The 57,671-nt window shown below is 35.8% G+C and carries 48 protein-coding genes (1 of these 48 running past the window's edge); 46 read left to right on the top strand and 2 right to left on the bottom strand.

Annotated elements, in window-relative coordinates; translation table 11 throughout:
• The 31 genes from mutL to fba all read left to right on the top strand — a co-directional run.
• Positions 1 to 1,964: the 3' portion of a DNA mismatch repair endonuclease MutL gene (gene mutL / locus HMPREF1495_RS04495; protein ID WP_034212419.1), read on the top strand. Its footprint begins 16 nt before the window's first position; 1,964 of the gene's 1,980 nt are visible here — the last part of the coding sequence; the start codon falls outside the window, past its left edge; its stop codon occupies positions 1,962 to 1,964.
• A complete protein-coding gene (gene miaA, locus HMPREF1495_RS04490; RefSeq protein ID WP_034212417.1) occupies positions 1,961 to 2,911 on the top strand; it encodes a tRNA (adenosine(37)-N6)-dimethylallyltransferase MiaA in 951 nt (316 codons plus the stop codon). Before mutL ends, miaA begins: the two co-directional genes overlap by 4 nt.
• On the top strand, positions 2,904 to 4,181 hold the full coding sequence (locus HMPREF1495_RS04485; protein ID WP_034212415.1) for a methionine gamma-lyase family protein: 1,278 nt from the start codon (positions 2,904 to 2,906) through the stop codon (positions 4,179 to 4,181). The genes miaA and HMPREF1495_RS04485 overlap by 8 nt, the downstream gene beginning before the upstream one ends.
• A gap of 85 nt (positions 4,182 to 4,266) precedes the next feature.
• On the top strand, positions 4,267 to 4,956 hold the full coding sequence (gene radC / locus HMPREF1495_RS04480; protein ID WP_034212413.1) for a RadC family protein: 690 nt from the start codon (positions 4,267 to 4,269) through the stop codon (positions 4,954 to 4,956).
• Entirely contained in the window at positions 4,956 to 5,786 is an 831-nt protein-coding gene (gene mreC / locus HMPREF1495_RS04475; RefSeq protein ID WP_009662605.1) for a rod shape-determining protein MreC, read from the top strand. The genes radC and mreC overlap by 1 nt, the downstream gene beginning before the upstream one ends.
• Entirely contained in the window at positions 5,787 to 6,296 is a 510-nt protein-coding gene (gene mreD / locus HMPREF1495_RS04470) for a rod shape-determining protein MreD (RefSeq protein ID WP_009662672.1), read from the top strand.
• The gene (locus HMPREF1495_RS04465) at positions 6,296 to 9,169 is read left to right on the top strand and encodes a penicillin-binding transpeptidase domain-containing protein (protein ID WP_034212410.1); all 2,874 of its coding nucleotides are present in this window, start codon (positions 6,296 to 6,298) and stop codon (positions 9,167 to 9,169) included. The genes mreD and HMPREF1495_RS04465 overlap by 1 nt, the downstream gene beginning before the upstream one ends.
• A 78-nt stretch (positions 9,170 to 9,247) precedes the next feature.
• The gene (locus HMPREF1495_RS04460) at positions 9,248 to 10,369 is read left to right on the top strand and encodes an FtsW/RodA/SpoVE family cell cycle protein (RefSeq protein WP_034212408.1); all 1,122 of its coding nucleotides are present in this window, start codon (positions 9,248 to 9,250) and stop codon (positions 10,367 to 10,369) included.
• Positions 10,370 to 10,384: 15 nt separating this feature from the next.
• Positions 10,385 to 10,780 (top strand): methylglyoxal synthase, encoded by a 396-nt coding sequence (locus HMPREF1495_RS04455; RefSeq protein WP_007591595.1) that lies wholly within the window; start codon positions 10,385 to 10,387, stop codon positions 10,778 to 10,780.
• A gap of 4 nt (positions 10,781 to 10,784) precedes the next feature.
• Entirely contained in the window at positions 10,785 to 11,768 is a 984-nt protein-coding gene (locus HMPREF1495_RS04450) for a D-alanyl-D-alanine carboxypeptidase family protein (RefSeq protein ID WP_034212406.1), read from the top strand.
• 83 nt (positions 11,769 to 11,851) lie between these two features.
• Positions 11,852 to 12,271: a hypothetical protein gene (locus HMPREF1495_RS04445; RefSeq protein WP_009662563.1), complete on the top strand. Its 420-nt coding sequence runs from the start codon at positions 11,852 to 11,854 to the stop codon at positions 12,269 to 12,271.
• Between the two features lie 180 nt (positions 12,272 to 12,451).
• Complete coding sequence (locus HMPREF1495_RS04440) at positions 12,452 to 13,843, top strand: HlyD family efflux transporter periplasmic adaptor subunit (RefSeq protein WP_034212404.1); 1,392 nt, start codon at positions 12,452 to 12,454, stop codon at positions 13,841 to 13,843.
• 8 nt (positions 13,844 to 13,851) lie between these two features.
• The gene (locus HMPREF1495_RS04435) at positions 13,852 to 14,532 is read left to right on the top strand and encodes a YggS family pyridoxal phosphate-dependent enzyme (protein WP_034212402.1); all 681 of its coding nucleotides are present in this window, start codon (positions 13,852 to 13,854) and stop codon (positions 14,530 to 14,532) included.
• Positions 14,533 to 14,557: 25 nt separating this feature from the next.
• A complete protein-coding gene (locus HMPREF1495_RS04430) occupies positions 14,558 to 15,085 on the top strand; it encodes a cell division protein SepF (protein WP_034212445.1) in 528 nt (175 codons plus the stop codon).
• 2 nt (positions 15,086 to 15,087) lie between these two features.
• Positions 15,088 to 15,837, top strand: coding sequence for a YlmH family RNA-binding protein (locus HMPREF1495_RS04425; protein WP_034212400.1), 750 nt, complete (start codon positions 15,088 to 15,090; stop codon positions 15,835 to 15,837).
• 10 nt (positions 15,838 to 15,847) lie between these two features.
• On the top strand, positions 15,848 to 16,936 hold the full coding sequence (gene aroB / locus HMPREF1495_RS04420; RefSeq protein WP_034212398.1) for a 3-dehydroquinate synthase: 1,089 nt from the start codon (positions 15,848 to 15,850) through the stop codon (positions 16,934 to 16,936).
• Entirely contained in the window at positions 16,921 to 17,421 is a 501-nt protein-coding gene (gene lspA / locus HMPREF1495_RS04415; RefSeq protein WP_034212396.1) for a signal peptidase II, read from the top strand. Before aroB ends, lspA begins: the two co-directional genes overlap by 16 nt.
• A gap of 17 nt (positions 17,422 to 17,438) precedes the next feature.
• Complete coding sequence (locus tag HMPREF1495_RS04410; RefSeq protein ID WP_034212394.1) at positions 17,439 to 18,353, top strand: RluA family pseudouridine synthase; 915 nt, start codon at positions 17,439 to 17,441, stop codon at positions 18,351 to 18,353.
• A 164-nt stretch (positions 18,354 to 18,517) separates the two neighbouring features.
• The gene (locus HMPREF1495_RS04405) at positions 18,518 to 19,144 is read left to right on the top strand and encodes a cytidylate kinase-like family protein (RefSeq protein ID WP_034212392.1); all 627 of its coding nucleotides are present in this window, start codon (positions 18,518 to 18,520) and stop codon (positions 19,142 to 19,144) included.
• Positions 19,141 to 20,235, top strand: coding sequence for an N-acetylmuramoyl-L-alanine amidase family protein (locus HMPREF1495_RS04400; protein ID WP_034212390.1), 1,095 nt, complete (start codon positions 19,141 to 19,143; stop codon positions 20,233 to 20,235). Before HMPREF1495_RS04405 ends, HMPREF1495_RS04400 begins: the two co-directional genes overlap by 4 nt.
• A 26-nt stretch (positions 20,236 to 20,261) precedes the next feature.
• On the top strand, positions 20,262 to 22,382 hold the full coding sequence (locus HMPREF1495_RS04395; protein WP_034212388.1) for a zinc ribbon domain-containing protein: 2,121 nt from the start codon (positions 20,262 to 20,264) through the stop codon (positions 22,380 to 22,382).
• Positions 22,383 to 22,396: 14 nt separating this feature from the next.
• Positions 22,397 to 23,275 carry a zinc ribbon domain-containing protein gene (locus HMPREF1495_RS04390; RefSeq protein ID WP_034212386.1) on the top strand — a complete coding sequence of 293 codons (879 nt, stop codon included), beginning with the start codon at positions 22,397 to 22,399 and terminating at the stop codon, positions 23,273 to 23,275.
• 153 nt (positions 23,276 to 23,428) lie between these two features.
• On the top strand, positions 23,429 to 25,123 hold the full coding sequence (locus HMPREF1495_RS04385) for an LCP family protein (RefSeq protein WP_034212384.1): 1,695 nt from the start codon (positions 23,429 to 23,431) through the stop codon (positions 25,121 to 25,123).
• A 12-nt stretch (positions 25,124 to 25,135) separates the two neighbouring features.
• The gene (locus HMPREF1495_RS04380) at positions 25,136 to 25,843 is read left to right on the top strand and encodes a response regulator transcription factor (RefSeq protein ID WP_034212382.1); all 708 of its coding nucleotides are present in this window, start codon (positions 25,136 to 25,138) and stop codon (positions 25,841 to 25,843) included.
• Positions 25,818 to 26,966 (top strand): sensor histidine kinase, encoded by a 1,149-nt coding sequence (locus tag HMPREF1495_RS04375; RefSeq protein WP_242832848.1) that lies wholly within the window; start codon positions 25,818 to 25,820, stop codon positions 26,964 to 26,966. Before HMPREF1495_RS04380 ends, HMPREF1495_RS04375 begins: the two co-directional genes overlap by 26 nt.
• Positions 26,932 to 29,373 carry a hypothetical protein gene (locus tag HMPREF1495_RS04370; protein WP_034212381.1) on the top strand — a complete coding sequence of 814 codons (2,442 nt, stop codon included), beginning with the start codon at positions 26,932 to 26,934 and terminating at the stop codon, positions 29,371 to 29,373. The genes HMPREF1495_RS04375 and HMPREF1495_RS04370 overlap by 35 nt, the downstream gene beginning before the upstream one ends.
• Positions 29,374 to 30,324 carry an ABC transporter ATP-binding protein gene (locus HMPREF1495_RS04365; protein WP_034212379.1) on the top strand — a complete coding sequence of 317 codons (951 nt, stop codon included), beginning with the start codon at positions 29,374 to 29,376 and terminating at the stop codon, positions 30,322 to 30,324.
• Positions 30,314 to 31,189 carry an ABC transporter permease gene (locus HMPREF1495_RS04360; RefSeq protein WP_034212377.1) on the top strand — a complete coding sequence of 292 codons (876 nt, stop codon included), beginning with the start codon at positions 30,314 to 30,316 and terminating at the stop codon, positions 31,187 to 31,189. Before HMPREF1495_RS04365 ends, HMPREF1495_RS04360 begins: the two co-directional genes overlap by 11 nt.
• Entirely contained in the window at positions 31,170 to 32,444 is a 1,275-nt protein-coding gene (locus tag HMPREF1495_RS04355) for a zinc ribbon domain-containing protein (RefSeq protein ID WP_034212375.1), read from the top strand. The genes HMPREF1495_RS04360 and HMPREF1495_RS04355 overlap by 20 nt, the downstream gene beginning before the upstream one ends.
• A gap of 59 nt (positions 32,445 to 32,503) precedes the next feature.
• Positions 32,504 to 34,003, top strand: a complete 1,500-nt coding sequence (thrC, locus tag HMPREF1495_RS04350; RefSeq protein WP_034212373.1) for a threonine synthase — start codon at positions 32,504 to 32,506, stop codon at positions 34,001 to 34,003.
• A gap of 2 nt (positions 34,004 to 34,005) precedes the next feature.
• Positions 34,006 to 34,869 (top strand): class II fructose-1,6-bisphosphate aldolase, encoded by an 864-nt coding sequence (gene fba, locus HMPREF1495_RS04345; protein WP_007591653.1) that lies wholly within the window; start codon positions 34,006 to 34,008, stop codon positions 34,867 to 34,869.
• A 53-nt stretch (positions 34,870 to 34,922) separates the two neighbouring features.
• Here the strand turns inward: fba and HMPREF1495_RS04340 are convergent, their stop codons facing one another.
• Entirely contained in the window at positions 34,923 to 36,089 is a 1,167-nt protein-coding gene (locus HMPREF1495_RS04340; RefSeq protein ID WP_034212372.1) for an MFS transporter, read from the bottom strand.
• A gap of 126 nt (positions 36,090 to 36,215) precedes the next feature.
• On the opposite strand from HMPREF1495_RS04340, the gene HMPREF1495_RS04335 reads away from it, so the two are divergent.
• The 8 genes from HMPREF1495_RS04335 to HMPREF1495_RS04300 all read left to right on the top strand — a co-directional run bounded on the left by HMPREF1495_RS04335 (position 36,216) and on the right by HMPREF1495_RS04300 (position 48,669).
• Positions 36,216 to 37,538 (top strand): replication-associated recombination protein A, encoded by a 1,323-nt coding sequence (locus HMPREF1495_RS04335; RefSeq protein ID WP_007591657.1) that lies wholly within the window; start codon positions 36,216 to 36,218, stop codon positions 37,536 to 37,538.
• A 3-nt stretch (positions 37,539 to 37,541) separates the two neighbouring features.
• Positions 37,542 to 39,239, top strand: coding sequence for a transcription termination factor Rho (gene rho, locus HMPREF1495_RS04330; protein WP_007591659.1), 1,698 nt, complete (start codon positions 37,542 to 37,544; stop codon positions 39,237 to 39,239).
• 65 nt (positions 39,240 to 39,304) lie between these two features.
• Positions 39,305 to 41,218 (top strand): DNA gyrase/topoisomerase IV subunit B, encoded by a 1,914-nt coding sequence (locus HMPREF1495_RS04325; protein ID WP_007591661.1) that lies wholly within the window; start codon positions 39,305 to 39,307, stop codon positions 41,216 to 41,218.
• 8 nt (positions 41,219 to 41,226) lie between these two features.
• Positions 41,227 to 43,464, top strand: coding sequence for a DNA gyrase/topoisomerase IV subunit A (locus tag HMPREF1495_RS04320; RefSeq protein WP_007591664.1), 2,238 nt, complete (start codon positions 41,227 to 41,229; stop codon positions 43,462 to 43,464).
• A 179-nt stretch (positions 43,465 to 43,643) separates the two neighbouring features.
• Complete coding sequence (gene asd, locus HMPREF1495_RS04315; RefSeq protein WP_034212371.1) at positions 43,644 to 44,729, top strand: aspartate-semialdehyde dehydrogenase; 1,086 nt, start codon at positions 43,644 to 43,646, stop codon at positions 44,727 to 44,729.
• Between the two features lie 179 nt (positions 44,730 to 44,908).
• Positions 44,909 to 45,973, top strand: a complete 1,065-nt coding sequence (locus HMPREF1495_RS04310; RefSeq protein ID WP_007591668.1) for an aldose epimerase family protein — start codon at positions 44,909 to 44,911, stop codon at positions 45,971 to 45,973.
• A complete protein-coding gene (locus tag HMPREF1495_RS04305; RefSeq protein ID WP_034212370.1) occupies positions 45,973 to 47,967 on the top strand; it encodes a DNA topoisomerase in 1,995 nt (664 codons plus the stop codon). Before HMPREF1495_RS04310 ends, HMPREF1495_RS04305 begins: the two co-directional genes overlap by 1 nt.
• A gap of 3 nt (positions 47,968 to 47,970) precedes the next feature.
• Positions 47,971 to 48,669 (top strand): UDP-N-acetylglucosamine pyrophosphorylase, encoded by a 699-nt coding sequence (locus tag HMPREF1495_RS04300; protein WP_034212369.1) that lies wholly within the window; start codon positions 47,971 to 47,973, stop codon positions 48,667 to 48,669.
• 38 nt (positions 48,670 to 48,707) lie between these two features.
• Here the strand turns inward: HMPREF1495_RS04300 and HMPREF1495_RS04295 are convergent, their stop codons facing one another.
• The gene (locus HMPREF1495_RS04295; RefSeq protein ID WP_034212368.1) at positions 48,708 to 49,586 is read right to left on the bottom strand and encodes a PHP domain-containing protein; all 879 of its coding nucleotides are present in this window, start codon (positions 49,584 to 49,586) and stop codon (positions 48,708 to 48,710) included.
• Positions 49,587 to 49,788: 202 nt separating this feature from the next.
• Between HMPREF1495_RS04295 and HMPREF1495_RS14000 the strand changes: the two genes are divergently transcribed.
• The 7 genes from HMPREF1495_RS14000 to asrC all read left to right on the top strand — a co-directional run.
• Positions 49,789 to 50,400 carry a hypothetical protein gene (locus HMPREF1495_RS14000; protein ID WP_242832846.1) on the top strand — a complete coding sequence of 204 codons (612 nt, stop codon included), beginning with the start codon at positions 49,789 to 49,791 and terminating at the stop codon, positions 50,398 to 50,400.
• A 48-nt stretch (positions 50,401 to 50,448) separates the two neighbouring features.
• The gene (locus HMPREF1495_RS13995; protein WP_242832845.1) at positions 50,449 to 51,627 is read left to right on the top strand and encodes a VanW family protein; all 1,179 of its coding nucleotides are present in this window, start codon (positions 50,449 to 50,451) and stop codon (positions 51,625 to 51,627) included.
• A gap of 20 nt (positions 51,628 to 51,647) precedes the next feature.
• Positions 51,648 to 53,525, top strand: coding sequence for a fructose-bisphosphatase class III (locus HMPREF1495_RS04285; protein ID WP_034212366.1), 1,878 nt, complete (start codon positions 51,648 to 51,650; stop codon positions 53,523 to 53,525).
• Between the two features lie 27 nt (positions 53,526 to 53,552).
• Positions 53,553 to 54,662, top strand: a complete 1,110-nt coding sequence (locus HMPREF1495_RS04280) for an acyltransferase family protein (RefSeq protein WP_007591680.1) — start codon at positions 53,553 to 53,555, stop codon at positions 54,660 to 54,662.
• Positions 54,663 to 54,915: 253 nt separating this feature from the next.
• Complete coding sequence (gene asrA / locus HMPREF1495_RS04275; protein WP_007591682.1) at positions 54,916 to 55,950, top strand: anaerobic sulfite reductase subunit AsrA; 1,035 nt, start codon at positions 54,916 to 54,918, stop codon at positions 55,948 to 55,950.
• Complete coding sequence (gene asrB, locus HMPREF1495_RS04270; RefSeq protein ID WP_007591684.1) at positions 55,940 to 56,731, top strand: anaerobic sulfite reductase subunit AsrB; 792 nt, start codon at positions 55,940 to 55,942, stop codon at positions 56,729 to 56,731. Before asrA ends, asrB begins: the two co-directional genes overlap by 11 nt.
• Before the next feature lie 10 nt (positions 56,732 to 56,741).
• Positions 56,742 to 57,671: sulfite reductase subunit C (asrC, locus tag HMPREF1495_RS04265; protein WP_034212363.1), on the top strand; the 930-nt coding region annotated here is incomplete at its 3' end.

The raw sequence follows: 57,671 nt of genomic DNA, 5'->3' as shown, positions 1-57,671 counted from the left end.
ATAAGGGGACTATTGATAAGATTGCGGCAGGTGAGGTAGTTGAGAGACCTGCATCAATAGTAAAGGAACTTTTGGAAAACTCAATAGATGCGGGAAGTTCTTCCATTACAGTAGAAATAAAAAATGGTGGAATTGACCTGATAAGAATAACGGATAATGGCTGTGGAATTGATTCAAAAGAAGTAAAAACGGCCTTTTTAAGGCATGCCACCTCAAAAATAGTCAGTGATAAAGATCTTATCTCTATAAAGAGTCTGGGATTTCGTGGTGAAGCACTTTCAAGTATTGCTGCGGTTTCAAGATGTGAGATAATCACAAAGACAAGAGATGAACTTACAGGTGTTCGCTACTATATGGAAGGTGGTGTTGAGGTTGAATTTGAGGAAATCGGAGCACCGGATGGCACCAGTATAATTATCAGAGATATTTTTTACAATACTCCTGCCAGAAGAAAATTCTTGAAAACCTCATCTACAGAAGGGGCACATATAAGTGAGCTTGTAGAGAAGATGGCTATGTCAAATACAGACATTGCCTTTAAGTTTATATCAAATAATCAGGTGAAGCTACAGACAAATGGAAACGGAAATCTGAAGGATATTATATATCAGCTCTATGGAAAGGAGATTTCCAAGGCCTTATGCGCGGTTGATTACGAAAAAGATGGAGTAAAAATAAAAGGTGTTATTGCAAGACCTGAAGTTACAAGAAGTTCCAGAAGCCTTGAAAATATTTTTGTAAACGGAAGATATATAAAGGACAATATTATATCAAAGGCTATTGAAGACGGTTTCGGCGACAGACTTATGCAACATCAGTATCCTTTTTGTGCTCTCAGCTTTTATTTGGAAGGTGTGGATGTAAATGTTCATCCAAGAAAAATGGAAGTGAGATTCTCTGACGGAAATCATATCTACAACTGTACAAAAGAGGCTGTGGAGGAGATTTTTAAATTACAGAGCAGTATCAGAGAGGTACCTGTGGGTAAAGACACTGCCAATGAAAAGAAGGTGTTTATTAATACACCTGAGCCTTTTGAAAACAGAAGAAGAGATATTGACTTTAATAAATCCGCTAAAAGTGATGAGATACATTGGACTATACCTAAGGAGACAAACTATAATCCGCAAAATGACTACACACTTTTAAAGGATGATGTTTCAAATAATTCTTCTGATAATGCTTCAGGATATTATAGAGATTTTGAGTATGCCGTCGGGGCAAGGGATGTGTCAAAAGATTCATCATCAGTTATTCAAACAGTTGAAAACAGTGCCGAAGAAAATATTTCAGATAATCTAAATACTGTCCACGCAAATAGCGAGGCAGATACTTTAAGTGCAAGACCGTCTGCTTCACAGCTATCATTTTTTGATACGGAAGCAAAAAAGTATATAAAGGTAATAGGACAAGTTTTTGATACTTACTGGATAGTACAGCTGGAAAATGAGATGTATATAATAGACCAACATGCGGCACATGAAAAGGTAATGTATGAGAGACTTTTAAAAGAAAGTAGGGATAATAAGATCTCTGCACAGATGATAAATCCTCCTATTATAGTTACTTTGACTGATTTGGAGCAGGATGTTTTAAATAAGCATATGGACGAGTTTAAGGCTGCAGGATTTGATATAGAGGAGTTTGGAGGAAAAGAATATAAGATAAATTCGATTCCAAATATTTTTCCTTCAATACCGAAGGCGGAGCTTTTTAATGAAATGCTTGCAGACAGCACAAATTATGATATTATATCTCCATCAGAGCTTATTTTGGCAAAGACGGCATCTATGGCTTGCAAGGCGGCTATAAAAGGAAATATGAGAATTTCCCTGATGGAGGCAAATGACCTTTTTGATGAGTTGCTGTCACTGGATAATCCATACAATTGTCCACATGGAAGACCGACTATAATAAAAATGAGCAAGCAGGAAATTGAAAAGAAGTTTAAAAGGATAGTATGACAAAGAATAAATTGATCATTCTTGCAGGACCTACCGCATCGGGTAAAACCTCAGTATCCATTGATTTGGCCAAAAGACTTGGGGGAGAGATAATAAGTGCGGACTCCATGCAAGTATATAAATATATGGATGTGGGAACTGCAAAAATATCAGTAGAAGAGATGCAGGGGGTAAAACATCATTTAATAGATGTACTGGATCCGAAGGAAGATTTCAATATCGTAAAGTTTCAAAACATGGTAAAATGTTCTATAGAGGAAATAGTAAAGAACGGACATATACCTATATTGGTTGGAGGAACAGGTTTCTATATACAATCTATTATTTATGATATTGATTTCGATAATGAGGATGATAACAGCTCTATAAGAAAAACTCTTGAAGAAGAGTATGATACTTATGGTGCGGACTTTATGTATGAGAAACTAAAAAAAATTGACATGGTTTCTGCGGATAGTATACATAAGAACAATAAAAAGAGAATAATTCGTGCAATAGAGTATTTTATGATAAATAATACACCTATTTCTTTACATAATGAAGCACAAAGAAAAAAGTCTTCTCCATATGATTACAGATTTTTTGTGCTGAATCCGCCAAGAGATATTCTATATGAAAGAATTAATCAAAGAGTAGATATAATGGTGGGAAAAGGTCTTGTGGATGAGGTAAAATCATTAAAAGAAAGAGGCCTCTCAAAGGCTAATATTTCCATGCAGGGCATTGGATATAAGGAAATACTTGAGTATCTGGAAGGTGATACCACTCTTGAGACTGCTATAGAGAATATTAAGCAAAATACAAGGCATATGGCAAAAAGGCAGGTGACTTGGTTTAAGAGAGAAAAGGATGTGATCTATGTGGATCCTTTCTTATTTGAGAGCAATGACAAAATAGTTGATTATATGATTGAGAAAATTAATACGGAAAGAATAGATAATGAGTGATTTAAATAATATTTATGCGGAATTCGGTATTTCAAAAAAAGTTATAGACTTGTCTGAAAAAGTATTGGCATCTTTAGAAGAAAGATTTTTAGAGATAGATAAGAATGCCGAGTTTAATCAGATGAAAGTGCTTGCTGCAATGCAAAAGCATAAGGTAAGTGATATACATTTTGCGGCTACTACCGGATATGGATACAATGATTTGGGAAGAGATGTCTTGGAAGATGTATATGCGACAGCGTTTAGGGCTGAGGCCGCTTTGGTCAGACCACAGTTGGTAAGTGGAACACATGCACTTCATGTAGCGCTTTCAGGAAACTTAAGACCGGGTGATGAACTTTTATCACCTGTAGGAAAGCCTTATGACACTTTGGAAGAGGTTATCGGTATAAGAGATTCAAGAGGATCGCTAAAAGAATACGGTGTTACCTATTCACAGGTGGATCTGCTTAGTGACGGATCATTTGACTTTGAAGGAATAAGAAAAGCTATAAATGAAAAAACCAAACTTGTTACAATACAAAGATCAAAGGGCTATGCCACAAGAAAAACATTATCTGTGGAGCAGATAGGTGAGCTTATAAAGTTTGTAAAATCAATAGATCCTAAGATTATATGTATGGTGGATAACTGCTATGGTGAGTTTGTAGAGAGAATAGAGCCTATTGAAGTAGGTGCTGATATGATAGTAGGTTCTCTTATAAAAAACCCGGGAGGCGGACTGGCTCCTATAGGCGGCTACATTGTCGGAACTAAGGAATGTGTGGACAATGCTTCATTCAGACTTTCGGCACCGGGACTTGGAAAAGAAATAGGAGCAAGTCTTGGAATGAATACAAGTATGTTTCAAGGATTTTTCCTTTCTCCTACAGTAGTTGCAGGAGCGTTAAAGGGTGCTATATTTGCGGCAAATCTTTATGAGAGCTTAGGATTTGATTGCCATCCGAATGCTACCGAGCCAAGATTTGATATTATTCAGGAGATCACTTTAAGAGATCCGAAAGCTTTGTGTGCTTTTTGTGAGGGTATACAGGCGGCGGCACCGGTGGATTCTTATGTGAAACCTGAACCATGGGCAATGCCCGGTTATGACAGTGATGTAATAATGGCGGCAGGTGCTTTTGTAGGCGGTTCTTCTATAGAACTTAGTGCAGACGGACCTATGAAGGAGCCATATTCGGTATTTTTCCAAGGCGGACTTACATGGTATCATGCAAAACTTGGAATAATGCTGTCTTTGCAGAAGATATATGATGCAGGACTGCTTTAGAACTTTACAAAATATTAATTAATTACTTTTATATTTTGTGATAAAATAAAATTACCTTTCATGCTTGGAGAGCGGAAGGGGATTTATGGGAAAAATAAAGGAATTACCACTTGAACAAAGACCATATGACAGAGCGCTGGAGTATGGAGTGGAATCGCTTACAGATGTGGAACTTTTGGCTGTACTTCTTAGAAGCGGTACAAAGGATGTCAATGTAGTAAATCTTGCATATAATATTCTTGAGGGTAATGGTGAAGGATTTGGAATACATAGTATTTTTCACCATAATATTGATAAATTGATGGCTATCAAGGGCGTAGGCAAGGTGAAGGCTGTACAGATACTTGCACTTGGAGAGTTTTGTAAAAGAGCGTGGGAAAGAAAAAACACAAGAAAAAGTATTTCTTTTTCTTCTCCTGATGTGGTTGCAAATTATTATAAGGAGAGTATCAGACACTTGGAAGTTGAGGAACTTAGAATAATCTTCCTTGACACAAGACAGAGGCCGATTTCAGATATGGTGATTTCTGTGGGCACAGTGAATGCTTCGTTGGTTTCGGTCAGAGAGATTTTGATAGAAAGCTTAAAGCATTTGGCGGTAAATGTTATTTTACTGCATAATCATCCAAGTGGTGACCCGTCGCCGAGTAAGGCGGACATAGATATAACAAAGGATATTAATAAAGCGTTGGATAGTATAGGGATAGAACTTATAGACCATATAGTTATAGGCGATAACTGCTATTACAGCTTTAAGGAACAGGGGATTATTTAATGGATTCTAGAAACCGACTTGTACTGATAATTTTAAGTATAATTAGTATCATTCTTATAGGAATAACTTCATTCAATGATTCTATTATTTCGCCTTTAAGACAGGCTGTAGGAATTGTATTATTACCGGTTCAATCCGGCGTAAATACTGCAGGTAGGGCGATATATGACAATATAGAAGAACAAAGAAAGTTACATGACGCAATCAATGAAAATACCTTGCTCAATAAAAGAATTGATGAGCTTACAGAGGAAAATACAAAGTTGATGGCGGATAACGGAGAACTTGCAAGACTCAGAGAACTGTATAAGCTTGATGAAAGTTATTCGGACTATGAGAAGGTCGGAGCCAGAGTAGTGGCAAAGGACAGTACAAAGTGGTTTTCTACTTTTACTATCGACAAAGGCAGTGATGACGGAATAGCGGTAGACATGAATGTTATAGGCTATGGCGGACTGATAGGAATAGTGACCGATGTAGGGAAAAATTATGCAAATGTACGTTCAATTATAGATGATATATCAAGAGTAAGTGCAATGTCTCTAAGAACAGGTTCACTTTGCAGAGTTGACGGAAATCTTGAGCTTTATAATGACGGAAGATTGATTTTAAAAGACGTCAAGTCGGATGCGGATATCTCCGAAGGTGATATGATAGTTACATCAAATGTATCAACCAAGTATTTGCCGAATATTTTAATCGGCTATGCCAGAGATTTAAAGGAAGATTCTTCAAGGCTTACAAAGAGCGGATATATAATACCGATAGTGAATTTTGATACTATATCTGAAGTTCTTGTAATAACCAAAAAGAAGGAAGTGAGTGATTAAATGAGAAGAATAATAGTGAATATAGCTTTTATTATATTTGCATTTGCACTTCAGATATGCATTTTCCCGTTCATACCGTTTTTATATGCCTCGCCGAACTTACTTATAATACTTACATTCACTTATGGATTCAGTCTCGGTGTGGAAGAAGGAATGCTCTACGGTGTGTTATGCGGAGTTTTGATGGACTTGTACTTTGCAGGTCCTTTCGGATTTTTTACTTTATTATTTATATGGATAGGGTATATTAACGGTAGGCTTTCAGTCTTCTTTTATGATGAATATATAGTTTTACCCTTCATAGTGTGTACGATAAGCGAAATTATGTACAATGTGTTTATTTATGTTTTCAGATTCTTGATAAGGGATAAATTTGAGGTTTTATACTATTTGAAAAATATTGTAATACCCGAGGTAATAATAACGCTTATATTTACATTGTTATTATACAGGTTTTTACTTTGGTACAATAAAAAACTCAGGATATTGGACAGTAGAGGAATTAATTAGTGATAAGGGATTTTAAAGATTTTTTAGGGGACTTTTTTGAAAAGATAAAATCCTCCAGACTATTTATACTTAGTGTAATATACGCCTTCATGGTATTTATCCTTGGATCTAAACTTTTCACCATGCAAATGGTAAACGGAAAAGAGGCACAGGATAAGTATGTTCAAAAAATAAAGAAAACTGTAGCCACTACAGGTGCAAGAGGAAATATATATGACAGAAACGGCAATCTCTTGGCCTATAATAAGTTGTCATATACGGTAACTATCACAGATGGCGGATACTATAAAAAAGTAAATGATAAAAATAATATGTACTACAGGCTGGTGCAGATTTTAAGAAAACATAACGAGAATATCGAAGGAGATTTTCTGGTAGCGGTAGATGAAAACGGTGATTTCTACTATACCACAAAATCTGACACAGCCAGAATGAGATTTATTGCAGATATGTACGGCTTGAAATCATTGGATGAACTTGATGATAAGGCCGGAAAGTATCCTTCAAATATCAGTGCGCAGGAGATGGTTGATAAAAAGCTTAAAACCTACGGACTTGATAAAATGACTGACAGTGAAGGTAATATCTACAATCTGTCCGGTCAGGACAAAATCGATTTGATAAATATAAGATATGAGATGGGCAAAAAACTTTACAGAAGGTATGAGCCTACTATTATATCTACAAATATATCTGAGGAAGCAAAGATTGACATTATGGAAAATACAGCATCCTTGATAGGTGTTGATGTAGAAAATGACACCCTAAGAGTCTACAATGATGCGGTTTATTTTTCAGATATAATCGGATATACCGGAAAAGTTCCGGATGAAAAGCTTGATGAACTTTTAAAGGAAAGACCTGATTATACATTAAACGATATTGTAGGAAGAATCGGTATAGAAGAGAGCATGGAGACCACATTGCAGGGTACAAAGGGCTCAAAGACTATGATAGTTGACAATGTGGGAAGAATTATAGAGACCATAAGCGAAGTTGAATCAAGTGCCGGAAATGATGTATATCTTACTATTGATAAGAATTTGCAAATAGCTACCTATCGCCTGGTTGAGCAGCAGCTGGCAGGTGTTTTGGCAAGCAAGATTGTAAACGAGGACAATCCGAATACGGATTCAACAGATTCAACACATAGACTTATACCTGTAAAAGATGCTTATTATCAGCTTATAGGTAACAATGTACTTGATACGACTCACTTTGCAAAAGCAGATGCATCCGCAACGGAGCAAAGCTTGAATGCAAAGCTTACAGCACAAAAGGAAAATATTTTAGTATCAATAAATAACGAGTTGACTTCAAGTGCCCCTACGGTAATGGGTGGATTGCCTGAAGATACAAAGGCATATTTAAACTATATACATTCCGCACTTACAAAGAAGGGTATAATAAAGAAGGATAATATAGATACAAAATCCGAGGTTTATCAGGCATGGAAGAATGAGACCACTTCGCTTAGAGATTATTTGTTTATAGGAATATCAAGCGGTTATATTGATACTACGATATTCTTTAACGACAGTAATTATTCAAGTGCTGAAGATATATACAGCAAGCTTGTAGAGGATATTCAAAATATGCTTAAGGATGATGCTGATTTTGATAAGCTTGTTTATAAATATTTGATTAGAAACAATGTGGTCACAGGAAGAGAACTTTGTCTGGCACTTTTCGATCAGGGAATACTCAATATGGATGAAGCCGCATATGCTCAATTGGCTGCAGGAAATGAAGGCTTTGCTTTTCCTTTCTTTATTGATAAGATTTCAAGGATAGAGATAACGCCGGCACAGCTTGCGCTGGATCCTTGTTCTGCCGGAGCGGTGGTTACAGATGTAAATACGGGTGAAGTAAGAGCATTGGTATCGTATCCGGGTTATGACAATAACAGATTGGCAAACTCTATGGATGTTGCATACTTTAACAAATTACTGGATGACGAAAGTTTGCCGCTATATAATAATGTGACTCAAACCAAGAAGGCGCCGGGTTCAACTTTCAAGCCTATTACAGCAATTGCGGGTCTTGAAGAGCATGTTATAAATGCAACGGACACGGTAGTGTGTACAGGTATTTACGATACTATAAATCCTGCTATAAAATGTTGGATTTATCCGGGAAGTCACGGCCCCGATTCTGTAGTAAAAGCTATACAGGATTCATGTAATGTATATTTTGCCGAGACCGGACACAGGCTTTCAACAGACGGTAACGGTGAGTATTCATCAGAACTTGGTATAGAGAGACTTAAAAAATATGCCACAATGTTCGGACTCGATCATAAATCGGGAGTTGAAATAGTGGAAAATGAACCACAGATTTCAGATATCAACCCTGAACAGTCATCTATCGGTCAGGGTAATCACTCATTTGCAAATATTCAGCTTGCAAGATATGTAGCGACTATTGCAAATCAGGGAACTGTTTTTGAACTGAGTCTTTTGGATAAGGTTTGTGATCAATACGGAAATGTTGTACAGGATTATACCCCTGTTTCAAATTCTCATGTGGATATCAGTCAGGATACATGGAATAATGTTCGAGAGGGTATGTACAGAGTTATAAAAGAAGGTTCAGCAAGGAAAGTATTTACCGATCTTAATATTAATATTGCGGGAAAAACAGGTACTGCACAGGAGTCAAAGACGAGAGGAAATCATGCCTTCTTTATCTCTTTTGCACCTTATGAAAGTCCTGAGATAGCTGTTACGGTAAATATCCCTTACGGATATTCCTCTACAAATGCGGCAGTTATCGGTAAGAATATTTATAAGTATTATTATAATCAAATTAGTTTGGATTATATATTGAATAATAGTGCACTTGATGTAAGTGATGTAAGAATTGGCGACTGATTTTAGAGGAAAATATGTTAATTTTCAAAAAACACTGGATTTTTTTGCTAAATTCGTGTAGAATTTGGAGAGTAGAGAATGTTAGACGGTTTTAAGCTTAGATATTATCCGTTCAGACTGTTGGTTTATATTATAGTTTTAAATACTATAGGTGTATTGGTTATTTCCAGTGCCACAGGCGGAGACAAAGGAATGGTGGCCAAGCAGATATTTGGCGTGGTCCTCGGACTTGTACTTGTGGTATTGATATCACTTATACACTACAGAAAATTGATGGAACTGATGTGGATAGTGTATGGAATATGTATTATCTTGCTGCTTGCAGTGTTACTTTTCGGTTATGAGCCTGAGGGTGCAGGAGCGGTGAGATGGATTAAAGTACCGGTTATTGGACAGTTACAGCCTTCTGAGATAGTCAAAATAGGTATGATTTTATTTATTGCAGCTTTTTTAGGTAAACATCAGGAGGATATCGACAGAATTTCATTTTTACTTGTATTTGCCGTAGTTGCTGCTATACCCTGTATTTTAATACTGAAAGAGCCTGATTTATCAACTACAATTGTAGTATTTATTATGATAATAAGTATGTTGTTTATCTCAGGGATCAGCTACAAATGGGTACTTGGCAGTCTTGCATTTTTAATACCATCAGCAGTAATATTTATATTATTATTACGAAGTAACACAGTTCCCTTCTTAAGGGGATATCAAGCAAATAGAATACTTGGATGGATATATCCGGATAAGTATGCAGACATAAATGTACAGCAGGACAACTCGATTATGGCTATTTCATCAGGTCAGTTGATGGGTAAGGGACTGAATAATAACACTTTTGCTTCGGTTAAGAACGGAAACTTTTTATCCCAGGAGCAGACGGATTTTATATTTGCGGTTATTGGAGAGGAACTGGGATTTGTAGGCAGTATGGTGGTAATAGCGCTTTTTGCGCTTATAGTTGTTGAATGTTTTCACCTTGCTTCTAAAGCAAAAGATTTAGAAGGTAAGTTGGTTTGTGTAGGTTTTGCCGCATTGGTCGGATTTCAGAGCTTCACAAATATATCGGTTGCAACAGGACTTTTTCCTAATACCGGATTGCCACTTCCATTTATAAGTTATGGAGTGAGCTCGCTTTTAAGCTTATTTTTAGGTGTAGGACTGGTTGCAAGTGTGGCTGTAAGACAGGGTAAGAACTAATATTTGGAGGTAAAGATGAATATAGGTTTGATCGCACATGATGCTAAGAAGAAGCTCATGCAGAATTTTTGTATTGCATATAGAGGTATTTTATCAAAACATAATTTATCAGCGACAGGAACCACAGGAAGATTGGTGGAAGAAGTTACCAATCTTAATATACATAGATATTTGGCAGGGCATCTTGGAGGCGAACAGCAGCTTGGTGCTCAGATAGAAAATAATGATATAGATCTGGTAATCTTCTTAAGAGATCCCCTCACAAAGAAGAGCCATGAACCGGATGCCGATAAGGTTATGAGACTTTGTGATACACATAATATACCTTTGGCAACAAATCTTGCTACAGCAGAGCTTCTTATAATGGCACTTGACAGAGGTGACTTTGAGTTTAGAGAGGCATATAGATAGTCTGATGGCGGATTATACTAAAAGAGGGAAAAAGCCGGTAAATAAAATATACTTAATTATTCCCGTTATTATTCTGACAGCACTTTTTCTTGGAGGAGTATACTATTCTCAGTTTATGATGACCGAGTACGACTTCTCCGGAAGGCTTTCAAGTCTTGATATTGACACAAAAATTTCACCGCTTGCGGCAAATCTTGCATTGCCTGTTGAGGACAATGTTGACGTAGATGATATTTCTTCGGAAAGTGTCATATTGGCAGGGGGTGATGGAAGTCTTTTGGCATCGAAAGACGCTACAAAGCAGATGTATCCTGCAAGTACAACCAAAGTTATGACCGCATTGTTGGCACTCAAATATGGAAATCTTTCAGATGAGGTAACTGTGACCGAAGACATTGTTATAACCGAGGCGGGAGCAAGTCTGGCAGGAATCAAACCCGGAGATAAGTTGACACTTGATCAACTTCTATACGGACTTATGTTGCCTTCGGGAAATGATGCGGCAAATGCCATCGCAGTACATATCGGAGGCAGTGTAGATAATTTTGTAAAGATGATGAATGATGAGGCAAAGAGAATTGGAGCTGTGGATACCAATTTCGTTAATCCCAGCGGTCTTTCCGACAGCAATCATTATACAACGGCATATGATCTTTATTTAATATTTAATGAAGCTATGAAAGACAGCAGATTTATGAATTACGCGGGAGCTCCGTTTTATAATGTATCATATACGGCAGCTGACGGAAGTCAGGTTACAAAAAGTTGGAAAAACGGAAACAGATATATAACAGGTCAAGCGGCCGCACCGAGAGGTATAGTGGTTGATGCCGGAAAAACCGGAACCACCCTGGCGGCAGGTAGTTGTCTTGTGATTTGCAGTGAGAATGCTGAGGGAAAAAGATATATTTCTGTTGTATTGAAGTCTAAGAACAGAGCGGACTTGTACGACAATATGTCTAAACTTCTTTCAAAAATCAATAAATAGCATTGCACTATTCCTATTAATATTTTATAATATCATTATATTATTTTATATTTGATAACAGTAAGTTTAAGGAGGACGTTACCATGGTTTCTATTATTGCAGGAGAGAAGGGTAAGGGAAAAACAAAGATTTTACTTGAAAGAGCCAATGAAACTGTTTCAAAGGCAAACGGCTCAGTCATTTATCTTGACAAGAGTTCAAAGCATATGTATGAACTTAATAACAAGATAAGACTTATTAATGTTAGTGAATTTCCTATCATGTCAGCAGACGGTTTTGTAGGATTCCTGGCAGGACTCATTTCATCCGATCATGATATTGAAGCTATATTCCTGGACAGCTTTTTAAAACTGGCGGTACTTGAAGGAGCAGATATTACTTCAACAATCGATCGTATAGAGACATTGGGAGAGAAATATGGAATCACATTCGTTTTAAGTGTTTCAACGGATGCATCAAATCTACCTGAAAATGCAAAGAAGAATGTTTCTGTAGCATTATAATAAAGAAAATAATATCATATAATTTTGTACGTGAATTATCTGATTTAACAGATAAAGGCAGACTCGATTTTGAGGTCTGCCTTTTTTAAATTTAATTGAAAAAAACACTCTTGTGCAGTATAATGTAGAGAATTGTATTTATGCAGGCAATAATGGCTTGCTTTTTTAAGGAGAATAAAATTGGCTGATTCTAAAAAAATTATTCCCTATAGAAAAAAAAGAATTATTAATGTGGGTGTTATAATATTCCTGTTTGTATTCTTTTATCTGATATTAATTCTTGTTAAATTTGCTACAAGAAAACAGATAAGATATAATGAAGTGGTTGAGGGAAGTATGTCCGAGAATAAGACGCACACCGGACTTATACTAAGAGATGAGAGTGTTCAAGTTTCACCGGATGGAGGATATATAAATATATATATGAGAGACGGTAAAAGAGCGGCTGTAGGAAGCAGAGTATATTCCCTTGATGCTACCGGAGATTTAAAGAAGCTTATGGAGGCGTCGTCAGGAAAAGAAGATACCATATCGGATTCGAGTGTTATTGAAATGAAAAAGAAGCTTTCAAATTTCGCCTCCAACTATTCGGATTCTGATTTTGAGTATGTCTATGATACAAAATATTTATTGGACAATGCTGCAAGCGAATATTCGAATTTAATAAACATAGAAAATATTGATAATATTTCAAATGAAAACGGTTTGAGTCTTAATGTGGTTACCTCACCTTATTCCGGAGAAATATCATATGCTATGGATGATATTGCCGAGAAAAAAGAGGAAGATCTGACTAAAAGCGATTTTGATACATCAAAACATCCTATAAGTTATATAAAGAATGAACAGCTTATAGAGGCGGAAACAAAGGTTTATAGGATTGTAAACAGTGAATCATGGAGTATATATTTTGAATTTGAAAAAGGTGAGGAAGAGCTATATGCAGAAAAGAAGGCTTTGACTGTAAAATTTAAATCAAATGGTCTGACACTTACAGGAGATTACTCTGTTGTAGAAACAAAAGACGGATATAGTCTGGGAAAATTGACATTTGATAAATATATGGTACAATTTATTTCAAACAGATATGCGGAGTTTGATATACAATCATCAGTTGTAAACGGCTTAAAGATTCCGTCCAAATGTGTGCTTGAAAAAGACTTCTATACTATACCTGTTGAATATATGGCAAAGGGTGGAGATGGTGTAAGCGACGGATTTTATAAGCAGGTGGATAAAGACGGTACGACTTCAACGGTTTTTGTGCCGGAAGATATAATCAAGATTACGGATACAAATTGCTATATCAGTACAGAAAATAAGGATATAGCATCCGGTGATAAATTGATAAAACCTGATTCAAATGAGATATTTGAGGTTTCAAACAAGGAAAAATTGTTGGGAGTATACAATATAAATAAAGGATTTACGGTATTTAAGAATATAGATATACTCGGATCGAATAAGGAATTCTATATTGTAGATAAGGGTACCAAATACGGTTTAAAGGTATATGATCATATTTTATTGAATCCTGACAGTTTTAAAGAAGGAGATTTTATTTATCAATAGGAGAAACTATGGTTAAGGAAAACTTACAAAATGTTATAGACGATATGAAAGTCGCCTGTGAAAAAAGCGGTAGAAATATAAATGATGTAACTCTTATTGCTGTAAGCAAAACAAAACCGAATGAACTTATTATGGAAGCTTATGAAAGCGGAGTAAGAGATTTCGGAGAAAATAAGGTGCAGGAGCTTTTAAGAAAAAGAGAGGAACTGCCGAAAGATATCAGATGGCATATGATTGGACATTTGCAGACAAATAAAGTCAGACAACTTTTAGGTAATACCGTACTTATACATTCTATAGACAGTATAAGACTTGCGGATACGATAGATACTGAGGCGAGAAAAAAAGGTATTCATGTTGACGGATTGCTTGAAATTAATATTGCAAAAGAGGCCTCAAAATACGGTTTCCTGGAAGAAGAACTTGATGAGATTTTACCTATATTTGCACGATATAAGAACCTACATATCAAAGGATTGATGACAATTGCCCCAAATGTAGAAAAATCGGAGGAAAATAGAAAAAATTTCAAGAAAATAAAGAAAATATCTGTTGACATAATTGAGAAAAACTATGATAATATAGAAGTAGAATTTTTATCAATGGGAATGTCTGGCGATTATACTGTAGCGCTTGAAGAAGGTGCAAATTTGGTAAGAGTTGGTACAGGAATATTTGGGAAAAGATAAAAAAGATTGGAGAGAACACGTGAAGATGGAATTTTTTGATAAGATCAAAAAGTATTTACGAGTGAATGATAGCGATGATGAATCTTATGATGATGATATTGTCGAAGTCGATGAGTATGAAGATGATGAGTATGATACAGATATCAAAAACGCAAGCGAGCAGGTAGAAGAAGAAGAGCCTATGAGGCCTAAAGTTGCAAGCAGAAATACTAAGGTTAACAAAGTTATTCCTATCAGAAAAGATATGGAAGTTACAATGTTCAGACCTACATCTGTAGAAGAGTCAAGAAATGTGGTTGACAGCCTTAAAGAAGGTAAGACGGTTGTTCTTAACCTTGAAGATGTAAGAATCGCTGTTGCACAGAGAATAGTAGATTTTATTTGCGGAGCTGCTTACGATATGGAAGGAAATCTTCAGAGCATCTCTGACAGTATTTTTATCGTTACACCTTCAAATATAAGTTTATCAGGTGAGTTTGTTGATTTACTTGGTGGCTCGGGAAGTATAGAACGCAGCAGTGCAGACGCTTCAGGATATGGTATGAGGTTATAATTTTGGAAAAAGAAGAACTATTTCTAAGAAATAAGTTTTTAGATTTAGCAAGAAACGCATATTTTAAGAACATTGTTACGTATTCCATGTTCTTGAATTTAAATGAGCAGACAATTTTTGAAACAATTCAGAAGGATCTCCCGAATATAAGACATGTTATGTTTGGCGGTTATTCTGAAGCGGAAAGAAAAATTGTCTGCTTTTATTGTGATAATATTCCTGGATTCGATATGCTGGAATATATTAAGATTGCTCCGGTTAATAAAAAGTTTGCAGACGATCTTACTCATCGTGACTTTTTGGGTGCATTGATGAATCTGGGCATTGAAAGGCATATGGTGGGTGATATATGTATAGTAGACAATACGGCACATATAATTACGTTTAAGAGTATGTCGGAAACTATAATAAGCGAGCTTACTACGGTTAAACGCACAAAAGTCGTATTGGAGAGAGAAAGTGCGGATGAATTGAAGGCGGTAAACAGAGTGGAATATAAAAAGATAAATATTCCTTCCGAGAGATTGGATTCAATAATATGTTCGATATACAATATTTCACGAAGTAAGGTTAATTTGTATATTGATGCCGGTAAGGTGTTTATAAATTCAAGACAATGTTTTTCACATTCATCAAAAATAAAATCAGGGGATATTATAACGGTACGAGGGCTTGGTAGAGCAAAATTTTTGGGCATAAGTGCTTTATCCAAAAAAGGCAGACTGTTTGCGGAAACGGAAATTTTTAAATAAGGATTAACAAATGTATTTAAATAGATTAGAAGTTAACTTTGAAAATAAGCCATGTTATGACATTGTTATTTATGATGACTTTTCTGACTTAAAAAATGAATTAAGTAAATTTGATATAGAAAACAGAAAAATTTGTATTGTCACAGACTCAAATGTGGCTGAAATATATCTTGATAAGGTAAAAGAAGAACTTGACGGACTAAAAGTATTTACGCATATATTCGAAGCCGGAGAACAGAATAAACATCTTGAAACTGTTTCAGGAATATATGATACTTTGATTTTTAATAAGTTTGACAGAAAAGATATCTTACTTGCTCTGGGTGGAGGTGTGGTAGGTGATATCTGCGGATTTGCTGCAGCCACATATCTTAGGGGAATCGATTTTGTGCAAATTCCGACGACTTTAGTTTCGCAGGTGGATTCAAGTATCGGAGGTAAAACAGGAGTTGATTTCAAACATTTCAAAAACATGGTTGGAGCGTTTTATATGCCGAAACTTGTATATGTAAATATAAATACTTTAAATACTTTGCCTGAAGCGGAATTCTCTTCAGGTATGGGCGAAGTTATAAAACATGGGTTGATATTTGACAAAGATTATTATTACAGTCTTTTTGAAAATCATAAAAAAATATTGTCGGGTGATATAAAAGCCTTGGCTGATATGGTACTTACAAGTCAGAAGATTAAAAAAGAGGTTGTGGAAAACGACCCTTATGAAAAAGGTCAAAGAGCTATATTAAACTTCGGACATACTTTGGGTCATGCTATTGAAAAAGAAAAGAACTTCAGCCTTTCACATGGAGCATGTGTGGGGCTTGGAATGCTTGCTGCATTTGATATATGTATAAAAAGGAATAAATTCGGTGAAGATGACAGAAAGTTTCTTAGTGATTTGATGGAAATTTATTCGCTTGATACCGGAACGGATATAGATGTAGAGAATGTTTTTGAAGCTACATTTAATGATAAAAAGATGGAAGCCGGACAAATAAAGTTTATTCTATTAAATAAAATAGGAGATGCGTATATAGACAGAAGTGTTAATAAAGAAGATATGGTGGAGGCGTTGAAGAGTATATGCAAAGAAATATAGTTTATAAGTTTGCATCATTTTTTATTATGGTTGCAATATTGGTGGGAGTTGACCAGTGGAGTAAATATGAAGTTATGATGAAATTAAAAGATGCTCCTGCTTATCCTCTTATAGATAATGTATTGTATTTCTGGTATTCGGAAAACTCCGGTGCGGCTTTCGGAATATTGCAGGGAATGCATATTTTCTTTTATATAATTACCGTAGCGGTTTTATTGGGTATAATCTATTTGCTTTTTAAGTTGCCTTCAGATAAGCGTTATTATCCTTTGCTGTTTTGTGGAGGCTTGATTTTTGCAGGTGCAATCGGTAATTTTATTGACAGAATAATAAGAAGTTATGTGGTCGACTTTATTTATTTTAAACCTATTAACTTTCCTATATTTAATTTTGCAGATATATGTGTAACGGTAGGAACTTTTATACTTTTTCTATGCCTTGTATTTGTATACAAAGAAAACGAATTGGAATTTTATAAAAAATAATTTTAGTTTGGAGATAAATGGATAACTTTGAAATAAAAGTGGAAGAATCGGATATTGACAAAAGAATAGATGTATTTCTTGCGATGAATCTTGAGAGCTTTTCAAGATCGTATATTCAGGATTTGATTAAGAAGGGTAAGGCTTGTGTAAACAAAAAAGCCGTAAAGGCAAATTACAGGCTGAAAGACGGTGACAGTGTAAATCTGGCTATACCTAAGCCCGAGCCGCTTGAAATTCTCCCTGAAAATATACCGCTTGATATAGTATATGAAGATGATGATGTAATACTTATAAATAAGCCTAAGGGTATGGTGGTTCATCCGGCTGCAGGACATTATAGCGGAACTTTGGTAAATGCACTTTTATATCATTGCAAGGATAATCTCTCCGGAATAAACGGAGTGCTAAGACCGGGAATAGTGCATAGGATAGATATGGATACCACAGGTATAATAATTGCATGTAAAAATGATAATGCTCATCAGCATATTGCAAAACAATTGGCCGAACACAGTATTACCAGAAAATATGTTGCTATAGTTACCGGAAATATTAAAGATGATGAGGGGACTGTGGACGCTCCGATAGCCAGATCGAAAAATGACAGGAAGAAGATGGCTGTGGATAAAGGCGGAAAGAGAGCGGTGACTCATTATAAAGTCCTTGAAAGATTGAATAACTATACATATATTGAATGTGTACTTGAAACCGGAAGAACTCATCAGATAAGAGTACATATGTCATATATACATCATCCTCTGCTTGGTGATGAAGTGTATTCGGGGAAAAAAGAAAATATGAAGCTGGAGGGACAATGCCTTCATGCAAAGGTGCTGGGGTTTATACATCCGAGAACAAATGAATATATGGAATTTGAAGCACCTGTTCCGGATTACTTTAACGAAATATTAAGAAAATTTAGAAAGAATTAAATATAAAACAGCATAAACATTAGCTAAAAAGTGACAACTGAAAGACAGATATATATACATTCTGCTTTTTTTGTTATATAATAATACATATAAATTATCTGTGTTTACATTTTTTAGTGTTGTGAAAAATATGTAGACGGAAATTGATTATTTAGGAGGTAGGTATGGACAATAGATTGGTTATTACCATAGGTAGACAGTGCGGAAGCGGTGGAAGAAGGATCGGTCAGATGCTGGCTGAGCAATTGGGTATAAAATGCTATGATAAAGAAATACTCAACAGGGCTGCTAAAGAGAGCGGACTTGCTGCAGAGTTGTTTGAGACTCATGATGAGAAGCCGACAAGTTCATTTTTATACTCTCTTGTGATGGATACTTATTCTTTGGGATATACATCTTCATCCTATATGGATATGCCTATAAATCATAAGATTTTTTTGGCACAGTTTGACACTATTAAAAAGCTTGCATCCGAGGAGTCATGCATTATAGTCGGAAGATGCGCAGATTATGCTTTGGCTGACGATCCGAATGCGTTTTCAGTATTTATTACAGGAAATGATGAGGACAAGATTAAGAGAATTATGGAAACCAACAATATTGAAGCCAATAAAGCAAAGGATATTATGGTAAAGACAGACAAGAAGAGGTCAAGCTATTATAACTATTATTCAAGTAAGAGATGGGCAGACTCAAGAAGTTATGATTTGACTGTAAACAGTTCAACACTTGGGCTTGAAGGAAGTGTAGAACTTATTAAAATATTTGCAAAGATAAAAGGTTTATTATGAGATTAAAGTTTATTTGTCAGGCTATGCTTTTAGCAGGAGTTTTGACGGCGTGTGGCGGTAATAATTCAAGTACTAAGAATACGGTTGAAACTTCATCTGCTGTAAGTGTGGAAAGCAGTGCGGACGGAAAGGTAGTGCAGACGGATGTCGTAAGAAAGGTGACAAGGAGCAATAAGGATTCAACAACTGCACAGAGCTCTAAAGAGCCTGAGAGCAGTACTGAAGTTACTTCAACAGCTGCCTCAAAGACTACCGTGTCGGAGACCGCCGCTATAGAAGAAACTACCACAGTCAAGGAAACTCAGGCTGAAACCGAGGCAAAAAAATCTGAGGTAAAAGAAGCCGGAGAAATAGGGCTTGATCCAAGTTGGCAGTATGCATCATTTTCAAAGATAAATTCAGGTAAAAGCGTGCTCTATAAGCCGAGTGAAAACGGTAACGGTATAACTATAGCCGTAAATGCCGGACATGGTACAAAGGGAGGCTCTTCACAAAAAACACAATGTCATCCTGACGGAACCCCAAAGGTAACAAGCGGTACCACAAAAGCCGGAGCCTCCACAGCTATTGCCGTTTCCGAGGGTATGACATTCGCAGACGGTACACCTGAAAGTACCGTAACATTTGAGATGGCAAAGATACTGAAAGACGAGCTTTTATCCAGAGGATATAATGTGTTGATGATTCGTGACGGCAGTGATGTTCAGCTTGACAATATTGCAAGAACGGTAATAGCCAATAATGTTGCTTCTGCGCATATAGCATTGCATTGGGATTCCACAAATGCAGATAAGGGGGCGTTTTATATGGGTGTTCCTGAAGTGGACTCATACAGAAGTATGGAACCTGTAGCTTCAAACTGGAAAAAGCATGAAGCCCTCGGTAAGTCTTTGATAAACGGATTGTCTTCAAACGGAACAAAGATTTTCAGTAAGGGAAGAATGGAGATGGATCTTACACAGACATCTTATTCAACTGTTCCGTCGATTGATATTGAATTGGGAGATAAAACATCGGATCACGGAAAAGATGAACTGAAAAAACTGTCAAAGGGACTTGCTGACGGTATTGACAGTTATTTCGGAAGATAAAATCAAGTGAAAATTTAGGGAGTATTATGAAAAATAAATTAAAATATCTTATATGTATATTGGCATTTTTGCTTCTTACAGCATGTGGCGGTGTTGTTAAAACAGATATGAATTTTGATGATTCCTTTGCCGGAAGCAGAGTTATGACATATACAATATCAAATTCAGACTATACATCATATGTTCAAAAAGATTTTGCAACCGTAGCGGCAACATTGAAGTCGCTCTGTCCTGAAGATATTGAAATCACTTCCGTTACACAGGATGATTCAAATATTGTTGCTGTATTTACTATAAATTTCTCATCAAAAGATGACTATGAGAAAAAGGTTGGAAATATATTAAAAGCTGTCGGAAGCGACATAGAACCGAAGGTGACACTTTTAAGATCAAATACCGCATTTGCAAAGGGAGTTGCATTTCAGGAAAATTTCGGCACTGAAGACCTTCTAAAATGGATGCGTGACGGAATGATGAATAATGAATATATTACATCTTCATATGAGATTTATATATTCTCTACAAGTCAGGTCAGCCTTAGTATATCAGGTGAGGAATATGAAAAAGATGCCAATATGAGCATAATAGATGTAAATACTACAAAGTATTTGCCTATTAACGGTATCGAGTTCAATACAGTTATAAACAAAGACGGAAGTATTGACAGAAGTATTGCTATAGATATTCCGAATACCAGCTATGATCAGGCTAAAGATGATATAGATAAATTTATGGCTGAAAGATCGGGTGAAGTCGGAACAGGAACATGGTCGGAAGCAAATAATTCACATATTTTCACTGTTGAGGGTAAGGCTTTAAGTGCAGATGACTGTAAAAAGATGACTGAAAAGTTTACCGGAAAAAGTCTTGACAGTACGACCGGTTCAGCTGCAAAGGATACTCAAGTCTCAGAGGAGACTCAGGTGGAGTCTGAGAGTAAAGAAAGTACCGAGGAGAGCACTGAATCCACATCCGATACATCGGATGCTGTAGATAAAAGACATTTGTTTTCTAAAAATTATACTCTTAATGAGTATATAAATTTGGAAGACTATATCAGTAATTACAATAATGCCGTAAGCTTTGATTATTATGTAAATCCAGAGAATAATTATGAAGGAACTATAACAGACGGTACAGGATACTCATCTACAGTTTTACGTTCTGCAATGAGCGGTGATGCAAATACTTTGCTTTACAGCGGTTACAGTTCAACTTTTGATATAAAGCTGAATGTGAATATTTTGCCGAATGTAAGCAAATACAAGCATATCGTTGAGATTACTCCTACAGGTAAGATAAAAAGAGATATTACCGTGGTTTTCAGTGAGTCTTTCAACGAGGATGATGTAAAGTCTCTTGAGGAAAAACTTAAGAGTGTTCTTTCTAACAGCAAGATAAAGCTTGATAAAGTGTCTTTAAACGGCAAGGATCTTGAAGTTAAGATATCTTCTTCCGGTACTATTGAAGAAGATGCCAAGATGTGGGAAGAAACTACAGGATACACAAGATCAATCAGCAGCTTGGACGTAGACAAGAAGGGCCTTTTTGTAACAAAGCAGAGAATTTCATTTATGGATGACTTTAATCCTGAGATTTTCACATCAGGAAATGTTGATTCATATGAATACATAGTTAAAAATGTCGGTAAGCCTGTAGATAAGGATTTATACTTGGCAGGAAGTTTTGAAAACGCAGAAGCAAAGTTTAAGGGCAATGACTTCATTGTAAAGGGTGAGAATGTTATGATGTCAAATTACAGTTCTCCATTCTTTGTGAGCGTTCGTACAAACTTTACTATATATATTGTCTTTGCAGCTGTTGCATTTGTATTTATTTTGATAATAGCTATACTCCTTCTGATTTTGTTTAATAAATCAAAGAAGAATAAGAATAATGTAGTTGTTGCAGATGCACCTGTTAATACAACAAGCAATACGGTAAGTATTAAAAAGTATGATGTTAGGGAAGCTGTAGTAGCGGATAAAACTCCGGAAAATACACAGGATACGGAAGTTGTGAGTGAAGAAAAAGAAGAATATGTAAGCGGGGCTAAGCCAAGTGATAAGGTATTTTGTTCCAACTGCGGTCAAGAAAACAATGCAGGTGATAAGTTCTGTTCATCTTGTGGAAAAGAAATTTTATAAAGGAGGTAGATTGAATGTTTAAAGGTATAAAAAGAACAAAAAACAATGACTTGGTTATCAATAATAAAGGGCTCAGTGTTTTGAATATATTATTTGTTCTATCTGCTTTAATTACACTGTTTTTCTTTATTCCGGTATTGAAAGTTGATTTCAGTTACGGATTTTTCGGAGATGACTTAAAGAAGAGTTTTTCTTTATTCAGCATGGCAACATTGAAGCTTGATGGTCTTGATCTTAGCGGATTGGCTGCCATAAAGGGATATACATTATTATTTATAATTTATCCTATAGTAAATATTGTTATGTGGCTGTTAAATAAAAAAGCTACAGGTAAGGGCAGCTATATATTTGTTCACGTTATTTATTTGCTCAATATATCTTTAGGATTTACAGAGTTTATAATAATGAATGCTTTATCAGGTTTACATGCGGATGAAATGAAGGGTACATTCTTTGTATGGATATTCCTGTTGATATTACTTATAAATCTAATATTATCTGTATACGGTATATTAAAAACCGGCAGAACTGAAGTTGATGAGAATGCGGCCGCTTTGGATATGAATGTGGACTATGCAAAAGAAATACTCAATAAAGCAGGCAATGTAGCTACAAATGTGGCAAGTAATGTATCTGCAGCCGCTTCAAAGGCTGCGGCGTCAAAGCCTCAAAAAGAGCAAAAGGATGAGGTTAAATTAAATACTGTTGTGTGTGACAGTTGCGGTAACGAGTGTCCTGAAACTTCAAGTTTTTGCACTAAATGCGGGCACAGCCTTGAAGATGCGAAAAAGGCTAAAGAAGCAACACCTTCCTATGTAGATGAGGCTGCAAAGATTGCAAGAGAGATGGCATCAGATGATACGGAGTCAAAAGGAGTATCACTTTCTAAATAAAATATTAAGAGATAGCGTTTAATACTTTAAGGTGGGCTTTTGCCCGCCTTTTTTATAGAAATATCACTTATTATTCTATTTTTCTTAGTGTATATTGTTTTCATCTATGATAGAATATATAGAAGTACTTCTTGAAAGGAGCATTACTCCAAAATGAGAGATGATGATTTTTACAGAGAACTTAGTGAAGCTGACAGTGAAGATTTTGAAAAATACTTAAAAGATTTAGCTAAGCTTAAAAAAATTAGAGAAGAAGAAAAACTTAAAGAAGAAAATAAAAAACTGCTTAAAACATTAAGTGAAAACAATAAGAAACTTGAAGAAATCGGACAGAATATAAGAAAAGTGGAAAAGAAACCGGATAAGATAAATATCATAGGTTCAAAGAAATCTTCAAAGATAAAGAACGGAAGAAATATAAAAAGTAATACTAATGATAATGAGGAAACCGGCGGAATAAAAATTCCTTTGCCAAAAAGCAGTCAAAAAGCTGTAGTAAGAAGGGATGAAGTATACAGAACTCAGACCGTTCAAAGAGAAGAGGCACCTAAAAAGGTGGTTAAAAAGAAGGTTACAAAGCCTGTTACCAAAAAGATCGTTAAAACTAAAAAAGTTACGAAAAATGTGAATCCAAGGACTGTGAAAAAAGTCGAAAAAGAAAGAGTTAAAAAACCTAAAAAGAAAAGAGGTTTTTTGACAAGACTCTTCCTTTTGGTATTACTGTTTACAATAGTAGGAGGAGGAACTTATTTTGCATTCCACTATGTTAAAAATCAAAAGGGTTACTATACCGTGGCAGTTTTCGGTGTGGACTCAAGAGACGGAAATGTGGAAAAGGGTGCATTAAGTGATGTGAATATGATTGTCAATGTAGACAGAGAAAGCGGAGATATACAGCTTATATCAATCTATAGAGATATGTATTCAATGATAGATGAGGACGGAAAATTCCATAAGTTCAATCAGGCCTATGTAGAAGGCGGACCTGAACAGGCTCTGGAGACTCTAAACAGAAACCTTGACCTTGATATAAAGGATTATATAACGGTGAACTGGAAGGCGGTAATTGACGCCATAAATATACTTGGCGGAGTAGACCTTGAGATAACGGATGCTGAGTTTAAATATATGAATTCATTTATTGCAAAGACTGTAGAGGCTACAGGCGTGGGATCATATGAGCTTGAGCATGCGGGAATGAATCACCTTGACGGAGTTCAGGCTGTAGCATATGCGAGACTGCGACTTATGGATACTGATTTTAACAGAACGGAGAGACAGAGAAAGGTTGTAAGCCTTGCTTTTGATAAGGCTAAGAACGCAAATTTCTCTACTTTGTACAGTATTTTGGTGGCTGTTCTGCCTCAGACAGCTACTAATGTAGGAATAGATAATCTTATACCTTTTGCAAAGGATATATCAAAATATCATCTGAGTGAAACAACAGGATTCCCTTTTGATAAAGATACAAAGAAAATGCATAAGAGAGATTATGTTATTCCGATAACATTGAAATCAAATGTTATAGCTCTTCATGAGATGCTTTACGGTAAGATACCGGGATACAGCTATACCCCGAGTGAGACGCTGGTTAAGATAAGTAATAAAATTATCAAGGATACAGGTATGGGAGCCGACAAAGAGAGCACCGATATAACTCTGGACTCCAATTTGGACGGTGCCATAGGTATAAGTCCTCATAAGAGTGAAGGTGAGGAGCATCATGAAAATAATGAGGGTGAGCATCCTGATGAGACACAGGAACATGAGTCACATGAAAATACACAACCTGAAGAGAATATAACTGAAGCTGCAATTGAAGGCGAAAGTGAAACAAGCAGTGAATAAAAGGAGAATATAATGGCGGATACAAATATTTTAGTAGTAGATGATGAAAAGGAGATTGCTGACCTTGTTGAAATTTATCTGGTCAGTGACGGATATAAAGTTTTTAAAGCAAACAGTGCGGAAGACGGATTGAAGATAATAGAGAACGAAGATATACATCTTGCAATACTTGACATAATGATGCCCGGTATGGACGGACTGGAGATGTGTAAGAAGATAAGAGAAACACATAATTTTCCTATAATACTTCTAAGTGCAAAGAGTGCGGATCTTGATAAGATACTTGGACTTGGAACAGGTGCGGACGACTATGTTACAAAACCTTTTAATACCTTAGAGCTGACGGCAAGAGTTAAATCACAGCTTCGAAGATATACTCAGCTTAATCCGAACAGTACCGTTTTGGAAAAGGACGATCCTAATGAGATAAGACTTAAGGGAATGTCTATAAACAAAGATAATCATAAGGTAGTCATAGAGGGAAAAGAAGTTAAACTTACACCTATAGAGTTCGATATCTTATATTTGCTTGCAAGTAATGCCGGAAGAGTATTCTCAACAGATGAAATTTTTGAAAAAGTATGGAATGAAAAGGTATATGAGGCCAATAACACAGTAATGGTTCATATAAGGAGACTTCGCGGAAAAATGAATGAAGATGAAAGAGAAAACAAGATTATAACTACTGTATGGGGTGTTGGATATAAAATTGAGAGATGATTTGGAAAAGAAATTTCAGACTAAAGTAATAATTAACATACTATTCAGTCTGGTGATTTCTATTTTGGTAGAAACTCTTTTGCTCAGCAATATTTCGATGTTCTCAGGATTGCATATAATAAATCGTGAAAATGATACTCTTTTGATAAGGGGTAACGGAAGCGACCTGGTTGTTATTCTGATTTTACTTGTATTCGGCATAGGAGTATTTGCACTTTCATTTTGGATTTTGCAAAGAAAGTCATTTGAGTATATAGATGACATACTTTTGGCAATAAAGAAGATTTCGGCCGGAGATTTGAATACAAATATTGATGTAAAAGGCGATAACGAGTTTTCAGAGATAGCCGCAAGTATCAATAAGATGGCTGAGGAAATCAAAGTTTTAATGGAGAGTGAGAGACATAATGAAAAGTCCAAAAATGAGATGGTTACAAATATTGCTCATGACCTCAGAACTCCGTTGACATCAATACTCGGATATCTGGATTTGATAAATAAAAGAGATTTGTCTGAGGAGACTAAAAAAGAGTATTTGAAAATAGTTTATGAAAAGTCAAAGAAGCTGCAGGATCTTATTGAGAGTCTTTTCAGCTTCACAAAGACAAATTCATCAAAACTTGTATTGAAAATAGATAAAATTGATATTATAAAACTTTTATGTCAGCTTATGGAGGAGTTTTACCCTAATTTTGAAAATAAAGGTATTACTTGCAGTGTAAATACAAATGAGGATTCGTGTGTAATAGACGGAGACGGTACTTTATTGGCAAGATTATTTGATAATCTTATTAATAATGCCATCAAATACGGTGCTGACGGAAAAAGAATAGATATAAAAATTTCTGTTGAAAAGAAAATAGTAAAGATTGCGGTAATCAACTATGGTAAAGTTATTCCGGCAAACGAGTTACCTCTTATTTTCGGCAAATTCTACAGAGTGGATCAGGCCAGAAATTCTAATACGGGAGGAACCGGACTTGGGCTTGCCATAGCAAAAAATATCACAGAGCTTCACCATGGAATTATTGATGTAAGCAGTGATTTGAGCGGAACAATATTCAGCGTAACATTACCAAAGGAGTTAGATGTTGAAAGGGAAAATTTTAAGAGGACTGAATAAAATACTTTTATTATCATTGGTATTATTTTTACTGTCTGCAGTACAATTTCCTATTAACACATTATCTGCAACTGAACCAAATAAGGAAATAACTATAGATATAAGCTACGGTTACGGGAATATAGCAAAGGGAGGGAGATACCTCCCTATTCATGTATATTATAAAAATTTCACAAATGATAATTTTACCGGAAAAGTATCTATTGAATTTATTGAGGCGGATAATAAAAAATATGCTTATGAGTACAATGTAAATCTTGAGCAAAAGAAAATTTATTTGACTGATTATTATATAAGAATCAGCAATGAAGTGAATAAAATTGTAGTTGTACTGAAAGATGAAAATAAAAAAACAATAATAGAAAAAGATGTATCTTTGAATATGGAAGCCAACCGTTCAAAAATAATGGTTGGCTTACTTAGTGACAGTCAAAATAAGCTGGATTACTTTGACGATGTGGCAATAAATTTCGGCCTTTTAAATTTGAATACGGTAAATTTGGCTGCAGGATCATTTCCGAAGTCAAGTTCAGGACTTGAACAGCTGGATATGATTATAATCAGTAACTTTAGAATAAGAGATTTGTCAACGGAACAGTCCAGAGCATTGATGAATTGGGTAAAACAGGGAGGAGTCCTTGTAATGGGTACAGGTCAAAGAGCTGATGATACGATCGGAAGATATGCTCCTGAGCTTTTGGAGGACATATATGATTCTCCGAAGATGAATACTTTGAACTTTACATTTAACAATGAAAGTAAAAGTATCGATCTCTACACTACATCAATAAATATGCATGGAGGAAATGTCCTTCTCTCAGACGGAGATTTTCCTCTAATAACTTCTGTAAATAAGCAAAAAGGATTGATAGCGGTTGCAGGTTTTGACTTTTGTGATTTAAATGATTTTGCGGCAGAGAATACTCAGTTTGCAAGATATATTGTTTCGGCCGTCCTGGGAGATGAGAGGATAGAGAATTTTTCAAAGCAAAGTGAAGTTTCAGATGATACATTCCAAAATATTGAGCCTATATTAAATTCGTCGGAAACCAATAAGTTGCCGCCTATGACTGTTTATACCTTGATATTTATTGCTTATGTACTTTTAATAGGACCTATTTCTTTTATATATTTAAAAGACTATGGACTTGCAATATATTACAGGAAGATCGTAGTGCTTATGTCCTTATTATTACTGGCGGTAATTATTATATATAACGGCAGAACAAGGTTTACCACAACATTCTACAACTATGTTACGGTTTATGAAGCCGGAGATCTGGATGTATCGGAATCCACATATGTAAACCTTAGAAATCCTTATAATAAGCTTTATAATGTGGTTATAGATTCAAATTACTCTGTTATACCGGTAATAAGAGACAGGTCGGATGTGGACGACAGAAGAGTTTTAAATAAGTCTACATCTGTAAATATTGATAATGAGGAGTACACAAAAAATATTTCTCTAAATCATGTAGGTGCATTTGCTTCAAATATCTGGAAGCTGGATAAAACAATAGAGAATTTGAACAACGAAGGATTTACAGGTGAAATAAATTTCTTTAACGGAAGTTTAAGTGTTGAAATTACAAATAATTATGATTATAAGGTAAAAAATGCCACCCTTATTCTGTATGGGAAAATTGCGCTGCTTGGAGACTTTGATAAGGGAGAGACAAAGCAGATAGATAATTGTCAGTTTATAAATATACCTTTGACAGACTTTAATATTACTTCAAGAATTATTACAGGAATGGTTGGAGAAACTACGATAAATCAAAACGGCAGTGTGAACGGTATGGACACCGAGAAATATATGCAGCTTTTAAATGTCTCAAATTTCCTTTCATTTTATCTTGGAGAAAATTCCAACGGATATACTGCAGATGCAAGAATTATCGCATTTTCGGATACGGCACTCTCAAATCCTATATTTTTTAATAATACCATGGAGGGTAGCGGACTGACATTGCTTACATCTGTTATACCTGTAAATTCTATAGAAGACGGAAAAATTTACAGACAGTCGCTTTTAAAGATGCCTATAGTGCTTAGCGGAGATTATTCTTATATAGACAATGCACTAAAGAGCAATGAAGCTACGGTACTTGAGTATTTCTTGGGGGAAAATATAAACATCGCACAAGTAAAATTTGAGCAGATATCAGATATATTTTCAGATACAAGATACAGTGACAGTGTGAAGGTCTTTAAGGGAAATATTGCTTTGTATAATTTTAAAACCGGAAACTTTGATTATATTTCAAAGAACAATTTCTCTATATTGGAGTTGTTGACATATCTGTCGGATACAAATACTATCAGAGTAAGATATTCAAATATAGAAAACGGGAATTTGGAAACCGCTTTGCCGATGGTAAGTGTTTTAGGTGTGGAAAAATAGATGTTAGAAATAAAAAATATAAGTAAATCATATGGAAGACATCCGGCATTATCAAATCTTTGCCTAAGAATACCGGATGGAGCACTTTACGGACTTGTCGGTCCAAACGGTGCAGGTAAGACAACCGCTATAAAGATTATTTCGGGAATTATATATCCTGATAAAGGGAGTATATTTTTTGATGATATAAATCTATGTGACGATCGGAAAAATTCAAAGGAAACGGTAGGTTACGTTCCGGATGTGCTTGGAATTTATGATGATATGACGGTATTTGAATATATGATGTTCTTTGCTTCTACATACGGTCTGACCGGGTATCTTGCAAGAAAGAAGTCGGAAATTCTTTTGGAGCAGGTCGGTATGACTGATAAGAGAGAGTTTTATTTGAACGAGCTTTCAAGAGGAATGCAGCAAAAACTTTGTATAGCAAGAGCATTAATACATGATCCCGCACTTATCATTATGGATGAGCCTGCAAGCGGACTTGATCCGAGAGCCAGATACGAGCTTAAGGAACTTTTACAGGAGTTAAACGCTGCAGGTAAAATGGTGATTTTAAGCTCACATATTTTATCGGAGATTTCAGAAATCTGTACGGACATAGGAATTATAGAAGGCGGAAAGATGATAATATCCGGAAGTGTTGAAGAAATACTGGCAAAAGTTGAGGGGGCAAACCCTATAAAAATAAAGGTATTAAATAATGAAAATTTAGCACTTGAAATATTAAAAAATAATAAAAATGTCAGATTTTTATCTGTAGATAACAGCTATTTTATGGTATACTTTGAGGGTAAAAAGATAGATGAAGCCGGATTATTGTCGGAACTTATAAGAAACAATGTTTTAGTAAGTGAATTTATAAGAGAACCGGGAAGTCTGGAATCATATTTTATTAAGGTTACAAACCATTCAAATGAAAGCGTGATTTTTAGCAATGAATATTAATCCGATTTATGAAAGGGAACACAGGGTAAGTACAAGAAGTATGAAACTCTCAATTGCTATTCTTGTATTTAACTTTATTGTGGCGGCAGTTACTCTGATAGAGATGAATGATGTTGTAGACTTTGCAAGGAAAACGTCATTTATAGACTATACTTCTTTTTTACAAATATTCAGAATAGTTATATTTGTTCCTGCGCTTTTACTTATATTTGTGGCACCAAGTTTTATAGCAGGTGCAATAAGTGATGAGAGGCAAAGGGGAACACTTGAAATATTACTGACTACAAAGATGACCGCAGAAAATATAGTCTTCGGTAAGTTTTTGAGTTTATTTTCCTCGATTATGCTTATACTGATATCACAATTACCGATTATGGCAATTTTATTTTTATATGGCGGAATAACTGTTCCCGATATTATAAAACTTGTTATAAACTTTGTTGTGTTTGTAGTACTTATTATTTCAATGGGGATATTTTGCTCAAGTATATCTATGAGGACAAGTGTTGCAACAGCTCTCCTGTATTCGGGAGTTTTAGGGCTCTTTATAGGAACATTGATATTATATTTTTTATCTGCAAATTCGTTTGTAACGGATGAGAACGGATTTTTCGGAATTGTTTTTATCAGATTCAGTAAGTTTGTTTTGTTGTTTAATCCTTTAGTCAGCATAGATTTTTTGCTATCAAAGATTATGGGAGAAGACAGTACGGATATATTGGTAAGCCTTTTTTGGTATAATAATTGGTTTTACATAAATATGTTTTTGGATTCGGTATTGTCAATTGTATTTTTGGCATTGTCTGTATTAAAAATTAAACCGCATGGTAAGACTTGGAGGAAGCATGGCAACAGTAATTTATAAATGTAAAAATTGTGGCGGTCCGGTAAAGTATTCTGCAACACTTGGGAAGTTTAATTGTGAATATTGTAATACGGTTTATACGGAGGAAGAGGTAAAAAACTTAAGCCTTATGTCTCAAGATGAAGATGTGGTTGAAGACGGAGACAATGGTGAGTATCTTGAATATCACTGTCCAAGTTGCGGCGCAAATATTGTAACGGATGAGACTACCGTAGCAACCACATGCTATTATTGTAAAAATCCTATAGTGATGTCCGGAAAACTTGAGAGATCACAGATGCCTACAAAAGTTATACCTTTTAAGGTGGACAGAGCAAGAGCCCTTGAATCTTTTGAAAACTGGATGAAGACAAAGAAATTTGTGCCGAAGAGTTTTTTCAATGACAAGAAAGAAATCGAAGAAATAAACGGAGTATATTTCCCATACTGGCTGTATGACACAAATGTACTTGTGGATCTTGACAGAGAAGGAAGCAGGACATATTCAAGAACTGAAGGAAATTACAGGGTGACTTATGAAAAGCATTTCAGAATTATAAGAAAAGGAGATGTGGATATTAAAAATCTCCCGAAGCTTGCACTTGCAAAGTCAAACAAAGTTCTTGTAGAGTCTGTATATCCTTTTGATTTTAACGGTGCGATAGATTTTGACTCTTCATATTTAAGCGGATTTGTTGCCGAGAAAAAGGATATAGAAAAAGAAGCTCTTATGTCTTCTATAGAAGATGATGTATATAGATACTCTGCAAAGGTGGTAAGAGATTCTATGACGGGAGAAAGTGTAAGTGTGGTAAACAATGATTTCACCATAGGTCAGGGAATTTTTAAGTATGCCATGTTGCCGGTTTGGGCAATATCGTACAATGATAAAGACAGTAATAAGCACTTTTTCTTCAGTGTAAACGGACAGACGGGAAAGGTAGTGGGTAAATTACCTCTGGATATGGGAAAACTTTATCTGTCCGGACTTATGTATGTTTTACCGATATTTGCAATAATCATGGCAATACTTTATTTTACAGATAATTTACATAGCAATATTTTTTGGTTTACCTTGGTGGGAAGTATAGTGGGATATTTTCTCTATATATCCAAAGTTGCGGCTGACTACAATATGACTTCCGCAAGTGTAAAAAACCGTGGTATAAACCAGATAGATTTCAATAATAATTATTCTGAAAAGATTGAGTATTGTAAGGATATAGACCTGGGTACAAGAATAATCGGAAGGTCGAGAATAGAAAGCAGAAAATAAACTTTATTATTTTTAATATATATGTTATAGTTTAGACAATCTAGAAATAGGAGTTTAGAATGGAATTCATAAAGTATAAAAGTACCAGAGGCAAAGAGACCGGAGTAAATGCGTCAGAAGCTATTCTTAAAGGATTGGCGGATGACGGCGGACTGTTTATGCCTGAAAAATTTCCGAAGTTCGATTTTGCTTTGGAAGATTTAAAGGGGAAAAGATATCAGGAAGTTGCCTATGAGGTAATGAAGCTTCTTTTGAGTGATTATACAAAGGAAGAATTGACGGATTGTATAGAAAAAGCATACGATGAAAAGTTTGATACGGAAGAGATTGCACCGCTTGTAAAGGCGGGAGGGGCGTATTTTCTGGAACTTTTCCACGGTGATACTATAGCATTTAAGGATATGGCTCTTTCAATATTGCCTCATCTGCTCACAACAGCTGCCAAGAAAAACGGTATAAAGAATAAAATAGTTATTCTTACAGCTACAAGCGGTGATACGGGTAAGGCTGCAATGTCGGGATTTTGTGATGTTGAGGGTACAGGCATTATAGTATTCTATCCTAAGGACGGTGTCAGCAATGTACAGAGATTGCAAATGGTGACACAAAAGGGTGACAATACGGATGTAGTAGCAATACACGGAAATTTTGACGATGCACAAAGCGGAGTAAAAAAGATATTTTCCGATAAAGAGTTTGCAAAAAAGCTTTCAGAAAACGGAATACAACTTTCCAGTGCAAACTCCATAAATATAGGACGTCTTGTGCCACAGATAGCTTACTATGTATATGCTTACGTTAAGCTGTTGGAAAGTGGCGATATAGTTGCAGGCGAAAAGATAAATGTATGTGTTCCTACAGGAAACTTCGGAAATATACTTGCGGCATATATTGGAAAACAGATGGGATTACCTATAGATAAACTTATATGTGCTTCAAATGAAAATAAAGTTTTATTTGATTTCTTTGAAAATGGGGTTTATGATAGAAATCGTAAGTTTGTTTTAACATCTTCACCGTCTATGGACATACTTATTTCAAGCAATCTTGAAAGATTGATTTATTTAAGTTGTGGAAGTGACGGAGAGTATGTTTCAAAGCTTATGAAAGATTTGTCAGCAGGCGGTAAATATGAAGTTACCGAAGCTATGAAGGACTTTATGAAAGACTTCATCGCCGGATTTGCTGATGAAAAGAAAAATTTTGAAGGTATAAAATCTCTGTATGACAGTACAGGTTATATTATAGATACACATACCGGAGTGGCATTCTCAGTATATGAGGATTATAAAAATGCCACAAAGGATATGACAAAGACGGTCATAGCATCCACAGCAAGTCCATATAAGTTTGCGGACAGTGTACTTGAAGCAATCTTTGGACAAAAGCCGGATATGGGAGATTTTGAAGTCATTGACAAATTGCATGAGATCGGAGCACCTGAAATTCCTAAGGCAATATTGGAGATAAAAGATGCAAAGATTCGACATACAAGAGAATGTGACAGTGCAGATATGCAAAAAGAAGTAGAAGATATTCTATTCAACAACAGGAGGTAGATATGTTAGTATCAGCAAAAGAAATGCTTGATAAGGCAAAAGCCGGACATTATGCGGTAGGACATTTTAATATCAACAACTTAGAGTGGACAAAGTCTATTTTGTCGGTAGCTCAGGAGATGAATTCACCTGTAATCCTTGGAGTTTCAGAGGGTGCGGGAAAGTATATGACAGGCTATAAGACAGTAGCTGCAATGGTAAAGGCAATGATAGAGGAGATGGGAATTACAGTTCCTGTAGCACTTCACCTTGACCACGGTTCATATGAGGGATGTAAGAAATGTATTGAAGCAGGATTTTCTTCAATAATGTTTGACGGTTCTCATTTCTCAATCGAAGAGAATATTGAAAAGACAAAGGAGCTTGTAGCTTTGGCACATGCAAACGGAATGTCGCTTGAGGCCGAGGTAGGATCAATCGGCGGAGAGGAAGACGGTGTTGTAGGTGCAGGTGAGTTTGCAGATCCTAATGAGTGCAAGATGATTGCAGATCTCGGAGTAGATTTCCTTGCAGCAGGTATCGGAAATATCCATGGCAAGTATCCTGCAAACTGGCCGGGTCTTAACTTTGACGTTTTGGCAAAGGTTCAGGAGAAAACAGGAAACCTTCCATTGGTTCTTCACGGCGGTACAGGTATTCCTGCAGAGATGATTCAAAAGGCAATTAACCTTGGTGTATCAAAAATCAATGTTAATACAGAATGTCAGCTTTCATTTGCAGAGGCTACAAGAAAGTATATTGAAGCAGGTAAGGACCTTGAAGGTAAGGGATTTGACCCGAGAAAGCTTTTAGCTCCGGGTGCTGAGGCTATCAAGGCAACTGTAAGAGAGAAGATAGAGCTCTTCGGTTCAGCAAACAAGGCTTGATTTATTAAGATAAAATTTTAGGGCGTCACATTTGTGATGCCCTTTTTATATGTCTATTTTTCAAATTTATAATTTATACATGATAATATAAATATCAGTATTGCATTTACAATCAGCATAAATACCGCAGTACTCATATTAAAGGTATTGGAAATAACGCCTAAGATATATGGTGTTATGATTCCGCCGATTGCTGTAAGTGCTGTAAACATTGTCATTGCAAATGCACAACCGTGCAGTGATTCCTTTGAAACAGCATAACTTAGCGGAAATACCGGGGCCATAAAGAGACCTAAAATAAATAATGATATTACAATAATGAAAACATTTTTGGTTGAGATAAGCATAATAAAGCCTATCAAAAGTCCTAGTGAGTCAAATACCATTATTTTTTTCGGAGATATATTTTGACTTATTTTGGCTATAAAAAGTCTTGAAATCAAAATGGCAATCCAGGTAATCGAAACAAGGGTGGTTGCAAGTGAAACGCTCATAATACCCGTATCCTTCAGATAAGTGATAAACCATCCGTTTACGCTGTATTCAAATCCCAGGTAGAAAAATAAAAGTACGGTATTTATATAAAACTTTTTATCTTTAAAAAACTCCGTATCTTTATTTGTTCCGTTTGCAACCGAGCCTTTGGCATTATTTTTATAAAAAAGAAGAGTCTCATTATTGGTTGTAAAAAATCCTGCTACGACCAAAGCCGCAATAATTGCTATAAGTCCCAAAATATATCGCCAATTAAATCCCAGATAAAGAATAAATGACAGAAGGAAAGGTGATATAAATGCACCTATTGCGAACATGGCATTAAGTATTGCACCCTTGGGAGCGGGATTTTCATACATATTATTTACATAGTAATTATTAAAAAGTGTAATTGATCCCTTTGTAAGTCCGAGGATAAGCATCAATATATTAATGATTATCAGGGGAGGTGTATTTATTAAAATAACAAAACTAAGGAATAACAAGCATGTCATAAGTGTAATACTGAATTTGTCACCAAGTCTTGCAGACAGCGCGGTATATAAGAAACTTCCGAAAAAATTTCCGATATAAAAGAAAGTCAGTATACTGCCTGCACCTATATAGTCGAGTCCTACTTCGCTCATAAGATGGGGCAAAGTTGCTCCGATGATAAGAGTTGCCATGCCGCTGAAAAAATAGCCAAGGCAACATCTTAAAAAAATCTGTTCACGATTCTTTTCCATAAATTATCCTTAATAAATTAAATATAATACTATATTCTATCATATTACTTTATAAATTAATAACTCGATATTTGACATTTGGAAAAAATGTGGTAAAGTAGTGGTAACAACCTACATGGAGAAAAAATGGACTTATTTGATTATATGAAAGAAGTTAATGAAAAAGAGGATGCCCCGTTAGCTTCAAGATTAAGACCCGATTCTTTAGATTCGATAGTAGGGCAGGAACATATTTTGAGTAAAGACAAATTCTTATATAGGGCGATAAAGGCTGATAAACTGAGTTCGATTATATTCTTTGGTCCTCCGGGATGTGGAAAAACAACTATTGCAAAGATCATTGCAAATACCACCAAATCAAATTTTAAGCAAATTAATGCCACTACGGCCGGAAAAAAAGAGATGGAAGAAGCGATATCTGAAGCTAAAATATCCTTTTCAATGTATAAGAAAAAAACTATTTTATTTATCGATGAAATTCATAGATTTAATAAATCTCAACAAGACTATCTGCTTCCTTTTGTAGAAGACGGTACTGTAATTTTAATCGGAGCAACAACGGAAAATCCTTTCTTTGAGGTAAATAAGGCTTTGATTTCAAGATCAAGACTTTTGGAATTGAAACCGCTTTCATATCAGGATATAGAGACCATTTTAGATAGAGCAATTAAAGACAAAGAAAGAGGGATGGGAAGGTATGAAGTAGAAATTTCTAAAGAGGCTGTAGAATTCCTTTCTAAAAGCGCGGACGGTGATGCAAGAAGTGCATTGAATGCTTTGGAACTGGCAATTCTTACAACAGATATTTCAGAAGACGGAAAGATTCATATTGATACAAATATCGTAAGTGAATGTATTCAAAAAAAGATAGTGAAGTATGATAAGGACGGAACAAATCATTATGATACCATATCGGCATTTATAAAAAGTATGAGAGGCTCGGATCCCGATGCGGTTATGTATTATCTGGCAAAAATGCTCTATGCAGGTGAAGATATAAAGTTTATAGCCAGAAGAATCATAATATGTGCGGCCGAGGATGTAGGCCTTGCAGATCCGAATGCTTTAAGTATTGCGACCAATGCCTTTTTGGCAATTGAAAGAGTCGGTATGCCTGAGGCAAGGATAATTTTGGCTCAAGCGGCAAATTATATTGCTTGTGCGCCTAAGTCAAATGCATCATATCTTGCTATAAATGAAGCATTAAGATTTGTGAAGGAAAACAGTGATTTTGAAGTGCCAAAGCATATCAGAAACGCAAATTTTACGGGGGAAAAAGATATAGGAATAGGTGTGGGCTATAAATATGCTCATGACTATGAAAATCATTATGTTAAACAACAATACCTGCCTGATGAGATAAAAGATAAGGTGTTTTTTAATCTTACAGATATGGGATTTGAAAAATCAATCAAGGACTATTTTAATAAAATAAAAAAGGACAGATAATATATGCGAGAAAAGTTACAAACTTTATCATTGGTACAGTTGAAAGAGATTGCAAAAGAACAGGGCTTTAAAGGAGTCAGCAATTTAAATAAGGCAAATATAATAGAGTTGTTAGTGGAGTTTTCCGAGAACCGAAGTAAAGAGGTTTCAAACAGTGAAGGAGGCTCGCCTGATATGACTGGAAAAGATAATTCATATCAAAGAGACGGATATGCCGGACAAAACTATTCCGGTCAGAGTAATTATACAGGTCAAAGCAGAAGTACATATAACAGTGCACAAAGAAGCACTTCAAATCAAAGCAGAAATAACGGATATAATAATACATATCAAAACGGACAAAGGTATAGTCAGGTAAGTGCTCAAGGCAATATGCCTAATTACTATCAGAGCCAGTACAATAATCAAAACCAGTATGTAAATTCAAATCAATATGTAAATCAGTATCCTAACCAGTATCCGAATCAATATCCTTTACAAAATCAACCGGGATATAGAAATGAATACTATGATAATCGCTTCGGAGCGGGTTTTTCAAGAGATTATCCTACAGACATAAGAGATCTGGATTCAGGTGAGATTGCAGAGGGTATACTTGAGGTAATGCCTGACGGTTTCGGATTTATAAGATGTGAAAATTTCTTACCGGGTGATAATGATGTGTATGTTTCTCCTGCACAGATTAAAAAGTTCAGAATGAAAACAGGTGATGTGGTATCAGGAATAAAAAAGATAAAAACAGCTACAGAAAAGTTTGCTGCACTTTTATATATAAACACTGTAAACTCTTTCCCTCCTGAGACTTTGGAAACAAGACCTAATTTTGAGGATTTGACACCTATTTTCCCAAACAGCAGAATACATTTGGCAAATGATGATTCCGCATCAAAAGCTATGAGAATAGTTGATTTACTCTCACCTATAGGTAGAGGACAAAGAGGTATGATAGTTTCACAGCCAAAGGCAGGTAAGACTACGCTTTTAAAGGAAATAGCAAAGTCTATTACAACAAATCAAAAGGATATGCATCTTATTATTCTGCTTATAGATGAGAGACCTGAAGAGGTTACAGACATCAAAGAGGCAATAGTAGGAGAAAATGTGGAAGTTATATATTCCACATTTGATGAACTTCCGGACAGACATAAGAGAGTTTCCGAGATGGTTATTGAGAGAGCAAAAAGACTTGTGGAGCACGGAAAGGATGTAATGATATTGCTGGATTCCATTACAAGACTTGCAAGAGCTTACAATCTTACAATAGCACCAAGCGGAAGGACGCTTTCAGGAGGACTTGACCCTGCGGCGCTTCATATGCCTAAGCGTTTCTTCGGAACGGCAAGAAATATAAGAGAGGGCGGAAGTCTAACAATACTTGCAACAGCTTTGGTAGATACCGGAAGCAGAATGGACGATGTTGTATTTGAGGAGTTTAAGGGTACGGGAAATATGGAACTTGTACTTAACAGAAAGCTCTCTGAAAAGAGAATCTTCCCTGCTATAGATGTTTTAAAGAGCTCTACAAGAAGAGATGATTTATTATTGAGCAAGGAAGAGGCCGAAGTGGTAAGTATAATCAGAAAGTCCACAGATTTGGCAAAGCCTGATGAAGTGGCCGAAAGAATTATCGAAGAATTCAATTCAACAAAAAACAATGAAGAACTTGTTGAAAAAATATTGGCAAACGGCCAATTGATGTAAAATAAAGTATGAATGTAACAGTTTGGTTTTGCCGGACTGTTACATTTTTGTAAAAGTGAGGTTTTATGCAGGACTATAATGCAGGCAGTATTACAGTACTTGAAGGACTTGAGGCTGTTAGAGTAAGACCGGGTATGTATATCGGTGGAGTCGGTGTAAAGGGATTAAACCATCTTATTTATGAGATAATGGATAACTCTATCGATGAACATTTGGCCGGATTTTGTAAAAATATATGGGTGACTTTAAATGCGGACGGCTCATGTACCGTGAAGGATGACGGTAGAGGAATACCGGTTGAGATGCATAAAAAAGGTATTTCGGCGGAAAGAGTTGTATTGTCCACCTTACATGCAGGCGGAAAATTTGATAATGAATCATATAAAACCAGTGGTGGATTGCATGGTGTAGGTTCATCAGTGGTTAATGCTTTGTCCAATTTCCTTGATATAAAAATATCAAGAGACGGATTTATACATCATGACAGATATGAAAAGGGTATACCTACAGTAGAATTAAAAAACGGACTTTTACCGACTATAGGAAAAACAAGAAATACAGGTACTGAAATTACATTTCTACCTGATGATACTATCTTTGAAGTTACTAAGTTTAAGGCTGACTGGTTGAAATCCAGAATGCATGAAAGTGCATACTTAAATCCCGGTCTTATGTTGCATTTCAAAAACTTAAGAGATAATGAACATGAAGAAACAGTTTTCCATGAACCAGAAGGTATAGTGGCATATGTAAAAGAGCTAAATAAGGGCAAGGAAGTAATGCATGCTCCTATACTTTACAAAGGAGTATGTGACAATATAGATGTGGAAATAGCCATACAGTTTGTGGATGCATTCGAGGAGAATATACTGGGATTTTGTAATAATATATTTACTCAAGAAGGCGGTACACATATAGCCGGATTCAAGACAAAGTTTACAGGTCTTATAAATACCTATGCAAGAGATCTCGGTATATTAAAGGATAAGGACAGCAATTTTACCGGTGCAGATACCAGAAACGGTATGACCGCCATTATCAGTGTAAAGCATCCGAATCCTATGTTTGAAGGACAGACAAAGACAAAACTTGCATCGGCCGATGCCACAAGGGCTGTACTTACGGTTACAGGGGATGAGCTTACAAGGTTTTTTGACAGGAATGTAGATGTGGTAAAAGCTATAATTTCCTGTGCGGAAAAATCCGCCAAGATAAGAAAGGCTGAGGAAAGAGCCAAGACAAATATGCTCACAAAATCAAAGTTTTCATTTGAATCAAACGGAAAACTTGCAAACTGTGAGTCAAAAGATCCAAGCAAATGTGAGATATTTATAGTAGAGGGAGATTCTGCCGGCGGTTCCGCAAAGACTGCAAGAAACAGAAATTTTCAAGCTATTTTACCGATAAGAGGTAAGATATTAAATGTTGAGAAGGCTTCTATAGATAAGGTACTTGCAAATGCCGAGATAAAAACAATGATAAATACTTTCGGTTGTGGATTTTCTGAAGGCTATGGCAATGATTTTGATATTTCAAAACTTCGTTATGACAAGATAATACTTATGACCGATGCTGACGTGGACGGAAGTCATATAGATACTTTGCTTTTGACCTTCCTATACAGATTTATGCCTGAGCTTATATATGACGGACATGTATATATTGCAATGCCGCCGCTTTTTAAAGTGGTACCGAAAAGAGGTGAGGGCATTTATCTATATGATGAAAAAGCATTGGAAGATTATAAAAAGAAACATAAGGACAATTTCACTCTGCAAAGATATAAGGGACTTGGAGAGATGGATGCCGAACAGCTTTGGGAGACAACTCTTGACCCTGAAAGAAGAGTGCTCAAAAAAGTTGAAATAGAAGATGCAAGACTTGCAAGTGAAGTAACTGAGCTTTTAATGGGGTCCGATGTGGCTCCGAGAAGAAACTTTATACATGAGCATGCAAGAGAAGCGGTAATTGATGCATAGGAGGGTATATGGCTGAGAAGATATTGCGAACGGAATATTCGGAGGAAATGCAAAAATCCTATCTGGATTATTCTATGAGTGTTATAACCGCAAGGGCTATACCTGATGCGAGAGACGGTCTAAAGCCTGTACAAAGAAGAGTTTTATATGATATGAGTGAACTGAGAATATTCAGTGACAGACCGCATCGTAAGTCTGCAAGAATAGTCGGTGATACCATGGGTAAATATCACCCGCATGGTGACAGTTCTATATATGAAACTTTGGTTGTTTTGAGTCAGGACTTTAAAAAAGGAATGCCTTTAATAGACGGTCACGGAAACTTCGGATCTATAGAAGGTGACGGAGCGGCCGCCATGAGATACACGGAAGCAAAACTTGCAAAATTTGCGGAAGAAGTATATCTAAAGGATCTTGATAAGACTGTTGAATTTATTTCAAATTATGATGAGACTGAAAAAGAACCTGCGGTTTTACCTGTTAGAGTACCTAATCTTTTGATAAACGGTGCGGAGGGTATTGCAGTAGGTATGTCAACCTCAATTCCTACACATAATCTGCTTGAAGTATGTAATACCTGTATTGCCTATATTAAAAACAGGAATATAGATACTAAAGGGCTTTTGGAAGTGCTGCACGGTCCGGATTTTCCTACAGGCGGTATTATTGCAAATAAAAAGGATTTGCTTGATATCTATGAAACAGGTAACGGAAAGTTAAAGCTGCGAGGAAAGATAGAAGTAGAGCTTGGAAGAAAAAAAGCTGACAAGGACAAGCTGATAATTTCTGAGATTCCATATACTATGATCGGTGCCGGAATAAACAAGTTTTTAGTGGATGTGGCAAATCTGGTAGAGAGTAAGAAGCTCTCGGATGTAGTCGATATCAGCAATCAATCCGATAAAAACGGTACAAGAATAGTTCTGGAGCTTAGAAAAGATGCGGATATTGAAAAGATAAAGAATATCCTTTATAAGAAAACCAAGCTTGAAGATACATTCGGAGTAAATATGCTTGCGATTGTAGACGGAAGGCCTGAGATACTTTCACTAAGAGATATTTTAAAAAATTATCTTGAGTTTCAGTATGAAATTACTACAAAGAAATACAATATACTCTTAAATAAAGAGCTTGAAAAGAAGGAAATACAGGAAGGTCTTATAAAGGCTGTAGACGTTATCGATCTTATCATTGCAATACTTCGCGGTTCCAAAAATCTGACTCAGGCAAAAAAATGCCTTACGTCCGGTGATACCACAGGTATAAACTTTAAGGTTAAGGCACTTGAAAAGGATGCTAAGAAGCTTTCATTTACCGAGAAGCAGGCGCAGGCGATTCTTGATATGAGACTTTATAAGCTTATAGGTCTTGAGATAGAGGCTCTTTTAAAGGACAATGCGACTACTCTTAAAAATATAGAGGAATATGAGAATATTTTAAAAGATCATAAAAATATGGATAAGCTCTTTATAAAGGATCTTGAAAAGATCAAAAGAGATTTCGCAATTCCAAGAAAAACTGTGATAGAGGATGCCAAGGAAGCAGTTTATTTTGAGGAGCCCATAGCAAGTGAAGAGGTTATATTTGTTATGGACAAATTCGGATATTGCAAGATACTTGACAGAAATACTTTTGATAAGAATGCGGAAACAGTGGAAAGTGAAAATATCCATGTATTTCCTGTGATGAATACCGACAAAATATGTATTTTCTCAAATGCCGGTATTTTATACAAATTCAAAGTTATGGATCTGGGTGTTTCAAAACTTAGAGATAAGGGCACGCCTGTTGACAATCTTACAAAGTTTGACAGTAGTAATGAAGAAATCCTTTTGGCTGTAAGTGAAGACGGTATGAAGGGCGGCTTTATATTGATGCTTACAAAGAACGGTTATATAAAGAGAGTTTCCGGAGAGGAATTTAAGACCAACAATAAACAGGTAGCCTCTACAAAGTTGAATAATGATGATGTACTTATAGGTGTAAAAATGCTTGGTGCGGCATCAAATACAGATTTATGCATTGTGAGCGATGCAGGATATATTTTAAGATTTAATGTTTCAGAGGTAAATGAATTTAAAAAGAGTACCAGAGGAGAGAAGGCAATTACACTTGGATATAATGAATTTGTTGAGAATTTGTATCTTACAAACGAGGTTGGACTTGCAAGCGTATCCGGAAAAGAAGTTAATTTAAGTAAAGTTAAACTTAGCCATAGAGGTTATAAGGGGCAAAAAATCAAATAATATTTTGTAAAAACAGACAAGTAAAATAAAATGTCTCCGTAAGGCGTACAAATGTGCGCCTGATGCGAAAAAATGCTTGCAATATTATTTATTGTGTACTATGATTGCAACCAGTTAAAAATAATAGTCCACAAGATTTATGAACTGTTATTCAAAATAAACAGATATGGAGAGATAATATGGATAAGAAATTAAAAGTTGGTGTCCTCGGTGCAACAGGTATGGTAGGACAGAGATTTTTGTCATTACTTGAAAATCATCCTTGGTATGAAGTTGTAGTTGTAGCAGCCAGCCCAAGCAGTGCAGGAAAAAGATATGAGGATGCTGTAGGAAGCCGTTGGAAAATGACAACTCCTATGCCTGAGGCTTATAAAGACCTTATTGTAATGAATGTAAATGATGTTGATGCGGTTGCTTCACAGGTTGACTTTGTATTCTCGGCTGTGGATATGACAAAGGAAGAGATAAAGGCTATTGAGGAGGCTTATGCAAAGACGGAGACTCCTGTAGTTTCAAACAACTCCGCACATCGTTGGACAAAGGATGTACCTATGGTTGTTCCTGAGATAAATCCTGAGCATTTTGCAATTATTGAGTCACAGAAGAAGAGACTCGGAACAAAGAGAGGATTTATTGCGGTAAAGCCTAACTGTTCCATACAAAGCTATGCTCCTGTGCTTAATGCATGGAAAGAGTATGAGCCGTATGAAGTTGTAGTTACAACATATCAAGCTATATCAGGTGCAGGAAAGACTTTCAAGGATTGGCCTGAGATGGTTGAAAACATTATTCCGTTTATCGGCGGTGAGGAAGAAAAGAGTGAGAAAGAGCCTCTCAGAATCTGGGGACATATTGAAGGTGATGAGATTGTTCCTGCAACTTCACCAAAGATTACTTGCCAATGTGTAAGAGTACCGGTACTTAACGGACATACAGCTGCAGTATTTGTAAAGTTTAAGAACAAGGCTTCCAAGGAAGATCTCATAAAGAAACTTGTAGAGTACAAGGGAGAGCCTCAGGAACTTAACCTTCCTTCAGCACCGAAGCAGTTTATACAGTATCTTACAGAAGATAACAGACCACAGGTAAATCTTGATGTTGATTTTGAGAACGGTATGGGTGTTTCAGTGGGTAGACTTAGAGAAGATTCAATGTATGACTATAAGTTTATCGGACTTTCACATAATACTTTAAGAGGTGCTGCAGGCGGTGCACTTCTTTGTGCGGAGTACCTTACAGCAAAGAATTTTATAACAGCAAAATAATTATTAATGAGGCATTTGCATTGCAGATGCCTTTTTAAATTTCATGTATTGAAGCAATTATCATGCTATGGTGATATTTACACTAAGTCTTGCAAGGGAATGGAAAAATTTGTATAATATAGTATAATAGCTATCACGTAGAGCTGTGATGGCTTTTTCTTTGTAAAGTGAGGAAAAACATGGGTATTAAGACAACTGAATTTGGGAAAACAAAAGACGGTAAGATTGTAAATCTATATACTCTGACAAATAAAAACGGAGTAAGCGCATCTTTTACCGATCTTGGAGGTACTTGGGTAAGTATGATGGTACCTGATAAAGACGGAAAGTTTGAAGATGTATGCCTTGGATATGATACTGTAGCCGGATATGAGAATAATATTCCGCATTTCGGTTCTATTATAGGCAGATATGCGAATCGTATACCGGAAGGAAAGTTTACAATTGACGGCAAGGAATTTCAACTTGCTTTAAATAACGGAAACAATGCACTGCACTCGGGACCTGACTATTGGCATGACAGAATCTGGGAAGTGGGTACATTTGAAGACGAAGACAGAGATATGATAACATTTATGCTTATAAGTCCTGACGGCGATCAGGGTTTTGGCGGAGAAGCAAGGATAAATGTAAGTTATGTCTTGTCTGATGATAATGCACTTACAATAGGATACAGCTTTGTTTGTGATAAAAAAACGGCTGTAAATTTAACAAATCATGCATATTTTAATCTTGCCGGACAGGACAGTAAGAATATATATGATCAGGAGGTTATGATTTTAGCAGACAGCTTCCTGCCATGTGATGAAAACTCCGTACCTACAGGTGAGATAAGAAAAGTTGAAAATACAGCAATGGACTTTAGACAATACAAAAAGATCGGTAAGGAAATCGACTCCGATTATGAATCTGTAGTGCAGGGTAACGGATATGATCATAACTGGATAATCAGAGATTATGACGGTAATCTCAGACTTGCCGCAAAGGCAAAAGATGAAAACAGTAAAAGAGTTATGGAAGTTTATACCGATTTACCGGGTGTACAGTTTTATACAGGTAATTATCTGACAGAAGAAATAGTCGGAAAAAGAGGTGTAACATATCCGAAGAGAAGCGGATATTGTTTTGAAACACAATTTTTCCCTAATGCGATAAATATGCCGGAGTTTATACAGCCGGTAGTAGATGAACTTGAAGAGTTTATCAGTGAAACTGTATATAAGTTCAGTGTAGAAAGAGATTAATGAAGAAACTTTTTATAGCGGAAAAGCCAAGTGTAGCGACCGAGTTTGCAAAGGCTCTGAAAGTACCTACAGGAAGAAAAAACGGATATCTGGAAGGCGATGATATTATAGTTACTTGGTGTGTGGGACATCTTGTAACTATGAGCTACCCTGAAAAGTATGATGAGAGGCTGAAAAGATGGTCACTTGATACTTTGCCTTTTTTACCTAAAGAGTTTAAATATGAGATAATTGACGGTGTAAAAAATCAGTTTACCATAGTTTCGAATCTTTTAAACAGAGAAGATGTTGATACGATATATATTTGTACCGACTCGGGAAGAGAAGGAGAATATATATACAGACTTGTAGATATGATGGCGAATGTGCAGGGAAAGCAAAGAAAAAGGGTGTGGATAGATTCTCAAACCGAAGATGAGATACTAAGAGGTATAAGAGAAGCAAAAGATTGGTCTGAGTATGATAATCTTTCCGCAGCCGCCTTTCTTCGTGCAAAAGAAGATTATCTTATGGGAATCAACTTCTCCAGAATCCTAACCATAAAATACAGCAGAAATGTTGCAATTTTTTTAAAGCTTGACAGAGCGGTACTCAGTGTTGGAAGAGTAATGACCTGTGTTGTGGGAATGGTGGTAAACAGAGAAAGAGAAATAAGAAACTTTGTAAAGACTCCCTTCTTTAAAGTTTTGGGTAAATTTGAAAATCAGGGAATGAGTATAGACGGAGAGTGGAAGGTAAATGAGAAGTCAAAATACTTTAATTCTCCTATGCTTTACAAGGATAACGGTTTCAGAGAAAAGATATATGCAGAAGAACTTATATCACATATAGAAAAAATTGCCGATGAAAACAATAGGGAAGCAGTTGTACTTTCGAATGAGAAAAAGAAAGAAACAAAAAATCCTCCTTTACTTTTCAATCTGGCAGAGATACAAAATGAATGTTCAAAGAGATTTAAAATAAGTCCTGATGAAACATTAAAAATAATTCAGGAATTGTATGAAAAAAAGCTTGTTACTTATCCGAGAACGGATGCAAGAGTGCTTTCCGGCGCCGTAGCAAAGGAAATAGACAAGAATATAAAGGGACTTTGTAAGTTTTCGACACTTGCGGATTTTGCAAATAATATTCTTGAAAAGGGTACATATAAAAATATTTCAAAAACAAAGTATGTTAATGATAGTCAAATCACCGACCATTATGCTATAATACCTACCGGGTTTGGAAATATGAATTCACTGAGTAAATTGTCATTGTCTGTATATGAACTCATATGCAGAAGATTTCTTAGTATATTTTATCCTCCGGCAATATATCAAAAGTTTGCTATACGCTTCGGTATAGGGGATGAGATATTTGTTGCAAATACAAAAGTATGTGTTGAAAGAGGATTTTTAAATATATTAAGCCCGGTAAAAACAGAGGGTGAAGATGACGAAACCGGTGACGATCAAAATCCGGAGTATATAAAGATGATTTCATCACTTAGAAAGGGTTCAAAGCTTACACTTAACTCTTTGAGTATTAAAGAGGGTGAGACGGTACCTCCAAAGAGATATTCGTCAGGCTCTATTATACTTGCAATGGAGAATGCAGGACAGCTTATAGAGGATGAGGAGCTTAGAAGTCAAATAAAGGGAAGCGGTATAGGTACTTCCGCTACAAGGGCTGATATTTTGAAAAAATTATTTTCGATAAAATATCTGGCTTTAAATAAAAAGACTCAAATAATTACCCCTACACTTTTTGGTGAAATTGTATATGAAGTAGTAAATTGTTCTATTTCACAACTTTTAAATCCGGAGCTGACTGCCAGCTGGGAAAAGGGACTTATGATGGTATCAAACGGTGATATTACATCTGAAGAATATATGACAAAGCTTGAAAGATTTGTAGGTATTCGATGTCTTAATGTGAAGCAACTTAATAACCAATATAGTTTAAATGCCGTATTTGAAGAGGTTTCAAAAGAATATAAGGGCATGAAAGGATAGAAAATGAAAAAAATCGATGTAAAAACAAAAAAAATTTTTGATTTGGAAGAAACTATAGCAAAGTCTCTCTTCGAAAAATACACATATCCTTGGGAAGTATTTAAAGAACTTGGAAGTTTTATAGAAGAAATCGGTGCTACATTACCTGATACGGAGTATTTAAAAATCGGAAAGAATATCTGGGTTCATCGTTCGGTAAAGATAATGCCTACAATTGCGCTTGCAGGTCCGCTTATTATCGGAAAAGATGCAAGTATTCGTTCATGTGCATTCTTCAGAGGTAATGTAATTATAGGTGAAGGTGCAGTGGCAGGAAACTCTTGTGAGTTTAAGAATGCTATACTTTTTAACAAGGCACAGGTACCTCATTTCAGCTATGTTGGAGATTCTATCATCGGTTATAAAGCGCATCTCGGCGCTTCCGCAATTACATCAAATCTTAAGAGTGATAAGTCCGATGTTGTACTTCATTTAGAGGATGCGGAGCTTGAGACAGGACTCAGAAAGCTTGGAGCTATAGTAGGTGATGAAGCTGAAGTAGGTTGTGGATCGATTTTGAATCCGGGAACCGTTATAGGAAAGAACACCACAATATATCCGCTTTCAAGTGTAAGAGGTTGTATCGGTAAGTCATCTATTTATAAGAGTGCTGACGATATTGTAACAAAGGCAAAGAAAAAGCCGGCAGCTGCAAAATTATAAAATTTATGCGTATGGGTTTTCCCATACGCATTTTTTATCTAGTCGGATTTGGTTTTTAATATATTCTCTAAAAATTCAAACGGAATCTTTAAATCACCGTATCCTTTACCTATTTCAAGTCCCGGCTTGTTTTCTCCATGAAAATCACTGCCTCCTGTAGGAAAAAGCTTGTATTTATCCGCCAATAAACGGAGGTTTTCAATATCTAAAGCCGAGTGAGTGGAATGATATACCTCTATACCGTTTAATCCAAGTTCAATCAAATGTAATATAAGAGCATTCAAATCCTCATCGGAGAATTTGTACTGAAAAGGATGTGCAAGTGAAATAAAGAAATTATGTTTTTTTAAAAAATCCATACATCTTATTGTCGTGATATTCTTAACCGGTATATATTTACCGCCATATTCAAGATATTTATCAAAAGCCTCGGCCTTATTTTTTACAAGTCCAAGTTTTATAAGAGCATTTGCAAAATGTGATCTTGTTATCTGGGCATTCGGATTTGAGTTGTTCAAATCATTTTCGGAAATAATTATACCGTCATTTTTAAATCTCCTGATTATTTCAGCGTTTCTTTCAGCCCTTTCTTTTGCAAAAAAACTCAAATCCTCAAATATTTCTTTTGGAATATTCAGTTCTCTCTTAGAAATTGAAGAAGGCAGCAGATAACCCAGAATATGTATTTCTTTATCTTTATATACACAGCTCATTTCAACTCCGGCTATTACGGATAAATCAAGTTCCAATCCTTTTTTAAAACATTCTTCCACACCTGCCATAGTGTCATGATCCGTAAGTGCAATAAGGCTAAGAGAAGCTTTCTTTGCCGATATGGCAACCTCTGCGGGAGAGCATGTACCGTCTGAAGCGGTAGAATGTGTATGAAGGTCTATATATTTAAAATTTTCTTTCATATAATCACCTTAAAAAAATACTTTTTACATATATTAAATATTTGCATAAATAAGTCTAGCACAATAAATTTTGTAAAGCAAATATTGATAAGTAATTTTAATTGTTTTAAAATCATATTATTGGTATAATTTAATCCCAAGGTATGTTTTTATCAAAAATAGCATAAGGGCATTTTATTAATTGATCTTATAAGGAATTGAAATGTTAAATAAACAAAACAGCAGTAAAAAAACAGGCTCGGAGAGAGTAAGAGAAGCAAGAAAGAGATCGCAAAAAAGGGGCTTTACGGCAGATATAAATATGAGAGCGGTAGCTGTTCTTGTTGCGGCATTTATTATACTGGTATTGATTGCCATATCGGGATTACAAAAAGTCGGAAAGTTTTTGAAGTCATCAAAAGTTGACGGCACTGAGGTGACTACTGAAATTGCAGATGAAAAATTAAAAAAACAAATAACTATTGATGAGATAGATATTACCGGAATGAAAATGTCGGAGGCAAAAGCTGCCATAGACAAAGTATATCCGTGGAAATTAACTTTACATATCGGTGATGATTTAAGTGACAGTATGGTACTTGACAATGTTTTGGATACAAAGGTAACAAAACTTTTAAATGAGATATATGCAGATGTTGACAATGCAGCATCACATTATGAGATAAACTTTGATGATGCCGACATAGATTCAATGGTGGAAAAAGCAAAAGAAAAATGGAATATAAACCCTGTAAACGGATCTATATCGGGATTTAACAAGGAAACAAAGAGTTTTACATATGCTGATGAAAGTGACGGATATCTTATTGATTAGGAGGGACTTAAGTCGGATATTAAGTCATATGTAAGTCGCAAAAATTTTGTGGCTGATATTTCCGTTGTAAGAAATGAAGTTAAGGCAAGTATATCGACGGCAAAAGCAAAGGAGATGTACAAGGTAATAGGTACATTTACTACAAAGACTACAGATAATAAGGACAGAAATACAAATATCTCACTTGCTTCCAATGCACTTGACGGGCTTATAATAAAGCCGGGAGAGGAGTTTTCTTTCAACAATACTACAGGTAACAGAACGCTTGAGAGAGGATACAAGCCGGCGGGGGCTTATGTTAACGGTGTTTTATCGGAAGAGCCGGGTGGCGGTGTATGTCAGGTTTCATCAACTCTTTACAATGCGGTTATTTTCTCAGGCTTAAAGACAACCGAGAGGCATGCACATTCATTTGAGCCAAGTTATGTAACTCCGGGTGAAGATGCTATGGTAAGCTATGACGGATATGCAGGTCCGGATATGAAATTCATAAATACATCCGACACCGCTATTGCTATTCGAGCGGTACTTACCGGACAGACACTTACATGTTCAATTATAGGAATTCCTATTTTGGAAGAAGGTGTTACCGTTGAAATGTCGTCAAAGAAAATATCAGATTTAAATCCTCCGGTTCCTGAGTATATTGAAGATAAGAGTTTGAAAAAGGGAAAACAGGTTGTAGTAACCGAGGCTAAAAAAGGCTCAAGATGGGCGACTACATATATTGTGAAAAAAGACGGTGTGTTGGTAAAGGAAGAGCCTTTCCACAATTCAACATATAAGGGAAAACCTGCCAAAATAAAGGTGAACTCCGATAGTGAGGAAACCACCGCTTCAAAGAGTAATGAAAGTAGCGTATCAAGTACTGAAAGTACATCAAGTGCTCATGTAAGTCAAAGTACAAGCACAGCTACAACTCAGGCTGAAAGCACTCAAGAAAAGACTGCAGAGAGTACAACAAAGAAAAAGGATTCAGGAAGTAGTGAAAGCACCGTAGAAAAGTTAAGTACCGAAGAAAAGTCTACTAAGGTAAAGGAAACCAAGGAGAGTGCTAAGCCTGCGGAGACTTCGGCTAAGCCTAAAGAAAGCACTAAAGCGAAGGAAAGTACCAAAGCAAAAGAAAGTACAAAGGCGAAGGAAACCACCGCCGAACCTACTGTTGAGAAGCTTACTACAACTGAGGTCACAAAACCTGAAGAGACTGTGGAGAAACTGGAGAATTAATATAATACGGGGGATAATTTATGAATAGGGACAAGGAAAATGTAAAGTATTTAAAACTTCTGAAACAAAATTATTCGTCAAGTCAGGCGGTTATAAGAGAGATTATAAATCTGTCTGCAATAACAAATCTGCCTAAGGGTACAGAGTTCTTTTTAAGTGATATACATGGCGAATATGAAGCTTTTTTGCATATAATGAATAATTGCTCCGGAGTAATAAAAGAAAAAGTCGATATTATATTCGGAGAAACATTGTCCGAGTTTGACAGGCAGGAGCTGTGTACTCTCATATATTATCCAAGAGAGAAAATGACTATGCTTGCAGAAATTGACAGGATAGATAATGACTGGTATTCGATGACACTGAATTATCTTATAATGCTTGCAAAGTTATTATCATCCAAATATACAAGATCAAAAGTGAGAAAGGCTTTGCCTGAAGATTATGCATATATCATTGATGAGCTTTTGCATGCACAAAAAAATGAAGACACAAATAAAGTAAGCTATCACAGACATATATTGCAGACCATTATAGATCTTGATGATGCCGATGAATTTATAATTGCACTTTCTGCACTTATAAAAAGGCTTGCAGTCGATCATCTCCATATAGTAGGTGATATCTTTGACAGAGGCGGCAATGCGGACAAGATAATAGACTTACTTATGAATTATCATTCTCTTGATATTGAGTGGGGAAATCATGATATTCTTTGGATGGGAGCCGCATGTGGAAATGATGCATGTATTTGTAATGTTATCAGAAATAACTTAAAGTATGGAAATGTAGAAATTCTTGAGAACGCTTACGGTATCAGCTTAAGACATCTTATGCTTTTCGGAATGTCAAAGTACGGTATTGAAGACGGAATACAGGCCGCACTTGCCGCAATAAAAGTGATACTCTTTAAGCTGGAAGGTCAGCTTATAAAAAGGCATCCTGAATACGGTATGGATGACAGACTGCTTTTAGAGCATATAGATCTTGATGAAGGATATGTAACTGTTGACGGAGTGAAGACAAAACTGAAAACGAATATATTCCCGACATTAAATAGGGAAAATCCTTATGAACTTACTGCCGAGGAAAATGAAATCATGCTGAAGCTGCATAGAAGTTTTGTATCAGGTCAGAGATTAAATAAACATATAAAGTTTTTATATGATAAAGGCGGTATGTACAATGTTTATAACAGGAATCTTATATATCACGGTTGTGTTCCTGTGGATGAAAACGGAATATTTGATATGCTTTGTATAAACGGCAAATGCTATCATGGAAAAGCATTGTTTGATATATGTGATGAAAAAGCCAGAGCAGCCTACATTGACAATCCGAGTCAGGATGATGTTGATTTTATGTGGTTTTTATGGGGTGGTGAGAAATCGCCTTTATGCGGTAGAAAAGTAAAGACTTTTGAGCGAGATTATACTGAAGATAAGAGTTTTTGGAAGGAAAAATCAAATCCATATTACAGCAAGTACTATGATGAAAGCTTTTGTATTCAGATTTTACACGAGTTCGGTCTTTATGATACGCACTCACATATTATAAACGGACATACACCTGTTCATGCGATTGACGGTGAACATCCTGTACGTGCAAATGAAAGACTGTTTGTAATAGACGGAGGATTTTGCCGCTCTATGAATAAAACTACGGGAATTGCAGGATATACTTTGATATTTAATTCCCACGGGCTGAGACTGAAAGCGCATACACCTTTTACTTCGGTAGAAGATGCCCTGATAAACAATACCGACATTAAATCGGAATCGGAAATAGTTGAAAAGGATGTATATCGAATGTTTGTAAAAGATACGGATATAGGTAAGAAATTACTTGAGGATATTGCCGATTTAAAAATGTTATTGGATAATTACAGGAAATTGTAAATAAATTTAACGGAAAGATGGTGAGATATGAGTTCTGATACGGGTAATCACAGAAAAAGGAATTACAGCCTTGATATATTTAAAGGTGTGTTGATTTTTCTTGTGGTATTCGGACATTTTCTTTTGCCTGTAAAGAAAAGAGAATATACGATTTTTAATAAACTTTTTTTCTTCATTTACAGTTTTCATATGCCTGCATTTATATTTTTATCCGGATATCTTTATTATGATTCATGGAAAAGGAGGGGAACTAAATTAAAATCTGTTATTCCTCTTATAATGTTATTTTTAATGATGAAGATATTATTGCATATAAGTGATATGTTATTCTATGGAGACAGGAATATAATTCCCGATTTTTTACATGAATCATCTACACCTTGGTATATCTCGGCGCTTATTTTTTTCAGATTGTCACTATATCCTTTGGAGTTGTTTTTGAAGCTGAATAAGAAAAAAACAAGTCAAGTCAAAAGAGAACAATTTAATTCTGATGCTGTTACAATATATGTAACGGTATTGATAATATTTTTTACATTTTTTTCAATGCTTAATATGAATTGGCAGGTGAAAATAGATGATTTTTTATCTTTAGACAGGGTAGTATCTTTTGCTCCATATTTTTATATAGGTGTATTGTATAAAAAATATTCATCTGTAAGTAAGACTTCAATTTTTGAAGAAATAAATATACGTCTCTTTGCAATGGGAGCTTTTTGTGTATTGGTTTTTTTTGTTTTCTTTAAATATGTCAGATTTTATACTTTGATTTTTTATGGACATTGGGGATATCGCATAGCTGAAGGAAATATATTGCCTATATTTAAAGGTGTATTAAATCCGCTTAGAATTATATATATGCCGTATGCCTTGAGTACTTCTTATTTTATATTTGTATTAACATCATTAAAGAAGAATTTCTTGACAAATATATTCAAAAGATTCGGTGTATACAGTTTGCCGATATTTGCATTTCACAGAATTATAAGAGATGCCTTTTCACATTTGGTACTTGATAATTTTATATGGCCCGTATTTGGTAAAACAACTATATTGATTATACTTTTGACAATCTCTTTTTTGACATGTCTGATATTAGGTAATGATAAGGCAAACAGATTTTGCAGATTTAAATAATATAAGGCTCATACTTATTGAAAATCATTTTCAGAGTATGAGCCTTTTTGTATGTAAAAATATGCAATAATTCATGCAAATCATTGTAGTATAGGAATTGATATTTTCAAAGTTCGTGTTATAATTTCTTGTATACAGTGATAAAGATTTATCAATATGTATTGAAGTTTAGCTATGAATCGGTATTAAAAGTTTAAATATAATTAAGCTTTACTATGTCGATGAAGATAGTGTAGTAAATAAAGGAGAAAGTATGGGGAAAAGGGGTTATATATTTTTACCCGGTGGATTCAATAAAGTAATTGAGGAATTATCAAAAAGCTACCGTATTTATGCACCTGTGCTCAAGGTGGGAGAAGGAAGATTTACAGATACCGACGTAGTAAGATATGATTTTGTAAAAGAGGCTTCAGAGATCGAGCTTGATAAAAAATCCGATTATTCATTTAAGGAGATTTTGACACCTCTGTCACAGACATTGTTTTTCTTTACGGAAAATGATGTAAAGGAGTCTGAAATAGATGAGAGAGAGGTTTTGGTCTTTTTAAGAAGCTGTGATCTTAATGCTTTAAAAAGGCTTGATCAGATATATCTTCACAATGGAAGAGAAGAAGATTATTTTTACGCCCGAATCAGAGATAAAGTAAAATTTGTTCTTATAGGTTGTGCTCATTCATATGAGGACTGTTTCTGTGTGGATATGGGTACAAATCGTGCAGATGATTTGGATTACAGTTTTTCAGTGGATTATATAGACAATCAGTTTCATTGTCAGTTAAAAGATAGTGTTCTTGAAGAGATATTTACAAATAACGCCTTAAAAGAGCAGGATATTATTCCAAGATTTGTAACTGAAAATGAAACAAGAGTAAAGTTGCCCGACAGCGTACCTCTTTCAATATTTACATCCGATATGTGGGAGGAATATAACACAAGATGTATAGGATGCGGAAGATGTAACTATGTGTGTCCTACATGTACCTGTTACACAATGCAGGATGTTTATTATACAGATAACGGTAAAGTCGGAGAAAGAAGAAGAGTCAATGCTTCATGTATGGTAGACGGATATACAAATGTTGCAGGCGGTGGAGAATACAGGAAGAAGCATGGTGAGCGTATGAGATTTAAAACCATGCATAAGATATATGATTTTAAAAAGAGATTCGGCTACAATATGTGTGTAGGATGCGGAAGATGTGATACCGTATGTCCTGAGTATATTTCATTCTCAAATATTATTAACAAAGTAACAGCTAAAGTAGAGGAGGTGCAAAATGAGAACTAATCCTTATATTCCTTTTCCGTCAAAGATTTTAGATGTTATTAAACATACAGAGAAAGAATACACATTCAGGCTTGAGTTTAAAGGTGATGTAAAGCCGGGACAGTTCTTTGAAGTTTCAATTCCAAAATTCGGTGAGGCACCTATTTCCGTAAGCGGAATAACGGAGAACAGTATCGATTTGACTATCCGTAAGGTGGGAAGAGTTACTGATGAGGTGTTTGAAAATTACATAGGTGATACTTTGCTTCTCAGAGGGCCGTACGGTAACGGATTTGATGTTGATAAATATATTAACGGAGAATGTGTGGTTGTAGCCGGAGGTACCGGAGTTTCTCCTGTGCGCGGAGTTATCAATGCACTTGGTGAAAGTAAAGATTCAAAGGATAAACATGTAATACTCGGATTCAGAAGCCCTGATGATATGCTGTTTAGAGACGATATTATCAGATGGGAATCTCAAATGGATCTTATTTTAACAATGGATAAGGAAGCACAAGGCTACACCGGAAATGTCGGTCTTGTAACAAAGTTTATTCCTGAGCTTAAGCTTAAGGATATTGAAACCGCACAGGCTGTGGTAGTCGGACCTCCTGCGATGATGAAGTTTTCCGTAATAGAACTTTTAAAGCTTGGCTTTAAGGAGGAGAACATCTGGGTTTCATATGAGAGAAAGATGTGCTGCGGTATCGGTAAATGCGGACATTGTAAGGTTAATGATACTTATATTTGTCTTGACGGACCGGTATTTAACTATGTTGACAGTAAGGCTTTGATTGATTAGTGAGGTAAAGATGGATATAAATGTAAAAAAGCTTAAAAAAAATGCCTTTCGTGTTTCTAAGGTACGCGGTGAGACAGCTTCCAGAATAAGAATGCCGGGCGGATATATCGATGCGGAGAGTTTAAAGAGAATTGCAGAAGTTGCGGATAAGTACGGAAACGGAAGCATTTTTCTTACAAATCGACAGGGTGTTGAGATTCCGGGTATCAAAATATCGGATATGGATGCCGTAAATAAAGAAATACAGCTTATTATCGATAATGAAGGAACAAATCAGGAAAAGAGAGATACGGGATATGCGGCTTCAGGAACAAGAAATGTAGTTGCCTGTCCGGGTAAAAGACTTTGTCCTTATGGAAATTATGATACTACAGAGTTTGCAAGAAAAATGGAAAAGCAGATTTTCCCTAATAATCTGCATTTCAAGGTGGCATTTACAGGTTGTTCAAACGATTGCGCCAAGGTTCGTATGAATGATTTCGGCATTATGGGTATGACTGAGCCGCAGTATGACCCCGACCGCTGTGTTACCTGTGAGGCGTGTGTAAAGGGATGTAAGTCTAAAAGTGTGGATGCCCTTAAGGTTGTTAACGGTAAGATAGTAAGAAACACGGAAAAATGTATCGGATGCGGTGTATGTATTACAGTCTGCCCTACAAGAGCATGGACAAGAAGTAAGGAGAAGTACTACAGACTGGTTTTACTTGGCAGAACCGGAAAAAAGAATCCGAGAATGGCCGAGGACTTTATCAAATGGGTGGATGAAGACAGTATTCTTAAAATTGTGAAAAATGCATATTCATATGTTGAAAAATACATCGATCCGAATGCACCTGACGGTAAAGAGCATGTCGGATATATAGTTGACAGAACCGGTTTTGAAGAGTTTTATAAATGGATTATGGAAGACGTTACTCTCGGACCTAAGGCGGAAGTTGCG

Source organism: Lachnoanaerobaculum sp. MSX33, from assembly GCF_000512995.1.
Lineage (GTDB): Bacteria > Bacillota > Clostridia > Lachnospirales > Lachnospiraceae > Lachnoanaerobaculum.
Note: the sequence above shows the minus strand (reverse complement) of the source record. Positions and strands in the feature narration are given on the sequence as shown.

Excerpts from the sequence above, each read along its gene's own strand:
- miaA (WP_034212417.1), top strand. The coding sequence starts at position 1,961 with ATGACAAAGAATAAATTGATCATTCTTGCAGGACCTACCGCATCGGGT.
- HMPREF1495_RS04485 (WP_034212415.1), top strand. The coding sequence starts at position 2,904 with ATGAGTGATTTAAATAATATTTATGCGGAATTCGGTATTTCAAAAAAA.
- radC (WP_034212413.1), top strand. The coding sequence starts at position 4,267 with ATGGGAAAAATAAAGGAATTACCACTTGAACAAAGACCATATGACAGA.
- mreC (WP_009662605.1), top strand. The coding sequence starts at position 4,956 with ATGGATTCTAGAAACCGACTTGTACTGATAATTTTAAGTATAATTAGT.
- mreD (WP_009662672.1), top strand. The coding sequence starts at position 5,787 with ATGAGAAGAATAATAGTGAATATAGCTTTTATTATATTTGCATTTGCA.
- HMPREF1495_RS04460 (WP_034212408.1), top strand. The coding sequence starts at position 9,248 with ATGTTAGACGGTTTTAAGCTTAGATATTATCCGTTCAGACTGTTGGTT.
- HMPREF1495_RS04455 (WP_007591595.1), top strand. The coding sequence starts at position 10,385 with ATGAATATAGGTTTGATCGCACATGATGCTAAGAAGAAGCTCATGCAG.
- HMPREF1495_RS04450 (WP_034212406.1), top strand. The coding sequence starts at position 10,785 with ATGGCGGATTATACTAAAAGAGGGAAAAAGCCGGTAAATAAAATATAC.
- HMPREF1495_RS04445 (WP_009662563.1), top strand. The coding sequence starts at position 11,852 with ATGGTTTCTATTATTGCAGGAGAGAAGGGTAAGGGAAAAACAAAGATT.
- HMPREF1495_RS04435 (WP_034212402.1), top strand. The coding sequence starts at position 13,852 with ATGGTTAAGGAAAACTTACAAAATGTTATAGACGATATGAAAGTCGCC.
- HMPREF1495_RS04430 (WP_034212445.1), top strand. The coding sequence starts at position 14,558 with ATGGAATTTTTTGATAAGATCAAAAAGTATTTACGAGTGAATGATAGC.
- aroB (WP_034212398.1), top strand. The coding sequence starts at position 15,848 with ATGTATTTAAATAGATTAGAAGTTAACTTTGAAAATAAGCCATGTTAT.
- lspA (WP_034212396.1), top strand. The coding sequence starts at position 16,921 with ATGCAAAGAAATATAGTTTATAAGTTTGCATCATTTTTTATTATGGTT.
- HMPREF1495_RS04410 (WP_034212394.1), top strand. The coding sequence starts at position 17,439 with ATGGATAACTTTGAAATAAAAGTGGAAGAATCGGATATTGACAAAAGA.
- HMPREF1495_RS04405 (WP_034212392.1), top strand. The coding sequence starts at position 18,518 with ATGGACAATAGATTGGTTATTACCATAGGTAGACAGTGCGGAAGCGGT.
- HMPREF1495_RS04400 (WP_034212390.1), top strand. The coding sequence starts at position 19,141 with ATGAGATTAAAGTTTATTTGTCAGGCTATGCTTTTAGCAGGAGTTTTG.
- HMPREF1495_RS04395 (WP_034212388.1), top strand. The coding sequence starts at position 20,262 with ATGAAAAATAAATTAAAATATCTTATATGTATATTGGCATTTTTGCTT.
- HMPREF1495_RS04390 (WP_034212386.1), top strand. The coding sequence starts at position 22,397 with ATGTTTAAAGGTATAAAAAGAACAAAAAACAATGACTTGGTTATCAAT.
- HMPREF1495_RS04385 (WP_034212384.1), top strand. The coding sequence starts at position 23,429 with ATGAGAGATGATGATTTTTACAGAGAACTTAGTGAAGCTGACAGTGAA.
- HMPREF1495_RS04380 (WP_034212382.1), top strand. The coding sequence starts at position 25,136 with ATGGCGGATACAAATATTTTAGTAGTAGATGATGAAAAGGAGATTGCT.
- HMPREF1495_RS04370 (WP_034212381.1), top strand. The coding sequence starts at position 26,932 with ATGTTGAAAGGGAAAATTTTAAGAGGACTGAATAAAATACTTTTATTA.
- HMPREF1495_RS04365 (WP_034212379.1), top strand. The coding sequence starts at position 29,374 with ATGTTAGAAATAAAAAATATAAGTAAATCATATGGAAGACATCCGGCA.
- HMPREF1495_RS04360 (WP_034212377.1), top strand. The coding sequence starts at position 30,314 with ATGAATATTAATCCGATTTATGAAAGGGAACACAGGGTAAGTACAAGA.
- HMPREF1495_RS04355 (WP_034212375.1), top strand. The coding sequence starts at position 31,170 with ATGGCAACAGTAATTTATAAATGTAAAAATTGTGGCGGTCCGGTAAAG.
- thrC (WP_034212373.1), top strand. The coding sequence starts at position 32,504 with ATGGAATTCATAAAGTATAAAAGTACCAGAGGCAAAGAGACCGGAGTA.
- fba (WP_007591653.1), top strand. The coding sequence starts at position 34,006 with ATGTTAGTATCAGCAAAAGAAATGCTTGATAAGGCAAAAGCCGGACAT.
- HMPREF1495_RS04340 (WP_034212372.1), bottom strand. The coding sequence starts at position 36,089 with ATGGAAAAGAATCGTGAACAGATTTTTTTAAGATGTTGCCTTGGCTAT.
- HMPREF1495_RS04335 (WP_007591657.1), top strand. The coding sequence starts at position 36,216 with ATGGACTTATTTGATTATATGAAAGAAGTTAATGAAAAAGAGGATGCC.
- rho (WP_007591659.1), top strand. The coding sequence starts at position 37,542 with ATGCGAGAAAAGTTACAAACTTTATCATTGGTACAGTTGAAAGAGATT.
- HMPREF1495_RS04325 (WP_007591661.1), top strand. The coding sequence starts at position 39,305 with ATGCAGGACTATAATGCAGGCAGTATTACAGTACTTGAAGGACTTGAG.
- HMPREF1495_RS04320 (WP_007591664.1), top strand. The coding sequence starts at position 41,227 with ATGGCTGAGAAGATATTGCGAACGGAATATTCGGAGGAAATGCAAAAA.
- asd (WP_034212371.1), top strand. The coding sequence starts at position 43,644 with ATGGATAAGAAATTAAAAGTTGGTGTCCTCGGTGCAACAGGTATGGTA.
- HMPREF1495_RS04310 (WP_007591668.1), top strand. The coding sequence starts at position 44,909 with ATGGGTATTAAGACAACTGAATTTGGGAAAACAAAAGACGGTAAGATT.
- HMPREF1495_RS04305 (WP_034212370.1), top strand. The coding sequence starts at position 45,973 with ATGAAGAAACTTTTTATAGCGGAAAAGCCAAGTGTAGCGACCGAGTTT.
- HMPREF1495_RS04300 (WP_034212369.1), top strand. The coding sequence starts at position 47,971 with ATGAAAAAAATCGATGTAAAAACAAAAAAAATTTTTGATTTGGAAGAA.
- HMPREF1495_RS04295 (WP_034212368.1), bottom strand. The coding sequence starts at position 49,586 with ATGAAAGAAAATTTTAAATATATAGACCTTCATACACATTCTACCGCT.
- HMPREF1495_RS14000 (WP_242832846.1), top strand. The coding sequence starts at position 49,789 with ATGTTAAATAAACAAAACAGCAGTAAAAAAACAGGCTCGGAGAGAGTA.
- HMPREF1495_RS04285 (WP_034212366.1), top strand. The coding sequence starts at position 51,648 with ATGAATAGGGACAAGGAAAATGTAAAGTATTTAAAACTTCTGAAACAA.
- HMPREF1495_RS04280 (WP_007591680.1), top strand. The coding sequence starts at position 53,553 with ATGAGTTCTGATACGGGTAATCACAGAAAAAGGAATTACAGCCTTGAT.
- asrA (WP_007591682.1), top strand. The coding sequence starts at position 54,916 with ATGGGGAAAAGGGGTTATATATTTTTACCCGGTGGATTCAATAAAGTA.
- asrB (WP_007591684.1), top strand. The coding sequence starts at position 55,940 with ATGAGAACTAATCCTTATATTCCTTTTCCGTCAAAGATTTTAGATGTT.